Origin of the sequence: Psychrosphaera haliotis (genome assembly GCF_039523615.1) — a bacterium.
GTDB lineage: Bacteria > Pseudomonadota > Gammaproteobacteria > Enterobacterales > Alteromonadaceae > Psychrosphaera > Psychrosphaera haliotis.
Window position 1 is genome coordinate 1 of sequence record NZ_BAAAFQ010000007.1, and the last position, 57,671, is coordinate 57,671.

57 protein-coding genes (1 of these 57 running past the window's edge) are annotated in these 57,671 nt (G+C 40.2%); 27 read left to right on the forward strand and 30 right to left on the reverse strand.

From position 1 onward, the window contains the following. Positions 1 to 876 (forward strand): elongation factor Tu (gene tuf, locus ABD009_RS09485; protein WP_343824857.1); only part of this gene is annotated, 876 nt, incomplete at its 5' end. A gap of 102 nt (positions 877 to 978) precedes the next feature. On the opposite strand, the gene ABD009_RS09490 is transcribed toward tuf, so the two are convergent. Together ABD009_RS09490 and ABD009_RS09495 are read right to left on the reverse strand one after the other, a co-directional pair. Next, on the reverse strand, positions 979 to 1,209 hold the full coding sequence (locus ABD009_RS09490) for a PGPGW domain-containing protein (RefSeq protein WP_343824860.1): 231 nt from the start codon (positions 1,207 to 1,209) through the stop codon (positions 979 to 981). A 15-nt stretch (positions 1,210 to 1,224) separates the two neighbouring features. After that, entirely contained in the window at positions 1,225 to 2,097 is an 873-nt protein-coding gene (locus ABD009_RS09495; RefSeq protein WP_343824861.1) for a DUF4097 family beta strand repeat-containing protein, read from the reverse strand. Between the two features lie 222 nt (positions 2,098 to 2,319). On the opposite strand from ABD009_RS09495, the gene ABD009_RS09500 reads away from it, so the two are divergent. After that, positions 2,320 to 3,114: a M48 family metalloprotease gene (locus ABD009_RS09500; RefSeq protein WP_343824863.1), complete on the forward strand. Its 795-nt coding sequence runs from the start codon at positions 2,320 to 2,322 to the stop codon at positions 3,112 to 3,114. Between the two features lie 81 nt (positions 3,115 to 3,195). On the opposite strand, the gene ahr is transcribed toward ABD009_RS09500, so the two are convergent. The 3 genes from ahr to ABD009_RS09515 all read right to left on the reverse strand — a co-directional run bounded on the left by ahr (position 3,196) and on the right by ABD009_RS09515 (position 5,578). After that, positions 3,196 to 4,197, reverse strand: coding sequence for an NADPH-dependent aldehyde reductase Ahr (ahr, locus tag ABD009_RS09505; RefSeq protein WP_155696572.1), 1,002 nt, complete (start codon positions 4,195 to 4,197; stop codon positions 3,196 to 3,198). 132 nt (positions 4,198 to 4,329) lie between these two features. After that, the gene (locus ABD009_RS09510) at positions 4,330 to 4,872 is read right to left on the reverse strand and encodes a hypothetical protein (RefSeq protein WP_343824867.1); all 543 of its coding nucleotides are present in this window, start codon (positions 4,870 to 4,872) and stop codon (positions 4,330 to 4,332) included. Positions 4,873 to 5,098: 226 nt separating this feature from the next. Continuing rightward, positions 5,099 to 5,578: a Spy/CpxP family protein refolding chaperone gene (locus tag ABD009_RS09515; RefSeq protein WP_343824869.1), complete on the reverse strand. Its 480-nt coding sequence runs from the start codon at positions 5,576 to 5,578 to the stop codon at positions 5,099 to 5,101. A 216-nt stretch (positions 5,579 to 5,794) separates the two neighbouring features. Between ABD009_RS09515 and ABD009_RS09520 the strand changes: the two genes are divergently transcribed. From ABD009_RS09520 to ABD009_RS09535, 4 genes are all read left to right on the forward strand, one after another. Then, the gene (locus tag ABD009_RS09520; protein WP_425543077.1) at positions 5,795 to 6,418 is read left to right on the forward strand and encodes a response regulator; all 624 of its coding nucleotides are present in this window, start codon (positions 5,795 to 5,797) and stop codon (positions 6,416 to 6,418) included. Positions 6,419 to 6,434: 16 nt separating this feature from the next. Continuing rightward, complete coding sequence (locus tag ABD009_RS09525) at positions 6,435 to 7,820, forward strand: ATP-binding protein (protein ID WP_343824873.1); 1,386 nt, start codon at positions 6,435 to 6,437, stop codon at positions 7,818 to 7,820. Positions 7,821 to 8,015: 195 nt separating this feature from the next. Continuing rightward, entirely contained in the window at positions 8,016 to 9,302 is a 1,287-nt protein-coding gene (locus tag ABD009_RS09530) for a multidrug effflux MFS transporter (protein WP_343824875.1), read from the forward strand. A 1-nt stretch (position 9,303) separates the two neighbouring features. Continuing rightward, positions 9,304 to 9,843, forward strand: a complete 540-nt coding sequence (locus ABD009_RS09535) for a prepilin-type N-terminal cleavage/methylation domain-containing protein (RefSeq protein ID WP_343824877.1) — start codon at positions 9,304 to 9,306, stop codon at positions 9,841 to 9,843. On the opposite strand, the gene msrA is transcribed toward ABD009_RS09535, so the two are convergent. Then, complete coding sequence (gene msrA / locus ABD009_RS09540) at positions 9,844 to 11,217, reverse strand: peptide-methionine (S)-S-oxide reductase MsrA (RefSeq protein ID WP_343824879.1); 1,374 nt, start codon at positions 11,215 to 11,217, stop codon at positions 9,844 to 9,846. 262 nt (positions 11,218 to 11,479) lie between these two features. On the opposite strand from msrA, the gene ABD009_RS09545 reads away from it, so the two are divergent. Continuing rightward, a complete protein-coding gene (locus ABD009_RS09545) occupies positions 11,480 to 13,588 on the forward strand; it encodes a TonB-dependent receptor (protein ID WP_343824881.1) in 2,109 nt (702 codons plus the stop codon). 141 nt (positions 13,589 to 13,729) lie between these two features. Here the strand turns inward: ABD009_RS09545 and ABD009_RS09550 are convergent, their stop codons facing one another. Both ABD009_RS09550 and ABD009_RS09555 read right to left on the reverse strand, forming a co-directional pair. Then, positions 13,730 to 14,314: a PepSY-associated TM helix domain-containing protein gene (locus tag ABD009_RS09550; RefSeq protein ID WP_343824883.1), complete on the reverse strand. Its 585-nt coding sequence runs from the start codon at positions 14,312 to 14,314 to the stop codon at positions 13,730 to 13,732. Then, positions 14,314 to 14,793: a DUF4920 domain-containing protein gene (locus ABD009_RS09555; RefSeq protein ID WP_343824885.1), complete on the reverse strand. Its 480-nt coding sequence runs from the start codon at positions 14,791 to 14,793 to the stop codon at positions 14,314 to 14,316. The genes ABD009_RS09550 and ABD009_RS09555 overlap by 1 nt, the downstream gene beginning before the upstream one ends. 132 nt (positions 14,794 to 14,925) lie before the next feature. On the opposite strand from ABD009_RS09555, the gene ABD009_RS09560 reads away from it, so the two are divergent. Beyond that, on the forward strand, positions 14,926 to 15,477 hold the full coding sequence (locus tag ABD009_RS09560) for a SixA phosphatase family protein (protein WP_343824887.1): 552 nt from the start codon (positions 14,926 to 14,928) through the stop codon (positions 15,475 to 15,477). 18 nt (positions 15,478 to 15,495) lie between these two features. Here the strand turns inward: ABD009_RS09560 and ABD009_RS09565 are convergent, their stop codons facing one another. The 7 genes from ABD009_RS09565 to ABD009_RS09595 all read right to left on the reverse strand — a co-directional run bounded on the left by ABD009_RS09565 (position 15,496) and on the right by ABD009_RS09595 (position 22,752). Continuing rightward, positions 15,496 to 16,095, reverse strand: a complete 600-nt coding sequence (locus tag ABD009_RS09565; RefSeq protein ID WP_343824889.1) for a hypothetical protein — start codon at positions 16,093 to 16,095, stop codon at positions 15,496 to 15,498. After that, positions 16,095 to 16,592: an RNA polymerase sigma factor gene (locus ABD009_RS09570; RefSeq protein WP_343824891.1), complete on the reverse strand. Its 498-nt coding sequence runs from the start codon at positions 16,590 to 16,592 to the stop codon at positions 16,095 to 16,097. Before ABD009_RS09570 ends, ABD009_RS09565 begins: the two co-directional genes overlap by 1 nt. A 130-nt stretch (positions 16,593 to 16,722) precedes the next feature. Further along, positions 16,723 to 18,003: an ABC1 kinase family protein gene (locus ABD009_RS09575; protein WP_343824893.1), complete on the reverse strand. Its 1,281-nt coding sequence runs from the start codon at positions 18,001 to 18,003 to the stop codon at positions 16,723 to 16,725. Positions 18,004 to 18,264: 261 nt separating this feature from the next. Further along, positions 18,265 to 20,097, reverse strand: coding sequence for a glutamine--fructose-6-phosphate transaminase (isomerizing) (gene glmS, locus ABD009_RS09580; protein WP_343824895.1), 1,833 nt, complete (start codon positions 20,095 to 20,097; stop codon positions 18,265 to 18,267). 10 nt (positions 20,098 to 20,107) lie between these two features. Beyond that, positions 20,108 to 20,869, reverse strand: coding sequence for a DeoR/GlpR family DNA-binding transcription regulator (locus ABD009_RS09585; protein ID WP_343824897.1), 762 nt, complete (start codon positions 20,867 to 20,869; stop codon positions 20,108 to 20,110). 71 nt (positions 20,870 to 20,940) lie between these two features. Next, complete coding sequence (locus ABD009_RS09590; protein ID WP_343824899.1) at positions 20,941 to 21,756, reverse strand: CPBP family intramembrane glutamic endopeptidase; 816 nt, start codon at positions 21,754 to 21,756, stop codon at positions 20,941 to 20,943. A gap of 123 nt (positions 21,757 to 21,879) precedes the next feature. Continuing rightward, complete coding sequence (locus tag ABD009_RS09595; protein WP_343824901.1) at positions 21,880 to 22,752, reverse strand: LytTR family DNA-binding domain-containing protein; 873 nt, start codon at positions 22,750 to 22,752, stop codon at positions 21,880 to 21,882. Between the two features lie 118 nt (positions 22,753 to 22,870). On the opposite strand from ABD009_RS09595, the gene ABD009_RS09600 reads away from it, so the two are divergent. From ABD009_RS09600 to ABD009_RS09615, 4 genes are all read left to right on the forward strand, one after another. Beyond that, the gene (locus ABD009_RS09600; RefSeq protein ID WP_343824903.1) at positions 22,871 to 23,377 is read left to right on the forward strand and encodes a DUF3087 family protein; all 507 of its coding nucleotides are present in this window, start codon (positions 22,871 to 22,873) and stop codon (positions 23,375 to 23,377) included. A 77-nt stretch (positions 23,378 to 23,454) separates the two neighbouring features. Then, entirely contained in the window at positions 23,455 to 23,625 is a 171-nt protein-coding gene (locus tag ABD009_RS09605; protein WP_343824905.1) for a hypothetical protein, read from the forward strand. 18 nt (positions 23,626 to 23,643) lie between these two features. Continuing rightward, entirely contained in the window at positions 23,644 to 23,853 is a 210-nt protein-coding gene (locus tag ABD009_RS09610) for a hypothetical protein (protein ID WP_155696540.1), read from the forward strand. Positions 23,854 to 23,869: 16 nt separating this feature from the next. Continuing rightward, complete coding sequence (locus ABD009_RS09615; protein WP_343824908.1) at positions 23,870 to 24,568, forward strand: DNA alkylation repair protein; 699 nt, start codon at positions 23,870 to 23,872, stop codon at positions 24,566 to 24,568. 1 nt (position 24,569) lies between these two features. Here ABD009_RS09615 and ABD009_RS09620 read toward each other — a convergent pair whose 3' ends face one another. Further along, positions 24,570 to 24,821, reverse strand: coding sequence for a hypothetical protein (locus ABD009_RS09620; protein ID WP_343824910.1), 252 nt, complete (start codon positions 24,819 to 24,821; stop codon positions 24,570 to 24,572). Between the two features lie 222 nt (positions 24,822 to 25,043). On the opposite strand from ABD009_RS09620, the gene ABD009_RS09625 reads away from it, so the two are divergent. Together ABD009_RS09625 and ABD009_RS09630 are read left to right on the forward strand one after the other, a co-directional pair. Further along, entirely contained in the window at positions 25,044 to 25,511 is a 468-nt protein-coding gene (locus tag ABD009_RS09625) for a hypothetical protein (RefSeq protein ID WP_343824912.1), read from the forward strand. Further along, positions 25,504 to 25,722, forward strand: a complete 219-nt coding sequence (locus tag ABD009_RS09630; RefSeq protein ID WP_155696532.1) for a helix-turn-helix transcriptional regulator — start codon at positions 25,504 to 25,506, stop codon at positions 25,720 to 25,722. Before ABD009_RS09625 ends, ABD009_RS09630 begins: the two co-directional genes overlap by 8 nt. Before the next feature lie 96 nt (positions 25,723 to 25,818). Here the strand turns inward: ABD009_RS09630 and glmU are convergent, their stop codons facing one another. Together glmU and ABD009_RS09640 are read right to left on the reverse strand one after the other, a co-directional pair. Further along, positions 25,819 to 27,180: a bifunctional UDP-N-acetylglucosamine diphosphorylase/glucosamine-1-phosphate N-acetyltransferase GlmU gene (glmU, locus tag ABD009_RS09635; RefSeq protein ID WP_343824915.1), complete on the reverse strand. Its 1,362-nt coding sequence runs from the start codon at positions 27,178 to 27,180 to the stop codon at positions 25,819 to 25,821. Positions 27,181 to 27,316: 136 nt separating this feature from the next. Continuing rightward, positions 27,317 to 28,837, reverse strand: a complete 1,521-nt coding sequence (locus tag ABD009_RS09640) for a protein adenylyltransferase SelO (protein WP_343824916.1) — start codon at positions 28,835 to 28,837, stop codon at positions 27,317 to 27,319. A 154-nt stretch (positions 28,838 to 28,991) separates the two neighbouring features. Here ABD009_RS09640 and ABD009_RS09645 point away from each other — a divergent pair, with 154 nt between their 5' ends. Next, complete coding sequence (locus ABD009_RS09645; RefSeq protein WP_155696526.1) at positions 28,992 to 29,294, forward strand: c-type cytochrome; 303 nt, start codon at positions 28,992 to 28,994, stop codon at positions 29,292 to 29,294. A 180-nt stretch (positions 29,295 to 29,474) separates the two neighbouring features. On the opposite strand, the gene recQ is transcribed toward ABD009_RS09645, so the two are convergent. After that, entirely contained in the window at positions 29,475 to 31,325 is a 1,851-nt protein-coding gene (gene recQ, locus ABD009_RS09650; RefSeq protein WP_343824920.1) for a DNA helicase RecQ, read from the reverse strand. A 29-nt stretch (positions 31,326 to 31,354) separates the two neighbouring features. On the opposite strand from recQ, the gene ABD009_RS09655 reads away from it, so the two are divergent. The 5 genes from ABD009_RS09655 to ABD009_RS09675 all read left to right on the forward strand — a co-directional run bounded on the left by ABD009_RS09655 (position 31,355) and on the right by ABD009_RS09675 (position 35,225). Then, positions 31,355 to 31,810 (forward strand): thioesterase family protein, encoded by a 456-nt coding sequence (locus tag ABD009_RS09655; protein WP_343824922.1) that lies wholly within the window; start codon positions 31,355 to 31,357, stop codon positions 31,808 to 31,810. A gap of 144 nt (positions 31,811 to 31,954) precedes the next feature. Then, on the forward strand, positions 31,955 to 32,848 hold the full coding sequence (rarD, locus tag ABD009_RS09660; RefSeq protein WP_155696522.1) for an EamA family transporter RarD: 894 nt from the start codon (positions 31,955 to 31,957) through the stop codon (positions 32,846 to 32,848). Positions 32,849 to 33,073: 225 nt separating this feature from the next. Further along, positions 33,074 to 34,345, forward strand: a complete 1,272-nt coding sequence (locus ABD009_RS09665) for an OmpP1/FadL family transporter (protein ID WP_343824925.1) — start codon at positions 33,074 to 33,076, stop codon at positions 34,343 to 34,345. 2 nt (positions 34,346 to 34,347) lie between these two features. Further along, positions 34,348 to 34,770 carry a YeeE/YedE family protein gene (locus ABD009_RS09670; protein WP_343824927.1) on the forward strand — a complete coding sequence of 141 codons (423 nt, stop codon included), beginning with the start codon at positions 34,348 to 34,350 and terminating at the stop codon, positions 34,768 to 34,770. A gap of 11 nt (positions 34,771 to 34,781) precedes the next feature. Next, positions 34,782 to 35,225 carry a DUF6691 family protein gene (locus tag ABD009_RS09675; protein ID WP_343824929.1) on the forward strand — a complete coding sequence of 148 codons (444 nt, stop codon included), beginning with the start codon at positions 34,782 to 34,784 and terminating at the stop codon, positions 35,223 to 35,225. Here the strand turns inward: ABD009_RS09675 and ABD009_RS09680 are convergent. The 4 genes from ABD009_RS09680 to prlC form a co-directional block, all read right to left on the reverse strand. Beyond that, positions 35,222 to 35,695: a peroxiredoxin gene (locus ABD009_RS09680; RefSeq protein ID WP_343824931.1), complete on the reverse strand. Its 474-nt coding sequence runs from the start codon at positions 35,693 to 35,695 to the stop codon at positions 35,222 to 35,224. The two genes, ABD009_RS09675 and ABD009_RS09680, sit on opposite strands and share 4 nt — an antisense overlap. A 55-nt stretch (positions 35,696 to 35,750) precedes the next feature. Beyond that, the gene (locus ABD009_RS09685) at positions 35,751 to 36,524 is read right to left on the reverse strand and encodes a class I SAM-dependent methyltransferase (RefSeq protein ID WP_343824933.1); all 774 of its coding nucleotides are present in this window, start codon (positions 36,522 to 36,524) and stop codon (positions 35,751 to 35,753) included. Further along, complete coding sequence (locus ABD009_RS09690; RefSeq protein ID WP_343824934.1) at positions 36,521 to 37,225, reverse strand: DNA-3-methyladenine glycosylase I; 705 nt, start codon at positions 37,223 to 37,225, stop codon at positions 36,521 to 36,523. Before ABD009_RS09690 ends, ABD009_RS09685 begins: the two co-directional genes overlap by 4 nt. An 88-nt stretch (positions 37,226 to 37,313) precedes the next feature. After that, a complete protein-coding gene (gene prlC / locus ABD009_RS09695; protein WP_343824936.1) occupies positions 37,314 to 39,365 on the reverse strand; it encodes an oligopeptidase A in 2,052 nt (683 codons plus the stop codon). A 177-nt stretch (positions 39,366 to 39,542) separates the two neighbouring features. Between prlC and gorA the strand changes: the two genes are divergently transcribed. Together gorA and ABD009_RS09705 are read left to right on the forward strand one after the other, a co-directional pair. Beyond that, positions 39,543 to 40,895, forward strand: coding sequence for a glutathione-disulfide reductase (gene gorA, locus ABD009_RS09700; protein ID WP_343824938.1), 1,353 nt, complete (start codon positions 39,543 to 39,545; stop codon positions 40,893 to 40,895). Positions 40,896 to 41,076: 181 nt separating this feature from the next. Next, positions 41,077 to 42,342 carry a sugar MFS transporter gene (locus tag ABD009_RS09705; RefSeq protein WP_425543078.1) on the forward strand — a complete coding sequence of 422 codons (1,266 nt, stop codon included), beginning with the start codon at positions 41,077 to 41,079 and terminating at the stop codon, positions 42,340 to 42,342. A gap of 144 nt (positions 42,343 to 42,486) precedes the next feature. Here the strand turns inward: ABD009_RS09705 and ABD009_RS09710 are convergent, their stop codons facing one another. The 3 genes from ABD009_RS09710 to ABD009_RS09720 all read right to left on the reverse strand — a co-directional run bounded on the left by ABD009_RS09710 (position 42,487) and on the right by ABD009_RS09720 (position 45,430). After that, positions 42,487 to 42,708, reverse strand: coding sequence for a TIGR02922 family protein (locus tag ABD009_RS09710; protein ID WP_155696513.1), 222 nt, complete (start codon positions 42,706 to 42,708; stop codon positions 42,487 to 42,489). A 180-nt stretch (positions 42,709 to 42,888) separates the two neighbouring features. Further along, positions 42,889 to 45,039: a TonB-dependent receptor gene (locus ABD009_RS09715; protein WP_343824943.1), complete on the reverse strand. Its 2,151-nt coding sequence runs from the start codon at positions 45,037 to 45,039 to the stop codon at positions 42,889 to 42,891. 37 nt (positions 45,040 to 45,076) lie between these two features. Beyond that, on the reverse strand, positions 45,077 to 45,430 hold the full coding sequence (locus ABD009_RS09720) for a hypothetical protein (RefSeq protein ID WP_343824945.1): 354 nt from the start codon (positions 45,428 to 45,430) through the stop codon (positions 45,077 to 45,079). Between the two features lie 342 nt (positions 45,431 to 45,772). On the opposite strand from ABD009_RS09720, the gene rho reads away from it, so the two are divergent. The 5 genes from rho to ABD009_RS09745 all read left to right on the forward strand — a co-directional run bounded on the left by rho (position 45,773) and on the right by ABD009_RS09745 (position 52,941). After that, positions 45,773 to 47,041, forward strand: coding sequence for a transcription termination factor Rho (gene rho / locus ABD009_RS09725; protein WP_155696510.1), 1,269 nt, complete (start codon positions 45,773 to 45,775; stop codon positions 47,039 to 47,041). A gap of 167 nt (positions 47,042 to 47,208) precedes the next feature. Next, a complete protein-coding gene (gene ubiD, locus ABD009_RS09730; protein ID WP_343824947.1) occupies positions 47,209 to 48,684 on the forward strand; it encodes a 4-hydroxy-3-polyprenylbenzoate decarboxylase in 1,476 nt (491 codons plus the stop codon). 54 nt (positions 48,685 to 48,738) lie between these two features. Then, on the forward strand, positions 48,739 to 49,443 hold the full coding sequence (gene fre / locus ABD009_RS09735; RefSeq protein ID WP_343824949.1) for an NAD(P)H-flavin reductase: 705 nt from the start codon (positions 48,739 to 48,741) through the stop codon (positions 49,441 to 49,443). Positions 49,444 to 49,528: 85 nt separating this feature from the next. Further along, positions 49,529 to 50,014: a GNAT family N-acetyltransferase gene (locus ABD009_RS09740; protein ID WP_343824951.1), complete on the forward strand. Its 486-nt coding sequence runs from the start codon at positions 49,529 to 49,531 to the stop codon at positions 50,012 to 50,014. 65 nt (positions 50,015 to 50,079) lie between these two features. Then, on the forward strand, positions 50,080 to 52,941 hold the full coding sequence (locus ABD009_RS09745) for a M16 family metallopeptidase (RefSeq protein WP_343824953.1): 2,862 nt from the start codon (positions 50,080 to 50,082) through the stop codon (positions 52,939 to 52,941). 113 nt (positions 52,942 to 53,054) lie between these two features. On the opposite strand, the gene ABD009_RS09750 is transcribed toward ABD009_RS09745, so the two are convergent. The 4 genes from ABD009_RS09750 to acnD form a co-directional block, all read right to left on the reverse strand. Next, entirely contained in the window at positions 53,055 to 53,333 is a 279-nt protein-coding gene (locus ABD009_RS09750) for a hypothetical protein (protein WP_343824955.1), read from the reverse strand. A gap of 36 nt (positions 53,334 to 53,369) precedes the next feature. Then, positions 53,370 to 54,125 carry a bestrophin-like domain gene (locus ABD009_RS09755; protein WP_343824957.1) on the reverse strand — a complete coding sequence of 252 codons (756 nt, stop codon included), beginning with the start codon at positions 54,123 to 54,125 and terminating at the stop codon, positions 53,370 to 53,372. Positions 54,126 to 54,173: 48 nt separating this feature from the next. Continuing rightward, on the reverse strand, positions 54,174 to 55,367 hold the full coding sequence (gene prpF, locus ABD009_RS09760; RefSeq protein ID WP_343824959.1) for a 2-methylaconitate cis-trans isomerase PrpF: 1,194 nt from the start codon (positions 55,365 to 55,367) through the stop codon (positions 54,174 to 54,176). 97 nt (positions 55,368 to 55,464) lie between these two features. Next, positions 55,465 to 57,671, reverse strand: partial view of a Fe/S-dependent 2-methylisocitrate dehydratase AcnD gene (acnD, locus tag ABD009_RS09765; protein WP_155696502.1) — the 3' portion only. It continues 385 nt past the right edge of the window; 2,207 of the gene's 2,592 nt are visible here — the last part of the coding sequence; the start codon falls outside the window, past its right edge — the gene reads right to left on this strand; the stop codon is at positions 55,465 to 55,467.

The window sequence follows — 57,671 nt, forward strand, 5'->3', positions numbered from 1 at the left end:
TTAGTTGTTGCTGCAACTGACGGCCCTATGCCTCAGACTCGTGAGCACATCCTACTTTCACGTCAGGTTGGTGTACCTTTCATCATCGTATTCATGAACAAATGTGACATGGTTGATGACGAAGAGTTACTAGAATTAGTAGAGATGGAAGTTCGTGAACTTCTTTCAGAATACGAATTCCCAGGTGACGACCTTCCACTAATCGCTGGTTCAGCTCTTAAAGCTCTTGAAGGCGAAGCAGAGTGGGAAGCGAAGATCATCGAACTAGCTGAAGCACTAGATACTTACATTCCAGAGCCAGAGCGTGACATCGATAAGCCATTCATCATGCCTATCGAAGACGTATTCTCAATTTCTGGTCGTGGTACAGTTGTAACAGGTCGTGTTGAGCAAGGTATCGTTAACACTGGTGACTCAGTAGAGATCGTTGGTATTAAAGACACAGTAACAACTACTTGTACTGGTGTTGAAATGTTCCGTAAATTGCTTGACGAAGGTCGTGCAGGTGAGAACATTGGTGCCCTATTACGTGGTACTAAGCGTGAAGACGTAGAACGTGGTCAAGTATTAGCGAAGCCTGGTTCAATCCAGCCTCACACTAAATTTGAATCAGAAGTTTACGTACTTTCTAAAGAAGAAGGCGGACGTCACACTCCATTCTTCAAAGGTTACCGTCCACAGTTCTACTTCCGTACAACTGACGTAACTGGTGCTGTTGAGCTTCCAGAAGGCGTAGAAATGGTAATGCCTGGTGATAACATCAAGATGGTTGTTGAGCTAATCGCACCTATCGCGATGGACGAAGGTCTACGTTTCGCGATCCGTGAAGGCGGTCGTACAGTTGGTGCTGGTGTTGTAGCAACAGTAATCGCTTAATTCTGCTGAGTTAGGAAGTTAGCTTTAGAGTTAGCGGAATAACAAAGTAGATGAAGAAAAGCCCCGGTTCGTAAGAGCTGGGGCTTTTTTATTTGTAGTGATTTATCTGTATTTTCTTGCTCTAATTTTACTATCTATCCAGTTTGCGCTTTTCTTTAACATCAGTTGACATTTTTTGAGCCAAACTCGAGCAATCTCATATTCAAAGCTAAGAATATATAGTCCTGGTATTAACAATAATAAAGAAGGCCCAGGAACGACTACAAATATGATGCCCATTAATACTAATGAACCTCCAACAAGGTGAATGAATAATTGTTTTAAAATATTCATTTATTACCTCCTAAGTTAATCATCAAGCGATACGGGTCCATTTATTTCTTTTATATAAAGTTGACCGCTGCCTGAACCGTTTATCTCTAAACCTTTAGTATTTTTAACGGTAATGTCACCGCTACCATCTTCGATATAAACTTTATTCATAATATTTTTGATAGATAAATTACCAGAGTCATCTAAAACTTTTGTAAAGCCATCAACATTTTTAATAGATAAAGAGCCAGAGCCGTCGTCGACGTCTACACCACCTTTTATGTTTTGAATCGACAGGTCACCTGATCCATCATTCACAACAACGTCACCGCCGATGTCTCTAATATTAATATTTCCTGAACCGTCGGTAATATCTAAGTTGTTTGATACTTTTTCTATGGTTAGGTTACCAGAACCGTCATTTACTTTTACTGAGCCACCTACATCTGATAACTCGATAGAACCAGAACCATCATCTATATCAAGGTCACTACCAATACTTTCTACATTAATACTTCCAGAGCCGTCGCTAATAGATAGCGCAAGATGTTTAGGCATTGTTACATCTATGTCTATTTTAGTATTACTGCTGCCCCAAGAGCCAAACGAGTTACTAGCATATGCTACGAGTCGAGCTTCATCACCGGATTGAGTCAATGACAACTTATGGCTACGATCATCATCAGTCCAAACATGTGCTTTAACACTAATGCTTGTTTGCCCTTCCACGCCAATAATATTAATTGAGCCAGAGCCATTTTCTACCAATAACTGATTAATACTGTCTGCATTTAAGGTTAGCTCTTCCTTAAATTCAACATCAGCTGCATGTGACTTACCTACGTGAATAACACAGCCAGATAACGATAAACTTACAAGTAGGGCTGATGCGATTGCTTTTAGTTTCATAACTTATTCCTTTTAAATACTTTTATAGTTTGTTTTTAATAAGCAAAATATAGGCAAGCTTGCGAAACATTAAAAGTTAATAAAAATCAATGACTAACAAGCTTTTTAACTATTCCTTAAATTGATGGAGTGGCTTAATTAGCTATTTGTTAGGGAATTTGCTCAACAATCCGTGTAATCTTTATTATAGTTAATTTAAATCATTTAAAAGGCCTCTATTTAATGAAGTTCAAGTTAAAACTATTATCTGGTGTTTGTATTGCGTTGTGTCTATCCGCCTGCAGTACTTCTCCAACTGGTCGTAATCAAATTACCATGTTCTCAGGCGATAAAATGTCAGCAATGGGTTCAGAGTCATTTGAACAAATGAAAAAGGACATTCCAATAAGCTCAGATAAAAAGCTTACTGCCTATGTTCAGTGTGTTGCTGATCAAATAACGCCAAATGTAAGTAAAGAAGCTCACGATGGCAGCTGGGAAGTGGTTTTATTTGAATCAGATCAAATTAATGCCTTTGCGTTGCCAGGTGGCAAAATTGGCGTGTATACCGGCATACTCAAAGTGACTGAAAATCAAGATCAACTTGCAGCAATAATGGGACACGAAGTTGGACATGTTATTGCAAATCATTCAAACGAAAGGCTGTCTTCAAATTCTGTGGCACAAGGTGCTTTACAAATTTCAGGGGTTTTATTGTCAGGACAAGATGAACAAACTCAAGGTTTAGTAATGGCTGGATTAGGTGTAGGTGTTCAATACGGTGTGCTCATGCCTTATGGTCGAACACATGAAAAAGAAGCTGACATTATTGGTCAAGAGCTAATGGCAAAGTCAGGTTTTAAACCTAAAGCGGCGGTTGATTTGTGGCACAATATGGCGAAGGCGAGTAGTGGTGCTCCACCAGAGTTTTTGTCTACTCACCCATCAAACGAAACTCGCATTAAAAAACTGACTGAGCACCTAAAAGTTACTCAGCCAATGTATAAAGTAAGTGCTCAAAAGCCAAACTGTGGTTAACCAAAATCAGTTAACGATTAACCATCTTTAGTATTTGTTAGACTCTTTTAGCAAGCTTACTTTTTTAACGTATTAAGCTTGCTATTTTTCTAATACAACTCGATAACGAGCTTTACCACTTTCTACGTGCGCAATCGCGTTATTAATATCATCAAATTTAAACATTTCAACTTGAGGTTTGATGTTATGTTGATGCGCGAATTCTAACATTGCTTTGATTGTAGAGGGGCTTCCAACAGGCGATGATGAAATAGAACGTTGCTTCGCCATTAAACCAAATACTCCAATATCAAGAGGCTCAAGTGTTGCCCCTACAAAGTGAAGTCTGCCTTTTGGCTTTAAGGTAGAAATATACAAGTTCCAATCCAGCTTTACATTTACCGTTGAAAGAATGTAATCAAAAGAGCCAGCTGCCTTTTCTATATCAGCTTCACTCCGAGAGTTAATAGTGTGGTGCGCACCTAAGGACTTGGCTTCTTCAGTTTTACTCTCACTCGATGTAAAAGCAGTAACTTCACAACCCCAAGCATTTAAAAATTGCAACGCAATATGGCCAAGTCCACCAATTCCAATAACGGCAACTTTATCTGTTGGCTTTATATCAAACTGAACCATTGGGTTAAATACAGTAATACCGCCGCAAAATAAGGGACCGGCAGACTTTGTATCCATCCCGTCGGGCAGTGCAACAACAGATGCTTCATTTGCCTTTACTTGCTCTGCAAAACCACCATGTCTGCCAATAATTGTTGGTTGTGCGTGATCACACAAATTCTCATCACCCGTACCGCAACTGCTGCAAGCTTGGCAGTAGTCAGAATGCCAACCTAACCCAACGGTTTGACCTACTTTTAGTGTTTTTACACTGCTTCCGACAGCATTTATCTTGCCGACTACTTCGTGGCCTGCTACTAAAGGGTAACTAGACATCCCCCATTCATTATTTAACATTGATAAATCTGAGTGACAAATTCCACAATATTCAACATCGATGAGTACTTCATTAGTATCCAAACTACCTAAATCGATGTCTATGAGAGACAAACTTCCGCCCGCTTCTTTTGCCGCATAAGCTTTAGCCATTATATATTCCTTGTTAATTTTTAGACGTTACTTGGTACGTTACGTATTTAATAATGAAATAGATTAATAGTAAGGATAGCCTGCTTTTTAGAGAAGGACGGTAAGCTAGACAATAAGTTTACTCCGGTCTTCTTAGAATTGATAACGAGCCGAGAAGTTTAGATGACCCACATTGTCTTCTCGGTTTTTGTTCTCTCCGTAACCAGCTTCAAACCTAAGTTTCCAACCTGATTGATTCAAGCCATTAAAACTATAACCGTAAAATAACGCTGCCCCTTGCGTTGTTTCATCACCGAATACAGCTGACAGCGCACAACCTAATGCGTCTGAAAATGCAACACCAATGATAGTGCCAAAATCATCATTGTTGTTATTGGCAGTGGTATCTATGTTTTCGCATTTATTATCCTTAATGCCAACTGCGCCAATATACCCGCCTACTGAGTGATTCGGATTTTCTAATGCTTTTTCATATCCAATAGAAAAACCATCATCCAAGCCAATTTTATAATTTACAAAAATGTTTGATGAATCGTCTAATTCATAATTTGTTCCAACGGTTGCAAAATATGGATAGCCAGAACCTAAAGTAAAGTTCCAGTCATTTTGCTTGGCTTGTGCCGTGTAGGAAAGGCTTGAAAATAACGCTAGGGTGAGAAGGTTTTTATTAAACATTTATTGGTCGTCCATGTAGTTGTTTTTGCTTTATTTTAGGGCTAACTTACAAGTAGACGCAATATTTTCACTGTAACAAAATGTACTTTTAGATTCTTTTACTATAGTTAAATTGTTATCAATTATCCGAATATGAAAAAGCAGCCACGGGTACTGCCCACTTGGCTGCTTCATTAAGTGATTCAGTTTCCAGCTTTAAGTTATAACGGAAACTGAAGTTAACTTCTTACGCTCGATCTTTACCACCGTGATGGCGAGCTTTACGTTGTTTTTTCTTTTTCCATTTAGCAATCTTTTCTTGCTGCTCTTCATTTAGAACTAACTGAACGGCTTTTTCAGTTTGAAGGCGTTTTACTTGCAATTTAGCCTTAAGAGTCGCTTGTTGGCTCGCTACATCTAATAATGACTGCTCGTCTAGCGCATCTGCTTTAGACAATGTACGCCACTGTTTTTTTAGTGACTTAAGGCTCTCTTTATCAGCTTTTGTTTCCGATTTAGCCTGTTCAAAAATTTGCTTTATTTGGCTCTGTTGAGTTTCAGTCAAATCAAGCTTTTCTGCCACGCGCTTAGATAAAAGCATTGGGCCTCGTTTTTCCATATGAGCTTTACGCTCTTTATGTTTACCTTCAGCGTGAGCTGGTTGGGTTGCAGAAACGGCTACTAACGCCACTACCGCAGACAATGATAAAAGTAATTTAGTATTCATAAGCACCTCGCTTTGTTAAGTTGATATTAATACTAAACCCTGCAATGCAAAGTAATGCCAAGGGAGTGCAAAGTAATGTAAAGATTAACGTTCATTGCTGTTTTTTGCTTAAAATGGCATTTCTACCTTAATAGCTGAGAAACTATCGTGGCAAAAAAATCTATTTTAATCATCGATGATGACACTGAACTTACGCAATTATTGTCTGAATACTTGATGTCTAATGACTTTGATGTAATGGCGCTACATGATGGACAACAGGGCTTAGAGGCGGCGATAAAAGATGATTACGACCTTATATTACTCGACGTTATGTTACCAAGCTTAAATGGGTTTGAAGTTTTACAAAAACTGAGACAGGCCAAAGCAACGCCGGTAATCATGTTGACAGCTAAAGGCGAAGACTACGATCGGATCTATGGTTTAGAAGTGGGAGCGGACGACTATATAGCTAAACCGTTTAATCATAGAGAGTTGCTAGCGCGCGTAAAAGCGATGGTTCGTCGAGTTGATTTGCTCACTCAACCTCAAAATGAACATACAATTACTTTTGAAGATATTGAGTTATGTATTCAATCAAGAAGTGCGAAAGTAAACCAGCAGGCCATTACATTAACCGGTACTGAATTCGAGATTCTTATTTTACTGCTTAAAGATCCACTCAGCATTGTAAGCAAGGAAACCATAAGCCAAGAGGTGTTAGGTAGACGTTTGGCGGCTTATGACAGATCTATTGATATGCACGTAAGTAACTTACGTAAAAAAATTGCCCAGTACTCAAATCATGAACGCATTCATACAATAAGAGGTTCTGGTTACATAATGGTTGGCGGTAAGTAGTGGCTGGAGGTAGTTTATGGCACGTTTAAACAGTTTGTTATTCAAAGTATTTGCATGGTTTTGGTCTTCAATTGCTATCACCATTGTTATTTTATTATTAATTAGTTCAGTGAGCTTTACCGACTTAGTATCTAAACCGTTAGACTCTAGAAAAGTTAGTGGAATAGAGAAGTACGCATTATTTATTGAGAAGCGCTTTAACAGTTTACCCACTAGTAAGCAGTTGCAGAGGTTGTTGCATCGTTCGTCGAGAAAGAGAGTTTTGTTCTTAAAAGGCTCGACCTCAGAGATGTCGGTATTGAGTGGCCCGGTTCCTGAAAGTGTTGACTTGAACTTATTAGCGGAAGTTGATGACTTAACGCCGCAATATATTTTTACAGAAAATTACCACGCCATTGGCCCAATTAAAGTAAAGATAAACAATGAGGTGTTTCATTTATACGAAGTAACGCCCAAACGTAACCCACCGTTACTTATTAAGTTTAGTTTGTTGCCTATTTGGCTGAAGTTTACCGTGCCTATTTTAGTCTCTTTAGGCTTAAGCTTCTTATTTACTCGTGGCATCGCAAGGCCAATTAGAGAGCTAAGAGACGCGGCTGAAAAAGTTGGTAAAGGTGAGCTAAGTAGCCGAGTGCCTGACAAATATGTGGGCAAGGATGAACTTGGAGAACTGTCTGCAGACTTTAATAGCATGGCTGAGCAGTTAGAGGCATCCATGGGTGTGCAACGGCGTTTACTTGCCGATATATCACATGAGCTTCGTTCACCTCTTACAAGGCTGTCACTCGCAGTAGGATTAGCAAAAGAGTCCAATGAAGAAAAGCGAGAAGGTTACCTAGCTAGAATAGAAAAAGAAGCCGAGCAACTTGATCAAATGATTGGTTCTGTTTTGATGCTGTCGCGTTTAGAAACAAAACAACAGCATTTAGATTTACAAGAATATGTATTGTCTGACGTTTTAATACCTGTATTACAAGATGCCGAATTTGAAGCCGAGTCATTAGGTAAAAAAATAAATATTGAAGCGTTACCAAACTTAAATATAAGGGTAGACAGAAAAATAGTATCTAGTGCAATTGAGAATATCCTCAGAAATGGTATTCGATATGCAAAAAGTCAGATCAACTTTGAGGCGAAAGTTGAAGGCAACAAGGTTCAACTCATTATTGAAGATAATGGACTTGGAATACCAGATCATTTGTTGTCAAAAATTTCAGAACCGTTTTATCGTCATAGCGACGCTAGAGAGAGAAATAGTGGCGGGGCAGGTTTAGGTCTTGCTATAGCGAAAAAAGCCATGACGGCTCATTCTGGCTATTTATTACTAAGTAATAAGCCTACTGGTGGCCTTAGAGTTGAACTAGTCTTCAATAGTTTGGGAGAGGCAACCCCAAATACATAGTCACCTAAAAGATAAAGTGACTCGTCTTGAATGTAGTTTGATAATTAAGCGGCTTTTATTAAGTCGCTTTTTTCAGGTCAATAATTCATTAAAAACAAATCACCCATCTTGTGAAAAACGAGAACCTACCTATAATGCGGCTGTTTATAATATTCTAAAATCATTGTATATAGAATGTATTCGTCGGAGGTTTAGTTGTCTGGTTCGTTTTCCCCTATCGTCAAAAATAATAGTAATTTAGGTAAAAAAGGCATTGTTTGGTTAATGATGCTGTTTATGGTCTTAAACCTATTGCCTGTGGATATTTATTTACCAGCGGTACAGTTAATCGCGACCGACCTAAATACCTCTGTTGATAACGTGCAACTAGGCATCTTTTTTTACTTAATAAGTATGGGAGTTGGGCAGTTATTTTTAGGAGCGCTGTCAGACAAGTACGGAAGAAAGCCTATCGCTTTGGTTTCGTTATTTGTTTATATATTGGCATCAACACTGGCAACAATATCAACGAACCTCGAAACACTCATTGCCAGTCGACTTATTCAAGGCATTGGTGCTTGTGGTTGTGCTGTGACCGCGCTAGCGGTTGTACGTGACTTATTTGATGAAGATGAAAGCGCAAAAATATACTCAATTTTGAACGGCGCACAAAGTATTGTCCCTGCACTTGCACCTTTATTAGGTGGTTTGATATCAGTACAGCTAGGTTGGCGTTATTGTTTTGCATTGCTGGTGGTTTTAGGAGCAATGACGTTTATATTTACTAAATTTAAAATGGGCGAAACAAACCAATCGGTAAAGCTTCAAAGCTTGGATTCAGGTAAGTCATCAAGGATTGGAAATACAGGAGGGGAATCCAATACAAATCCTCCTGAATCAAGCCCGAAAGAGTCAAATAAAAGCTTTCGGTATATATTGTCTCACGCTAATTTCACGCCTAATGCAATCGCGTCAATGGCTTCAATGGCTTTTATTGTTCAGTATGTTGTTAAGTCACCTGTATTACTGATTGATAATTTGGGTCTAACGCCAACGGAGTTTTCGTTAGTTTTTGGTAGTAACGCTTTTTTAATTATGTTTGCGGCGTTTTGCGCGACTAAATTAATTGGTTTGTCGTCAGCTCGGGCAACCTGCAATTTGGGTTTATTGCTAATGATGGTTTCCTCGGCTATGTTTTTTGTAGAGCCTAATCCAAACTCTTTAACTCAATATTTAGTCTTTTTGAGTATAGGCAGTTTTGGTTTCTCTTTTAGTTTAGGAAGCTCTATAGGTATGGCGCTGGCGCCATTTCCTGAATGTGCAGGCAAAGCATCATCAGTATTAGGGTTTCTACAATTTACGGTTACTTCAATTGTTGGAATTATTGTTGGTTATTATTTTCCAAGTGGTGCAATGTCGCTGGCCATCACAGTACCAGCCTTTGCTTTAACGAGTGTATTGCTTGGTCAATACTTACATAACACTCGCGTAGTTAAGGGTTAAAATGAAAAGTCGTCAGTCTCAAGGCTTTACGCTAATCGAACTTATAATAGTCATTGTTATTTTAGGCATTTTAGCCGTAACTGCAGGGCCTAAGCTTATAGGTATATCTTCAGATGCGCGTATTTCCATACTGCAAGGTGTTCAGGGTGCCATGAAGTCGTCAATGTCTATGACGTTATCTTACGGCCATGTACAAGGTGTAACAAATGCCCTTAACCAAGACTTAACGTTACCAAGCGGTGAAGTAGTAAGGCTAGACTACGGGTATCCAGAACACAGCTGGGAAACAGCTTGGCGACAAATGCTAGAGGGTGACTTTGAACTCAAAAGCTCAGGCGGAATTTGTGATGGAGACGCTGAGCTTTGTGTAGATAGTGACTTTAATATTGGCGGCGATGTGAGTGTGGCTGGCTCTTCGAGCGCTATGGTTATTTGGCCTAATGGCGTAAGTACAGCGGATAATTGCTACGTTTATTACGCTTACAGCGCAGCAAGTCGAGGAAATGAACCTGTTATAGGCGCAATCCTCGACGGTTGTTAACTAAGTTCTAGGAACAAAATCCAAAACCGTTGCATTGATACAGTATCGTTTACCACCATTAGGGCCGTCATTAAAAACATGACCTAAATGAATACCAGTAATTTTAGCTCTAACTTCAGTTCGTTCCATGCCAAAAGAGTTATCTTCATGGTAAGTCACAGAATCTTCAATCGCACTATGAAAAGATAACCAACCAGTACCAGAATTAAATCGGTCAGAGGTATCAAACAGCGGCGCCCCAGATAAACTGTCGATAAAAACGCCTGGTGGGGTATTTTTAAATTTGTCGTAAGCTTTGCAAAAACGGTTATCGGTGCCTTTACCAAATGCCACCTTAAACGCCTCGGTATCCCCAAGTTTGAATGCACCCAGCGCCTTATAAAAAGAGTCGCTGCTCATATAACCCATATGACCTAAGCGCTCTTTACCATCTTCAATAAACAAAATGGTTGGCGTTCCAAAAGTTGGAGACGAAATCGTTAGTCCGTCCAATTGGCTCGCTAAACGGAAGTGCAACGGTATATCGCCAGCATAATCATTGGTCACGTCCTCTTTAAAACGCTCGCAATAAGGGCAGTTTGGTGCATCGATAACAACAATTTGTTTACCCGTAAGCAGTCCAGTATTGTCCACTGTTGCTGGTGGTTCAGTCATCTTTTTTGCGAGCAGCGGCGAGTCTTCAAACGTTACGCCAGTGCTGTGATCAGGGCAGTAGCCATTTGGGTTTTTAGCAATATAATCTTGATGGTAATCTTCAGCAGGGTAAAACTTATCCAATGGTTTAATTTGGGTTTGAATTAAGCCTTTACCTTTTTCATTTAAACGTTGCTGAAAGGTTTTCGTTAAACGAGTTGCAATGTCAGCTTGTTGTTCAGAATTATAAAGAATAGTTGAGCGATACTGAGTGCCAACATCATTTCCCTGTCTATTTTTTTGAGTAGGGTCATGCATTTCATAAAACAGTTTAATTAAAGTGTCTGTGGCAATGACACTCTGGTCATATTCAACGCGGATAACTTCAGCAAAATTATCATCATTAAACTTCTGCTTTAATTTTGTGATTTCGCGGTAAGTAGGCTTTAATCCTCGCCCGTCAGCATATCCAGATAAAACATTAATAACACCAGGAAGTGCTTCAAAGCGCTTTTCGGCACCCCAAAAACAACCTAAGCCTAAAACTAAGGTTTGATGCTGTATTGTCGCGTCGGAAATGTCAGTGGACTCAAGCAATTCAGTAGTTTGACTTATATCACTAAACTGACTTTGTCCTAGTTTAGCCTGTGTAGGTGAGGCTTGAATAGATTTAAAAGAAAGCCCAATCAATGCTACAAGTAAAGCAACAACAGCAAATTTTAACGTCGCATTATAATTCATAATTTATTCCAGTTCTTTTTACAATAAACCGTGGAAGTCATAAAAAACTTTCAAAAAGATTAAACGAAAAATAGTCGTAGACCGATCAGGTGGTCAATAGTCCCCATTTGATAGAGGTTTTTTATTACACGAATCGACAATTCCACAAACTAACCATATGAGTTAATTTTATCTGCATCCAATTTTATTAGGTATCCGTATAATACGGGCAATAAGAAAAGCCCACTGGCTGTTTTCTAATAAAGATTTGAAAGGATACATAATGAAGCATAATCAATGGCTGTTACCAATCGTTCTTGGCTCAACAGCACTGCCATTTTCTACCTTAGCAGAAACCAGCGACTCGGCTGGTCCAGAAAATGAGACGCTTGAAACTATTACCGTTGAAGGCCGTAAAACCAATCTAATTGGCGATGCAATATCAGCATCTGAAGGCATAGTTGGCCAAGAACAAATTTCAATACGACCACTATTAAGAACCGGTGAAGTACTAGAGTTAGTGCCAGGAATGGTTGTGACTCAACATAGTGGTACAGGCAAAGCGAATCAGTACTTTTTACGAGGCTTTAATCTAGACCATGGTACCGATTTCTCAACTTTTGTTGATGGCATGCCAGTTAACATGCGCTCGCACGGACATGGGCAAGGTTATACAGATTTAAACTTTTTAATACCAGAAAGTGTAGAACGATTGAGCTATAAAAAGGGCTCTTATTATGCCGATGTTGGCGACTTCAGTGGTGCGGGACATGCAGCTTTCTCTACGTTTAAAAAGGTAGAACAAGGACAAGTTGAGCTAACGCTAGGCGAAGATAACTATCATCGTTTTGTTGTACTCAATGATGCCCAAATAGCCGGTGGCGATATATTATATGCGTTTTCTCATACTGGCTATGATGGACCTTGGACTGATATTGACGAAGACTTAGACAAAACTAATTTGTTACTAAAGCAAACTTATGAGTTAGAAGACGGTTTCATTAGTGCTGCATTTATGGCGTATGACAATACGTGGAATAGTGCTGACCAAATACCTGGTCGCGCGGTTGAATCCGGTTTAATTGATGAGCTAGGTTCAATTGATACTAGCGTGGGAGGTGAGTCTTCACGTTATAGTTTAAGTGTTGATTGGCAACAAGGTCAGTGGCAAGCGAATGCGTATGCTATTAATTACGACATGACTTTATGGTCAAACTTCACTTATTTGCTAGATGACAATGTTGATGGCGATCAGTTTGAACAAGTAGATGACCGCACAATTTGGGGTGGTTCGTTAAGTTATAAATTAGACGAAATAAAGTTATCTAATGACATGGCAATGAACAACTTAGTTGGAATTGAGCTTCGTAACGATGACGTTGCAGAAGTGGGTTTATTCCGCACTAAAGAACGCCAACGTCTAGGAACTATTCGCAGAGATAGTGTGGATGAATTTAGCCTAGGTGCGTATTGGCAAAACAGTATTGATTGGAACGAACGCGTTCGCACTGTGATTGGTCTACGCCATGATTATTATGACTTTGATGTTCGTGATCGCGTTGGTAATGGAGCAACGTCTACAAATATTAATAATGTGAACCTTGCAGCCAATAGTGGTGAGTCTGACGATAGCCAAACTTCTTTAAAAGCCAATGTGATTTATTCAATCAATGACGCTTGGGAAGGCTATCTTTCTTATGGCCAGGGTTTTCACTCAAATGACGCTAGAGGCACAACTATACGCATTGACCCATCAAACGGTGAGGCTGTTGATGCAGTAGATCCACTTGTAAAATCAACAGGCTATGAGCTTGGTTTGCGCGGTTACATGAGTGAACTGTTTAATGTCTCTATTGCATTGTGGCAATTAGACTTAGACAGCGAGTTACTATTTGTTGGCGATGCTGGTAATACTGAAGCAAGCGACGCTTCTGAACGCCACGGTTTAGAGCTAACAACTTACTACTACTTTAATGAAACGCTAAGTGTTGATTTAGAATACGCCTATACAGAAGCAAAATTTGCGGGTAACCCAGAAGGCGGAGATCTAATCCCGGGAGCACCAAAGCACGTTGTACAAGCCGGTGTAAATGTCGATATTGACGAAGCTTGGTTTGGTAGTTTTAGAGTAAGGTATTTTGGTAAGAGACCATTAATCGAAGACGGTTCGGTATACTCTGATGCGAGCTTTATCAGTAACTTAAGAGTAGGTTACCGTGATGGTCCACTAACGTATAAAGTTGATGTTCTAAACTTAACGAACAGTAACGACCATGACATTGACTACTTTTATGAGTCTCAACTAGCGTCAGAAATGAACCCAGTTGAAGATGTTCATTATCACGTGTTTGAACCGCGTACTATTAGGTTGTCGGTAAACTACCAATTTTAATATTGAGTAATAGCACAACGACAAAAAGTAGTTGAGCTATGCCTAAAACTAGCTGAGCTACGGTGAAAAATAGCTTAGTCATGCTTAACGTTAACTGAGCTATCGCCAAAGTAAAAAGCCGAACTTGTTTCGGCTTTTTTATTAACTGCTGTACATAACCACAAAACTAATAGGAATAGCGATACCAGCAATAATTAACAATCCTCTTTTGCCTAACGGACCGTACTTACCTTTGACCATAAACAAGGCTGAAAGCGATAAAAATATTAACATGACCGCATAAGCGTCAGAAAAGTAGGTCCATGCCTTTCGTGCTTCGTTTAAATGTAAAAAGTTTGCGGATCGCAGTAATACTCTTGGTTTCACCTGCTCAATCACTACTTCGTTGTTTGCCGGCGAAATAATTAACGTATGATCTTGTTTGCTAAATAGCTTTAAGCGATTAGGTGTCTCCCAAAACTGAGCTTTAATCGTAGTTTGCAAATTAAGCTCAGCTAATAACCATTGCTCAAACTCTTTTTGCTCAAAACCCGGTTGCTTAATGTGATCAGAAAGGTCATTAAGTATTACGGTTTGCTGGGTGACATCGTAGTTTGGATTCCAGTCTTCAACATGATTCACGGCAATGCCAGACACAGCAAAAATCAACGTCATACCAATGCAAAAATAGCCTATGTCGCGATGTAATGACCGGTTTAACTTAAACCAATTAACGGACTTAGACATTAATCAACAATCGTCACGCCATGAGGCGCAAGTTGATAAACGGTTATCGCTTCAGTAACAGAGTCAGGATCAAAGCTTTCTTGCATCTCTTCGGCTTGATAAGCCAAATACTGTTTGGTGCGCTCCAATGTCATAGGGAACCCTTGAATCTTACCAGTTGCGAATGCTGTTTTTCCCATGGCGGTCATAGGAAATACCATGTCACCATCTCTTACTTTAACTCTAAACGTTTGAAATTTTTTGTCTGAGGTCAGTTCCATCCAACATCCACGTTTTTTACAAACCTTAACAATAGTGCCCTTTATCGTAACGTCTTTATCAAGGTAATCATCTGGAGAGGCCAAAATCGTCGATATTTTTGAAACATTATCAGTGTTGGCGCCAGAGCCGAATGTTTGAGGGCTTGACGTTGCCAAGACACTCCATGATGCTGCGGCTAATATTATGACCAAGTTAATTATTATTGAATTAATTTTCATCGTTTCACCTACTTATTGGTAGAAAGGTTAATAGCGACTTCTTGTTGTTTAACGAAAATTATCATCAAATGTAGCCATGCGTCGCTATGTAGCTATTATGTAAATAGTTATGTAATTAGAAAGGACTCAAACATGAAGCAATTTAATGCAAAAGCAATGATCTTATTCTTCACACTTAGTATGGCTTTATTTACGGCTGATATTGAAGCGAAAAACAATGCGTTAGACACCAGTGATACTTTTCATATTTATTTAGTGAGGCACGCCGAAAAAGATACAGAAGGGTATCCGAATAGTAAAAACCCACCTTTGACTAAGTGCGGGAATACACGAGCGGAACGACTTGCCAGCATGTTAGCTAATACAGCAATACAAACAATTTACAGCACTGAATACCTTCGTACACAGCGAACAGCAGCTCCTACCGGCGACAAACAGAATTTACCGATTACTAGTTACAACCCTAGAGAGTTAACCGCATTTGCAAACACGCTCCTCCAGAAACAGGAAACCGTGCTGGTGGTAGGGCATAGCAATACAACAGACAAACTTGCGTCAATATTGTCAGGACAGAAGGTGAGCCAGATTGATGAGTCTGAATATGATCATTTGTTTATCGTGTCACGCTTTGGCAAAAAAGCCTCGCTGCAGCGGTTACAGCAAGGCTTTGTTTGTGATGAATAGTTTGTTTACTTTTGTTATCTAGTTTAGGTGACTAGATAATCTCTCTATGTGACTCTCTAACAGGGCTTTTTGTTTTTTTAGCCAAATAAAAATGCCAACAAAAAGTACGCTGCAACTCAGTGCAACACCGCCCACTAAGTAGTGTTTTATTTCTAGTGTTTTACTAAACGCTACAAATACAATCAACGCCACTAACAACGTACTCATTATCAACGCTATTACACAAATAAATCGGCTAAAAGCTATGGCTTTTAAGTTACCTTTTGACTGATTTATTAACGTCAATATGTGGTGATGCGTAGTGTTTGCAGAAGTTTGGTTTGAGCGCCTTGTTGAAAAAACAGTAAATAAACCAACAGATAAAGAAAGAGCTAAAAAAACCGAATACAAGACTGTATCCGCGACAGATGGCAATCCAGCATACATTTCAAAGATGATATAGCTAGATAGTGCAACACTGGCAATCAATGAAAGGATGGTCGCAACTTTGTCATTACGGTTTTGCTTATTTATTTGTTCTATTAAATCCTGATCAGGTGGCAGGGCTTTACTGATGCCATCATCGTTTGCATTCCAGTTTTGGATTAAGTCGTCCCAGGCGTTTTGTTGTTGATTCATTATTCTCTCTCCAATAGCTTGTTAAGTTTGGTTTTTGCTCTGTTTAATTGCACTCCAACATTAGTCACCGAAAGGCCGGATATTTCAGCCATGTCGTTGTAACAAACACCTTCTAAAGACAAAGTAATTAACTGTCTTTGTATAATGGGTAATTTTCCTATCTTGTTTGTTAAATAACTCAATGACTGCAAGGCACTAACATGAGATTCAATATCACTTCTTTTACATTCGATACTCTCTGTCAGCTCGTCAAAGTTTTGGTTTTTACGCTGTTTAGTCACGTGAGTTAACGCTTGGTTATAAGCAACTTTATAGATAAATGTATGTAGAGAGCTTTGTTCTTTAAACGAAGCTAAAGCCTGCCAAATAGCAACAAACATCTCCTGAAGTAGGTCAAGTCGTAACGTAGGATCAGCTTCAAAAGTCGAAGCCACTTTGAATAGTGAAAGTCGGTACTTAGAAATAATTGATTCGAAGTTTTGTTGATATTCAGACATAACCGGCCTTCGGAAAAGTTAACCTTGGGCCGGAATAACTGAGATTAAGTTGATGGTTCATTTGTTATCTCCCGAATGATTGTTATTTCATTAGTAGAGATTTAAAACCTTTTATTACAAATATTTCTATTTAATTTCTCAGGTGTAAAAACTCTGTGTAAATTTCTTTAATATTAACAGACGCATTTAGTTTTGAGGCAAGTAAGTATAACCCACCTAACTTTCGGTGAATAAACAGCGCATCAACTGGTGGAGTGTGCCATTCAGAACGATGGTTTTTAATGTTTAAGCCCACATCGCGAACTCTACTGGCCAGCTGGCTGGTGGCGAAGTTAAACTCACCATCGTACTTCAAAGGCTCGCAGGCCATATCGAATATTTTCATTACTTCGTCTAAATACTCTGGGCTAATTTGGTCATTAAAAAAACCAATTTGTTTCGCCGCTAACAATGCATCTTCTCGATTGTCGTTCATACCTGCTGTTATCAGTTTTTGGTAACCTTCACTTATATGTTGCGGAATAACTCGGGTGGCCCCAAAGTCTAACAAGCCAATTTTTTTAGAGGCTGGGTCATATAAAAAGTTTGCGAAGTTTGGGTCTGTTTGCATTAATCGAAAATCAAAAAGCTCTTTCAAGAATAACCAAATGAGATTTCGAACAATTTGGTTGCGAACGTTTAAAGGCTGATTGATCGCTTTTTCTATGGTTTCTCCTTCGATGAAATGCATAACTAAAATATCACCTTGAGTCAGGCTTTCATTAATTTGTGGTACTACAAATTCAGCGCTATTTAAATGAGACTGGTATTTTTTGATGTAACTGGCTTCAAGAGCGTAATTCGCCTCATCTTGCAATTGTGATTTAGTGGCTTCTAACAAATCGCTCATATCTACTTGAGCGGGTAAAAGCCCTGACATATTTAAAAGTGTACCCACGTTATCCACATCACTTGCGATTGAATCCCTAACTCCAGGATACTGAATTTTAACCGCTAACTTTTGCCCATTTTCAAGTCGTGCAAGATGAACTTGGCCAATGGATGCAGCCGCAAAAGGACGCAATTCAAACTGACTAAAATTATCCAACCAATCTTCACCCCAATGACTTTTTAGCAAGGTTAATAATTGTTTATGTTGCATAGGTGCGGCGTCAGATCGTAGCTTCCCAAGTACGGCACTTAACTCGGGCGAAACGAGTTCACCTGCGTCCATAGAAATCATTTGACCTAATTTCATCGCGGCTCCACGAAGGTGCGATAACTTATTAGCAACATGACCAATATTGGTTGGGGTAAGAAGTAGGTTTTGACTTGAGGGCTTCTGGCCTCTACTCAATTGTTTAGCGCCGTCTACAAGCATATTGCCAGCCACACGTGCCGCTAAGCCACCAAAGTGACTAAACCTAGACAATCGGGATTTTGGGATTTTACGACCGTTTTCAGAAATAACACACCCGCCTAAAATAAGTTGAAGTAATGGCTTATTAATACGTTATTTAAGTTAAATAGTTTAGTGCGGCTTCGTTAAAAAGCAGACATAAGCAGACAAAAAGTAAACGAAACAATATAGCCGAAACTAATAATGTTCAAACTGAGCACATAAAAAAACCTTCAAACATTATTCAATGCTTGAAGGTTTTGTTGTTTTTAGTGGCCAACCTGTTCGAACAGATTATTCAACCGTCACTGATTTTGCTAAGTTACGTGGTTGGTCAACGTCAGTACCTTTAATAATAGCAACGTAGTAGCTCAGTAATTGCAGAGGAATTGTATATACAATCGGGGCAATCAACTCATCAACGTGTGGTACTTCAAGTACACGCATAGTGTCGTCGCTCTTGAATTTCGCGTCTTTATCAGCGAAGACATATAAGATGCCACCACGAGCGCGAACTTCTTCAACGTTCGACTTAAGCTTTTCAAGTAGTTCATTGTTTGGCGCTACAACAATAATTGGCATATCTGCATCAATTAACGCTAATGGACCGTGCTTAAGTTCACCAGCCGCATAAGCTTCGGCGTGAATGTAAGAAATTTCCTTAAGCTTTAAAGCACCTTCCATCGCGATTGGATATTGCTCGCCGCGACCCAAGAATAAGCTGTGGTGCTTGTCAGCAAACTCTTTTGCTAACTCTTCAATGCCATCAGACATTAACAAGGTTTCTTCTAACTTAGCTGGTAGGCTAGCTAGTGCTGAAACTAATTGCTTTTGTAATTCAGCTGACATGCCTTTTTGCTTGCCTAACGCAGCAGTAAGCATAAGAAGTGCAACTAACTGGGTAGTAAATGCTTTTGTTGAAGCAACACCAATTTCAGCACCGGCGTTAGTCATAACCGCAAGATCAGATTCACGAACTAGTGAAGAACCAGGTACGTTACAAACTGACAAGCTGGCTTTGTAACCAATTTCTTTTGCTAAACGCAATGCAGCTAACGTATCTGCTGTTTCACCTGATTGTGAAATCGTTACGATTAGTGAGTTTTTAGGCACGTATGACTTTCTGTAACGGAACTCAGATGCAATCTCAACATTACAGCTAACGTTTGCTAATGACTCTAACCAATAACGAGCAACCATACCTGAGTGGTAAGACGTACCACAGGCAATAATTTGAACGTGATCAATACCCTCTAAAATTGCTGCAGCATTTTCACCTAAGTATTCTTCGATAACCGTTTCGTCGTTAATACGATTTGCTAACGTATTACGAACTGAAATTGGTTGCTCATGAATTTCTTTTAACATGTAGTGACGGTATTCACCTTTGTCACCGGCATCGTGAGTAATGTCAGACTCAGTGATTTCACGCTCAACTGGGTTGCCATCAGTGTCGAAAATGCTAATGCGATCACGAGTGATTTCAGCTACGTCACCTTCCTCTAAGAAGATAAAACGACGTGTTACTGGAAGAAGTGCCAACTGATCAGAGGCAACAAAGTTTTCACCAATACCAACACCGATTACTAATGGTGAGCCAGAACGTGCAACAACGATAGTATCTGGGTTTGACGGCTCCATGATAACGGTACCGTAAGCGCCTTCTAGCTGTTTAACTGAGGTTTGAACGGCTGCTAATAATGACGCAGACGATTGACGGTTTTCGTTCACTAAGTGAGCAATTACTTCGGTGTCAGTATCAGAGCTGAAAGGGTAACCTTTCGCTTGAAGTGACTCACGTAACGTTTCGTGGTTTTCAATAATACCGTTATGCACCAAGGCAATTTTTTCGTTCGACATGTGTGGGTGTGCATTTTTTTGAGTAACGCCACCGTGTGTTGCCCAACGAGTGTGTGCAATACCAGTTACACCGTTAACACCAGACTTTGCTACAGCATCAGCCAAGGCTTGTACTTTACCTACTTCACGTTCACGCATTAACGTGCCATCAGTTTCTAGTAGTGCAACACCAGCAGAGTCATAACCACGGTACTCAAGACGCTTTAGGCCTTCTAATAAAATATTTACAATATGACGCTCAGCTACGCCACCAACAATTCCGCACATAATTTAATCCTTAAACTTTAATTACTTGGACATTGTGAGCGGTAATTTTTCGCTCACTGTCGATATTAATGTCAGCATCGGTCACTAGAATATCTATGTGTTCCCATGCTAATTCTAAATTGGGTATCTTTCGGTCTAACTTTTCAGACTCGGCCATAACAATAACTTGCTGCGATACATTGGCCATGGTTCGACTTAAATTTGTCAGCTCATTAAATGTGGTGGTACCACGCTCAACGTCTAAACCTGATGCGCCTAAAAACGCTTGGTCAAAATTATAGGCACGTAACATGTTTTCAGCGAATTGACCTTGCAATGAATGAGATTGCGCATCCCACGTACCGCCGGTCATTAATAAAGTAGGTTCGTTTTCTAATTCTAGAATACGATTCGCAACTGAAATTGAATTTGTCATCACCACTAAACCGCGAACGGATTGAGCATGTTCTAATAAAGCGGACGTTGTACTGCCGCTATCAATAACAATTCGGTTGTGATCTTTAATAAGAGCCGCCGCCGCTTTACCTATCGCTTGTTTCGTTTTTGAAACTTCAGTGTTTGTTAGCTCTGAAGATTCAGTTGGCAGTGCCACTGCACCGCCATATTTACGTAACAATAAACCATTGGCTTCAAGCGCTGATAAGTCTTTACGAATAGTGACCTCAGACGTATTGAACTCATCTTTTAACTGTTCAACGGACACTTCTTGAAAGGCAATTACCTTATCAACAATTGCACGACGACGGGATTGAGTGTTACGTTTCTGTACCATTTTCTTCCGACTTAAGTTTCGAACCGAAAGTATTATAGTCAAAACGTAACAAAAATAAACAATAACTTTACCTAAGCGGTCACTCTATTTGATTGAAAAGTAACCTCGGTCTCTCTGTTTTTAAACAAGCGCTGTTTTGTTACTTCTCTTTTCTTACCATTTTTAATTAACCAAGTGACATAAACGATGCTCAATACAATGGCAGAGGCTTTAAATATATTGGCATCCGCTTCTCCCATTGCACCACCTGACATACCAAATATGCCGTAGGCTGCGTTCATAATGAAGTGCATCCACATTGGGTACCAAATTCGATAGCCACATTCACAATACAACCAAGCAAACCAAGAACCTGCGATCGCCATAAACCCGAACATCATGAGTCCAGACATAACATCGTTAGTTTGGTATAGATGACCAAATCCAAAAATCAGTGAGCTGACCAATGCTGCCGGCACAAATCCCCACTTACAAATTCTAAACAGAAGCCCAAATAGAACACCTCTGAAAATGATTTCTTCGAAAAAGGCAGGGTACACTGAGCCAGTTAAGATATTAGCGAGTGATAGATCTAAGCTTGTTGATAAGTGAGCATAGCCAATACACATTGGTATACAGGTTATGACAGCAGCTTTAAAATACCATTTGCCATTGTCAGAGCGTAAGCCAAGTGTGGTTAACCAGTCTTCGTTTCTAAACAGGATTAACGTTAATACGACAAAAGGCCCAAAAATAAAGAGCCAACTGACCAAAGACAAAACAACGCCCGAGCCAGAATCTAATTCACGTAGAGTGCTTACCCACTCTGAAGGAAAAAGACTGCGCATGAATAAGTGGCAACACACGAATACGATAAGAAGTAATATAGCTTTTATATTTTTGTTCATTTTCACTTTCCTCAATGAAATTTAATTAACGAGGTGAAGTGTGAGATAGGCTTTCATTCTCAGCAATGGGACAGGGGTGAAAGCCCTTATTTTGGGCTGTTTGCGCTTATTAGGGGCGAATGACTAGGTGTCTGTGGTGGCCAACAAAGACTGTTTTGTGGCATCCACAAATGTACGAGATACCGGTATGTTCTCTTCAGTCACGTTTAAGGCGAGTTGTAATCCATTGGCATTGCCTGAGCTACTTTTTACAAATGATAAATTGACGGCATAAGAGCGATGGCACTTAATGATCCCTTTATTTGAAGGAATCTGTTCTATTGCACGGGATAAAGGAATTCTCAGTACCGTGGTGTGTAGCATCTCATTTTTATAAGTGTAAATATCACAATAGTTGTCAGCCGCTTTGAGGTAAACCAGCTCTTCAATCGTTAGAGTAAGTTGCTCTGTTTTGTTGTCGCCATACAAGGTAAACCCAGTGGTATGTACGTTGGCTCGTTCATTTGTAGGGTCTAGTGTTTTTGCTTGATCTTCAATACTGCTCGTTTTTGTGCGTTGAGTAGCTTCTTGCTTAATGCCTTGGCGACTTTGCTCTTGTATATACATGATAGACAATGGGAAAGTAGCAATGGCAGAGACATAAATAACAAACATTAGTTGGTTGGCCCAATGCCACTGCTCTAAGATGGCGACGACAAAGTAACTGTGATTAAAAACGGCCGCGATGATTAAGTTCATAACTAATATCCCAACGGGATAAAGCCTATATTGAGACTTAAAGCGAGTTAACTGCAACTCAATGAGCCCAGACACAATAATGGCAAAGAACGTAGCAAGCCCATAACCGGTGAGTTTTAAATACTTAAAAGAATCTTGCGACTCGTAAGTCCCAAACGGTTGAAAAATGAATAGCACAGCAACGGTGAAAAAGGAGATGAAAAAAGCTCGCTTTTGTAAATAGAGGCGAGCCTGCATTGTATTATTTAAAAGTAACATGTTGTCTGTGCAGTAATATATCCATTTAAAAACGCTAACATAATTCCCTAATAATAAATACTTTAAGTTAAACTGTGGTAAGTCAATTTTATCCATTATATTTAGTAGAATATCTCAAATGAAACTTGAATCTATAGACAAACAAACCTACCGAAAACACTTAAATATTATTATATTTATCAGCATTGTAAGCTTTGCTGGTTTGTCGTTGGGTATTTCCCAGGCCGCTATTTACTTTTTTACTGATAGAGAAGGTACCCACTTTTGGCTCAACGTGATGGGTGTTGTATTCGGTATGATTATTGTGGGGTCATTACTTAATAAGTATAAAGAACACCCATTTTTAGCTGAGGCTTATTATGTTTGGCGCCTTAAACAGCAAATTAACTTTATTTATCGTAAGCAAAAAAAGATTGAAGCCGCGATTGAAGATGACAATGTAGATGCCATGCTCATAATGACTTTTTATTATAAAGCCTGTGAACAACTTTATAATTTAGACGACAATACCATCACGATTAGCGCGCTTAATAAAAAATCAAATGAACTTAAAGAAAAGCTCGAAGAGCTAAGACTAGAAGTTAATGTAGAAGACTATAAACAAGAGTTGTTACAAAGATTTTGAACTTGCTAGCCATTTTTCTGTCAGTATTTGAAGTCGATAAACAGTAAACTAGTTTAAAACGAATTAAGGATGTTTGAATGGAAAAGCAGACAAAAGATGATTTAAAAACAACGGCTATGTTGTTTACTGGCACATTAACAGAGTTTGCTTTATTGAAGTCTATGACTCAATCAAAAACACTAACCGCTATGGTTATCATAGGCTTAGCCTTGTTTGCTGGCTTTGGTTTTTTCTTACTTTCGCAGTAAGAGCTAAAAGGATTTACGATGAAAAAATTGATTACATTGTGTGTTGCCTTATTAATGAGTGGTTGTGCCGTTGTTGCTGAAACAACATTAGAAAATATTTACGACAGCAAAGTTGAAAAAAACAGCCACTGCCAAACTATTGCGGTGAGCTGCGCAGACCTAGATGGTAGACATTATATTGAGTGGCAAACATCGAGCGGTGAAGTTCGTTGTCAATGTCAAAAGTAATACCTAAAGGTCGACGATGAATAAAGCACAAGTGTTTGAGTTACTCGAGCAAAACAAAAACTCGCGTGGCATTGAAAACTGGCAAAAGCTAACTGAGACAGGCGGTTTATCTAGTTTTGGTATTGGATTAACAGTACAGCGTAAACTTGCTAAACAAATAGGTAAAAATCGTCCGTTGGCGCATGAATTGTGGGCGACGGATAATTACGACGCTAAAGTACTTGGTCTGTTAATAGACGATCCAAAACAAATAACCACAGAGCAAGCAGAACAACAAGTTGAAGAACTTAATAGTGGCATGTTGCGTCATGTTTTTTCTTCATGCGACGCGACGCTCGCTAAATCTCCAGTCGCGTTTGAAGTAGCAAAGTCGTGGCTCAATAGTGATGATGAAGTTCGACGCAATTGTGCCTACGGATTGATTTACGAATTGTCCAAGAAAAAAGCTAAGGCTTATACCGATGAGTTTTTCTTGTCTGTGATCAGTAATATAAGTAAGAATGTAGACAAAGAGTCAAAACGTGTTCAGTTGGCGATGGGCGGCGCGTTAATGGGCATCGGCAAGCGCAACGTAGAGCTTAATCGTGCAGCGTTAGACGTTGCTGAACGCATAGGTCCAATAGTCTTTAATGAAGATGGTCAGAAGTGTGATCCATTTGATGTCGTAAAACACCTCACTAGTGATTATCTGAAGAAAAAGCTGGGCATTGCTTAGGTTATTTAAACCAGACCTTTCCACCAATAAATTTAAAAGCAGGCGTGCCCCTCACTAAGGTGTCACGAGCAAACACACTGTTGCACTGAGGGCAGGTACAATTCTCCGTTGTATAATCCTTTGTAATTCTCTCTTTAAAACACTTTATCAACGCACCTTTGCCACCTTTTTTGTATTTAAAAAGGATTTGCTGACACTTTTTGCAGTAAATAGTCACCGACTTATCTGGCGCTTTTGCATTCGGTTTGGCCAAAGTAACCTCTAATAATCAAACGTGAATCAAGCAAGTAATATAACACTCTGATAGTCCATATAGAATTTCATTTAGCCATGTCCTTTTGTGACTCGTATGTTTGGAGTTGCTCAAAATAAAATCATTTTATTTAAACTGGGCTCTTGATCTTAATGTAACCCTAGGGTATCTTTTGATACCTAAGGGTTACAAGTTTAGATAAATAAAATTAAGGATTTAGATATGACTGCACAATCAACACCAATTAACGAAGAGATTCTTTTAAAGCAAACAGGCCTATTGGGTTTTTTCACTGGTAGTATTATTTTACTGCCAGTTATTAGTGATATTTTAAAGTCCACATCTTTAGGAGGTGAGTCTTTGATTACAGCTAAGGTATTAATATTTTTAGCTTTGTTTGTTGGACTAATTGTAAGTCTGGTTAAACAAATAAAGGCTGGAAAAAAAGTTGATAGCAAAAACTATTGGTTCTCAAATTTCGAGGATGAGTTTTTTAACCATATCAATGAAAAGGCTTATAAGTACTCTTGGACGATGTCGTTAACCACGCTTATTGTATTTTCTCTTTATGGAAGTTCAATTACTAATGAAGCGGCTTCAGTAAATCAAGTTTGCCAAGCGATAATAGGTGTTATGCTTTTTTCTTTTGGGTTGACCATTCTTATAAAGCTAAGAGGTAACAATGACTGATTTTTTACGAAACGATATTGCACGATTCAGGAGTGATAAAAAGGTATCACAACAGGAGTTAGCAGATGCGATAAGCGTTTCACGAAAAACAATTAGTACTGTTGAAACAGGTCGTTTTACGCCCTCAGTTGTCATTGCGTTAAAGCTCGCAAACTATTTTGGTGTAGCTGTTGAAGATCTTTTTGAGTTGGCAGTTAAGGGTGACAAGTAGCTAGTTTCGTAATGACGTTGAGATTTTTGAGTAGTAAATATACGCCAGTGAATTTGGTATTCCCTGGCGTATGGATTTTAACGAAGAAACAAGCCGCTAGTCCTTTGTAGGACGCTTCCAACCGTCAATATTGCGCTGTTTGCCACGCGCAATTGCAAGACCATCTTTGTCGATGTTTTTAGTCACCGTTGAGCCGGCTGCAACAAATCCGTTTTCTTCAATGGTAATTGGCGCCACTAACGTTGAGTTTGTACCAATAAATGCGTTGTCTTTAATATCCGTTTTAAACTTATTCACACCGTCGTAATTGGCTGTGATTACGCCTGCACCAATGTTTACGCCAGCGCCAATAGTCGCATCGCCTAAATAAGAGAAGTGGTTTGCTTTTGAACCTTCACCAAGTACTGACTTTTTCATTTCAACAAAGTTACCAACTTTGGCTTTATTGCCAACAACTGCACCAGGACGTAAACGAGCAAATGGACCAATTTGAGCATTCGCCCCAACTTTTGCATCGTCCACTAGCGAGTTAGCTTCAATATTAGCACCGCTCTCAATGATACAATCTTTTAGTACACAGTTTGGACCAACGGTTACGTTGTCGCCTAGAACAACAGTGCCTTCAAAAACCACGTTGACGTCTAACGACACATCATGACCTACCGTCACGTCACCGCGAACGTCTACTCGAGCTGGGTCACGCATTGAAGCACCAGATAACATTAACTGCTCTGCCGCACGACGTTGATATTCACGCTCTAACGTAGCAAGTTGAACACGATTGTTCGCGCCTTCTACTTCAATGCCACTTTCTGGATGAGCCGTGTTGATGGCATAACCTGCTTCATTCGCCATTGCAATGACGTCAGTTAGATAGTACTCACCTTGCGCGTTGTCGCTAGACAAGTTAGCTAACCAGCCTTTTAACAAGTCACCGTTTACCGCCATAATGCCAGTGTTCACTTCATTAATTAGAAGTTGTTCTGGATTCGCGTCTTTTTGCTCAATGATGCCAACAACTTTGTCATTTTCATCACGAACAATACGGCCATAACCTGTTGGGTTATCTAGTTTAACCGTTAAAAGTGCAATGCCTTTTTCAGGCTTAACAGCTAACAAACGTTCTAATGTTTCAGTTTGAATAAGTGGTACGTCGCCGTAAAGAATTAGAATAGTTTGGTCGTCAGGCATAAATTCGTCAGCGACTTTAACTGCGTGACCTGTGCCTTTTTGTTCAGCTTGAAGCGCCCAATGCACTTTGTTTGAAGAAAGGGCTTCTTTTAACTGTTCACCACCGTGGCCATAAACCATAGTAATGTTGTCTGAATTAAGTGCCTTCGATGCATCGATAACGTGTTGCACCATAGGTTTGTGGGCAACAGGATGTAAAACCTTTGGAAGGCTAGATTTCATGCGCGTGCCTTTACCGGCCGCTAAAATAACTACTGATAAGTTCATTTAATAAGTTCCTTTATTGATGCCGTCATTATACGTTTACAGCGGCTAAAACCTCAATGCTTAAGTGCACACAATAGCGCTTTTATGTTGCTGTTTTATTGAACGTAAGTGCACGCTTACTTTCTTTCAAGATTTTCTAACTGCTACACGAAATGCTCAGCTCTTCACTCCATGCGGGTGGATGTTGTGCGTAACGTGAGTACTCTGGTTGAGAATCGTATGGACGTTTTAGTACTGAATAAAGTTCTTCAAGAGGTTTGTTGTCACCCTGTTCTGCAGCTTCAATAACTTGCTGTGCTAAATAATTGCGTAATATATATTTAGGGTTAATGGCTTGCATTGTTTGGGTTCGTTTCTCATCGCTGCGTGTTTCTATTGCTAGGCGATTACTGTATTTCTGCAGCCATTTAAGCGCTCCATCTCTGTCGATAAACAGGTCGGTAAACTTGTTGCTTTCAACAATGACATTGTTCATCTCGCTCAGTGTGCGCCAAACAATTGAATAGTCGGCTTTGTTTTCCTGCATTAACGATAAAAGCTCGCCAAGCAGAATACGATCGTCGGTTTTATGTTTTGCAAAACCCATTTTTTGACGCATTAAATTTGAATATTCAGCTAATAAATGAGGCTGATATTGCTCAAGTTCAGCTCGTAAAATTGGTCCATCAAGTAAGCCTGACAAAGAGTGACCTAGTACATTTAAGTTCCACAAGGCAACGCCGGGCTGCTCATCGAAAGCATATCGACCTGTGTGATCAGAGTGATTACAAATATGTTGTGGATTATATTGGTCTAAAAAGCCAAACGGACCATAGTCAAAAGTAAGGCCTAAAATAGACATGTTATCGGTGTTCATTACGCCATGGCAAAAACCATGAGCTTGCCATTTAGCCACCATTTCAGCGGTACGTTTTATGGTAAAGCGAAACAATAGACGCGTTTTTTCTTCAATGTTAACGTCGGAAGCATCAGCCTTATACAGCTCGGCTAAATCAGAGTGTTCTTTCGGTAACACGTGATTTATACAGTATTCAACCAGTCGGGTTTGTAAGTCGGTGTCACCATGATGAAAGGCATTTTCAAAATGGCCAAAGCGGATATGACTCGGACATACTCGTATTAGTGCAGCACCTTGTTCAATTGTTTCTCTTTGAACTTGTTCGCCAGTGGTAAATACACCTAATGCTCGAGAGGTAGGAATACCTAAATGATGTAGGGCCTCAGAGGCCAAAAACTCACGAATACTGCTGCGAACCACAGCTCTGCCATCACCAAATCTAGAGTAGGGCGTTTGTCCGGCCCCTTTTACGTGGATATCAAAACGACCATGGCTAGATTCTACTTCACCGAGTAGTACTCCACGACCATCACCTAGTTGTGGGTTGTAGTGACCAAATTGGTGACCAGTGTATTTTTGTGCAAAAGGTTGAGCTCCGCTTATTGATGATTTGCCAGCAAACCAATCCAAAGAGCTTTCACTTAGCCATTGAAGAGATGGAAACGAAGGCGAACTTAATAGCTCTGCAGTATCAATACTGGTAATAAGCCAATTTGGCTTGTTAAATTTTGCGGGATTAATCACTGCGCCTAGTTCAGGCAAGTATTTGATATAGGTGTTATTAAATAGAATGTCTGGATTATTCTTTTGTGTAGACATGATTATCCTGAGGCCTTTTGATCTGGCTTAATAAAATCTTAGTAAAACAGTATACGCTATTCGCTGTTTTTAGATTTTGGTGTTATTTTTATTACAGTACTTTTATGACTGTAATTTTATTAAAGTTTATTTTGTTTCGAGAATCGGAGTATATATGAAAAAAGCATTTTTATTAGCTATTGCGGCTGTGGCTGCGTTTTCTACACAAGTTCAAGCGGCAGATATTGAAGCGGGTAAAGCAAAAGCTGCGACTTGCGCTGCCTGTCATGGAGCTAATGGTATTAGTGCAATCCCAACGTACCCAAATTTAGCGGGACAAAAACCAGCGTATATTGTGCAACAATTAAAGGCGTTTAAGTCTGGTGAGCGTAACAACGCAATCATGAAGCCAATGGCGACGATGCTAACGGACGCAGACATGATTAATGTTGCTGCGTATTACGCGTCATTGAAGTAGGGGCTTTAGTTAGGCCACGATAGATTACGAAGTTTAAGAAAAGGCAGCTCTATGGGTCACTCCATAACAGCTGCTTTGTTATTGGCCAACAATGAGAGAACTAAACTGAAAGAATTAAACTGAAAGAATTAAACTTAAACTTAAACTTAAACTTAAAGTTATAAGCTAGTGTTTAGCTTTTTAAACGCCGCTTTCAAGGTGGCGATTTATAACCTGAATAAAGGCTTCTCCATAACGTTTGAGTTTGGTTTCACCTACACCAGACACTGCTAACATCTGACGTTGATTGGTTGGTAACTTATTCGCCATATCCACCAGTGTTGCATCATTAAAGACCACAAATGGTGGTACGTCATGCTCATCAGCAATAGAACGTCGAAGGCTTTTAAGTCTGGCGTACAAACGTTTATCGTAGTTAACCAGAAGAGGTTTTTCATCGTAAACTTTACGACCAATTCTTGGTTTAGCTAGGTTTAATACCACTTCGCCTTTTAAAATTGGGCGGGCCTTATCGGTCAGCATCAACTGGCTGTTGCGGCTAATGTCTTGCTCTACAAAACCTCGGTGAATTAATTGACGAATGATACTCATCCAGAATTCATGGCTTTGAGTCTTACCAATGCCAAACGTAGAGAGTTGGTCGTGATTTTGTTCACGGACTCGGCTATTTAAACTACCACGTAAAACATCAATCACATGACCAATGCCTACTCGTTGTTCACAACGATAAATACAAGACAAGGCTTGTTGCGCAGGAATAGTGGCATCAAAAGACTTTGGTGGGTCTAAACAAATGTCACAGTTGCCGCAAGCATCATTGCTAAATTCGTTAAAGTAGTTGAGTAAGACTTGGCGACGACAAGTTTGAGCGTCGGCCAATGCCACCATCGCATTAAAACGTTGCGTCTCAACTTTCACTCGTTCTTCGTTGGGATTATCGGCTATCATTTTTTTAATACGAGGTGCATCACCCGAATCAAAAAATAACAAACACTCTGCCGGTAAACCATCACGTCCCGCTCGGCCTGTTTCCTGATAATAGCTTTCGATAGTGCGCGGTAAGTCGTAATGCACAACAAATCGAATATTAGGCTTGTTAATACCCATACCAAAAGCAACCGTCGCCACAACAATTTGAACATGGTCGCGTTGAAATTGTTCTTGAACACGGTTTCTGGTCTCTGTGTCATAACCAGCATGGTAAGCTGCCGCTCGATAACCTTTCGCAATAAGCTTTTCGGCTATATCGTCAACTCTTGCTCTGCTTGAGCAATAAATAATACCGGACTGATCAGACTGAGATTTCATAAATGTCATTAACTGACTCAGCGGCTTAAACTTTTCTTCAATAGTGAATCGCAGGTTAGGGCGATCAAAACTACCGGTATGAACTAACGGATCTTGTAGCTGCAGTTGCGCCGCAATATCGTAGCGAGTGGCTCTATCAGCCGTTGCCGTTAGCGCCATAATGGGAACATTTGGAAAGTGCTGTTTAATCATGTTTAGGCGTAAATAATCTTGCCTAAAGTCGTGGCCCCAATGCGACAAACAGTGAGCTTCATCGATGGCAAACAAACCAACACCACAAAACTTAATGTGTTCTAAAAACTGGTATTGCAGTAAGCGCTCAGGAGACACATAAAGAATTTTAATTTCGCCATGCTGTAACTGATTTAGGATGTGAGACTGTTGTTCACGAGTCTGTTGGCTGTTAACAAATGCTGCTGCAACGCCTGATTCCAATAGCTGGTCTACCTGGTCTTTCATTAACGAAAGCAAAGGCGTCACAACGATAGTGACTTTATCTAAAATTAACGCAGGAATTTGATAACACAAACTTTTACCGCCGCCCGTTGGCATCAGTACCATTACATCTTGGCCGCTTAGGCTCGCGTCAACAACAGCTTGCTGCCCTTCTCTAAATTCAGAGTAGCCAAAGACTTGTTTTAAAACGCTAATTGGAGAGTTTGTTAATTCAGACAAAAGATTCTTAACTTTAGATGTGACACAACTTGGTGAGCATTGTACCATCTCAACCTTCAACATGGGCAGGGAAAAGTATGTTATCTAAACAAGAAACTCAACTTTGGTTAACGAGTGTTTTTAATAGCTTGAACTTTAATAAAAATTTGGGCTTGAACATCACTATTTGTGAGTCAGACAAAGCGGAGATTAGATTTGCTTGGGACGACAAGCTAATGGGTAATCCAATGCAAAAAATCTTGCATGGTGGTGTAACAGCAACGGCACTAGATACCGTAGGTGGCATACTCGCCATTTATAGCCGACTGGACAATATGGACATTGTTAACCAAGAGCAACTAGTTGAATTTACAAAACGTGTGGGCACCATCGATTTACGAACTGATTATTTAAGGCCAGGACGAGGAGATGAATTTATTGCGTCGGCTAAACTAATTCGTTCAGGGAGTCGGGTTTGTGTTTGCCGTATGGAACTGCACAACAATAAAGGCGATCAAATTGCCTTTGGAACCGGAACTTACCTAGTTGGTTAATCCACCTATACTTAATCCAATTGTACTTAACCCAACTTAACTTGCTTTAATTAACAGCTTGCTCCTATGGTATTACTACCTAAGTCAATGTTAAATAAATCGTGATTAGCTTAACTCCCTATTACCTAAATTAGAGAAAACTAAATGAAATTAGAAACCAAACACGGCATGATTTACGCAGTTTTTGCATTTGTCATGTGGGGCCTAGCGCCACTGTTTTTTAAACAACTACAGTTTATGCCGTCGTTGGAAATTCTTGCACACCGCGTGATTTGGTCTGCATTACTGCTCGTTGTGATCATTGGTCTTCGTAAAAATTTACACAAAGTTAAGGCAATACTAACTGATCCTAAAACTCTGCTGGTCCTTGTCATTAGTGCCACATTGCTGGGCTTTAACTGGTGGTTATTTATTTGGTCTATTAACAACGATCATATTCTGGATGCAAGTTTAGGTTATTACATTAATCCACTTCTTAATATCGCCTTAGGCACCTTATTCTTAAAAGAGCGACTGTCCAAATTACAATATGCGGCCGTCGCACTTGCTGTTGTTGGCGTAATGATCCAAGTGGTTACCTTTGGTTCATTCCCTATAATTGCGTTTAGCTTGGCAATTAGTTTTGCAATATACGGGCTAATAAGAAAGTTAGCAGCGGTAGATGCAATGCCAGGGTTATTAATAGAGTCGCTAGTTTTGATATTGCCAGCGATTGTGTATTGGTATGGTTTTGCCGACAGTCCAGCGGCTAACTTGTTAGAAAATAGCTGGTACTTAAATGCGTTAATTATTGGAGCAGGGCTCGTAACCACAGCACCGTTGTTGTGTTTTGTAGAAGCGGCTCGCAGACTTGAATACTCAACCTTAGGCTTTTTCCAATACATTGGCCCTAGCATTATGTTTATGTTTGCCGTTTTCTATTACCACGAACAGTTTGACCAAGAACGTTGGGTCACCTTTGGATTTATTTGGGCTGCGTTAGTGGTGTACAGCTATTCGAGTTATCGCAATATGAAGAAATTAAAAGTGACGCTTTAAGTCAGTAAGAAATCCGTTTGACAGTTATTTGAGTTTTTAATTAATTCATCGATTATAAATAACGGCTAACATGTGTCCAAGATTAAGTGTTTGAAGTAAAGAGGTTTGCTGTTGATAAGCTAACTTCTTTATTCACTTTCGATATATATAATCTTTTTAAATTCTTTTTTGAAATAACAAACCTTGACTAGTATTCGCCCATAATATTTATTCAAGGTTTTATAAATGAAAAAGCAATTTGTATTAAGTGTAGTAGCAGCCAGTGTTGCTGTATCACCTGTTGCCAGTGCAACCAATGGTTACTTTACTCATGGTTACGGAACTAGCCATAAAGGTATGGCTGGTGCAGGCGTTGCCATCTCGGAAGACTTAATGTCTGCCGCTACAAACCCTGCCGCATTAAACCTAGATTACTTAAACGGTAAAACGGGCATTATTGTAGGCGCTGAGCTTTTTTCTCCTGATCGTGAATATCGTATTTCCCAACCTGACTTTTATGCACCGGAAGGCTTTTATCTTCAGTCACCAGGCAAAGAAAGCGGCAATTCTCTTTTTGTGATCCCTGAGTTTGCGATTGGTAAAAAGCTTAACGACAAGTGGAATGCAGGGCTTGTAGTTTATGCGAATGGCGGTATGAATACAGAGTACGCTGCGCCGGCTGCCGAACAAGGTACTTTTTACGCAGGTAAAACCGGTGTTGATCTTAAGCAGTTATTCATCAGCCCAACCTTCAGTTATAAAGTGTCTGAATCAACACAAGTTGGTTTTGCACCTTTGCTAGTGGTTCAGCAATTTAAGGCAACGGGTTTAGCGAGTTTTGGCGGCTTTTCATCATCGCCTGAGAATCTGTCAAACCAAGGTACAGACACTACTACAGGTTTAGGCCTTCAAGTAGGTATTCAACATCAAATATCAGAGCCGTTACGTGTTGGTTTTAGCTACCGCTCGTCGGTATCTATGGATGAATTTGATAAATATGCTGGCTTGTTTGCAGAACAAGGTGGTTTTGACTTACCAAGTTCACTGCAAGTCGGTGTTGCTTGGCAAGCGTCTTCGGAACATCAATTTTTGTTAGATTGGCAGAAAATTAACTACGCTGAAGTAAATAGTATTGCGAACCCACTAAGCAACTTAATGGTTGCGCCTTTAGGTGCAGATAACGGCGCTGGTTTTGGCTGGGAAGACATGTCAGTGGTTAAGCTGGGTTGGCAATGGCAGCGTACAGCAGAGCAAAAGCTACGATTAGGGGTTTCCTATGGCGAACAACCTATACCCTCAACTCAAACATTATTTAATATTTTGGCGCCTGGCGTTCAAGAGTGGCATTACACGGCCGGGTTAACTCAGTCGGTAGGTGATAATACTAAATTGAGCTTAATGGCCTTTTACTCACCATCAAAATCAGTGACCGGAAGTAATATGCTAGCGCCTAATCAAGATATAACGCTTGAAATGAGCCAAAGTGGTTTTGCTGCTTCATTTGAGTGGGCGTTTTAATCGTGCTTACGGAATTTACTCCTATTAGTGCGTCCATTGGTGGCGCGCTTATTGGCATCGCGAGCGCTATTTTATTAGTTGTATTTGGGAAAGTTGCTGGCATATCTGGAGCAGTACAGTCTTTGTTAAACCCGCTTCAAAAAGGAGCAGGTTGGAAATTAGTATTTGTTGCTGGGTTATTAATCGCTGGTGTTATTGTGCAGCTTGTTCAGCCGGAACTTCTAGTTGGCGAGATGGATTTACCGCTGTGGTTAATTGTAGTTGCGGGCTTACTCGTTGGCGTAGGTACGTCACTGGCAAACGGCTGTACTAGTGGTCATGGCGTTTGTGGCATGTCACGCTTTTCTGCTCGTTCATGGGTCGCCACTATTACTTTTATGGTTATTGCGTTTATAACAGCCAATGCCATGTACTGGTTAGGTTAAGGAGTGATTAGATGAAAAACAAAGTCGTTACTTTTTCTTTAACTTTAGTGGTGGGTATAATTTTTGGACTTGGTCTTATCATTAGCCAAATGACAAACCCCGCTAAGGTGATTAACTTTTTAACCGTAGGCGAAAAGTGGGATGCAAGCCTAATTTTTGTTATGGCAGTGGCCATGGGAATTATGATGATTGCGTGGCGTTGGACTTCTAAACGTTCTGCGCCGTTAATGGCAAATAGCTTTACACTAAGTGACTTTAAGCTGGTGGATTTACGCTTAATCTTAGGATCAGTATTGTTTGGTTTAGGTTGGGGTTTAAGTGGTATTTGTCCTGGCCCTGGGCTAGTTCAGTTAGTTACATTAAAACCAGACTTTATTGTATTTTTTGCGGCGGTATTAGCAGGCATGTGGTTAACAAACCTGCTTAATGGTCGAAGTAAAAACCAGCCTAATTAAAGCTGCGACAACATAGTTTCAGCGTCACTGACTTTAAACTCTTGTGGCGCTTCTACATTTAATTGAGTCACCACACCATTCTCAACTAACATTGAATAGCGAAGGGCACGAGTGCCACCAAATAAACCGGTATCTTTACTTAAGCCCGTTTGGTTATGAAAATCTGCGCCGCCATCAGCAAGCATAATCAGCTCGTCAGCATTTTGAGACTTACCCCAAGCGTCCATCACAAAGGCATCGTTGACGGAAATACAAATAATAGTATCAACACCTTTTGCTTTAATTTTATCCGCTAAAGCAACATAACCTGGCACATGTGCTTCTGAACATGTAGGCGTAAACGCGCCTGGTACAGCAAAAAGCACGACCTTTTTATTTGCGAATAACTCTGCTGTATTGGTTGTTACTGTTGAGCCGTCTTTACGAAATTGAAAATCTACGTTTGGTAATGCTTCATTTACTTTAATCATAATTTAATCCTGTTCTTTCAATACTTTTGTTAAGTGCGGTTTGTTATCGGCGCATCTATTTCATGGCCGCTTTGACATAAACATCAAAACGATTTTTCTTAGTCTTAATTTGAGTACTTGGCGTTTGCCCATTTAAAAACGGAGCATAGTCAGGTCGTTTCACAACGACTCTTTTTGTTGCCACTTGCATGGCTAATGGCAGTAATTCATCGGCATCGTTGTCTGTGCCTACAAACTGTTGAAAAATGGCCATGTCTTTTTTGACCGCGGCTGACTTTTCTCGGTGCGGAAACATAGGATCAAGATAAACCACATCGTATTTATCTTTATTGTCTATGGCTGTTTGTAACGCGTTTTGAGAGGAGTTGTTAATGATAGTCATGCGTTCACTAAACCAAGGTAACTCTTCACTTTGCAATGCACGTCTAAAGCCGTCTTCAAGCATTAAATAAACAGGCACTTGGCGTTCAACTAAGGTCATCTTGCAACCTAGTGAGGCCAATACAAATGCATCTTTACCCATACCGGCCGTTGCATCTAGTACCGTTGGCGTTGCGCCTTTGTTTAATCCAACCGCCTTAGCAACGGCTTGACCTTTTCCGCCTCCAAACTTTTGCCTGTGGGCATTAGCGCCGCCGGCAAAGTCTACAGAAATTTTAGTTTTGCCATCAATGGTAAGCTTAAGTTGGTCGTCTTCAAAAAGCGCATAAAGTTCATCGGTTGGTTGGTGGTTAACTTGCTGCCAATCAAATTTTTCAGTCAATTCGATAATGTTTAACGGCGCTTGTTGCCACTGGAAAAACTTCAATGTGGAGCTTTGTTCATTCATCGCATACCTACTACGTTGTCGCCAACTGAGAATGACAAAATACGACTTAACGCCGAATAGCCAAACCCAGTTTCGTTATGCCATTGTTTAAAACAGTCTTGGATCATAGTTTGGCTCTTTTTAGTATTCAGGCCGCCATCAATGAGTTTATAAGCTCTAAAGTAAGCTTCGTTGTCACGACTTAGTAGAAAAGTATCTACGCCTAAAAATCGAAGGGCATATGGGCCGGTATTACCGCCGAGTCGAGCGCCATGCTTTTTTAAATAAGCCCAAAGTCCAATCACGTCGTCTTTAGGCCAATTAGCGATGAACTGACCAAAAGAACCATGCTCTTCAGATACTTCGTAAATCATTTGAGCGTTGTCTTTTATGCACATCACTTTTTTGCCATTACGAATAATGCGTTCGTCTTTGCATTTTGCTTCCCACATTTCGTCAGGCATCATCAGCATTTTTTCAATATCAAAACTAAAAAACACTTCCTCAAAACCAGGCCATTTTTGTTCCACAACGCGCCAAACAAAACCACTTTGAAAAATTTGTTTACTAAACTGAGCTAACCATCTGTCATCAGAGATTTGTGCTAAATCAGGCTTAGGCTCATTGACACCGGCCATTGCAAAAACAATGCTTTTACTGCCTTTGCGTTCAATCGCTCGGTTTAATATATCTCGAAACGGCTCGAGGTTTTTAATGCTCATATTTTATTCTCGATGACTTATTACTAAAAAGCCGCGCTTGGCTTACGAAAAAACCAATACGCGGCGAAGCCTTTAAATGTTTAAAACTTTAGGCTGCAATACCAGAGTGACGAAGCAGAGCATCAATTTCTGGCTCACGACCTCTGAAGGCTTTGAATAGCTCCATTGGCTCTTGGCTTCCACCACGCTCTAAAATATTAGTTAAGAACGAGTGACCTGTTGTTGAATTAAAGATACCGTCTTCTTCAAATTTAGAAAAGGCATCGGCTGATAATACTTCAGCCCATTTGTAACTGTAATAACCAGCGGCGTAGCCACCTGCAAAGATGTGTCCAAAGCTATGTTGGAAGCGGTTAAATGACGGAGGCGTAATAACAGACACCGTCGTTCTAACATCATCTAAAATTTCCTGAATACGAGCGCCAGTCTCAGGTTTGTATTCTGCGTGAATTCTGAAGTCAAACAGGCTGAATTCTAATTGGCGAACCATCATCATCGCTGATTGGAAGTTTTTAGCCGCTAGCATTTTGTCTAACAAGTCTTTAGGTAAAGGTTCGTTAGTCTCAAAGTGGCCAGAAATAAACGATAACGCCTCTTCTTCAAAACACCAGTTTTCTAAAAACTGACTTGGTAATTCAACAGCATCCCAAGCCACACCATTTATTCCAGAAACCGCAGCTTCGTCAACTTGCGTAAGCATATGGTGAATACCATGTCCAAACTCGTGGAATAAAGTAACTACTTCATCGTGAGTGAATAGGGCAGGTTGGTCACCAATAGGCTGATTAAAGTTACACGTTAAATAAGCAATTGGGGTTTGTAGTTCACCTGTGGAAAACTTAATTCGGCCTTGGCAATCGTCCATCCAAGCACCACCACGTTTTTTCTCACGTGCATATAAGTCTAAGAAAAAGCTACCACGGTATTCACTTTCTTGATCATAAATATCAAAAAACTGAACATCTTTATGCCAAGTATCAACGGTTTCTGGGTGCTTTTTAACGGTAATGCCAAACAAACGTTCTACGGTTTTAAACAGGCCATTTACAACGGTTTCAGCTGGGAAATAAGGACGTAACTGTTCGTCTGAAATAGAGTATTTAGCTTGTTTTAACTTCTCACCGTAGTAAGTGTAGTCCCAAGGATTTAGGTCTGAAACACCATGTTCATCTTTAGCGAACGCTTTAAGCTCGGCCACTTCTTGCTTGGCTTGAGGTACCGATTTTTCTGCAAGTTGCGTTAAAAACTCAGTGACTTGCTCAGGCGATGACGCCATTTTTGTTGCAACAGACTTGTCAGCATAACTGTCAAAGCCAAGTAAATTAGATACCTCATGACGAAGCGCCATGATCTCTTCCATGAGCTCGGTGTTGTTAAATTCACCGGCGTTAGGGCCTTCTTCAGACGCTCGAGTGGTAAATGCTGTGTACATTTCTTGGCGTAAAGACGCGTTGTCAGAGTATGTCATTACTGGTAAGTAGCTTGGGAAATCTAGCGTAAACAGGTAACCGTCAAGCTCTTTCATTTCAGCCATTTGCTTGGCGGCGGCAATGGCTGACTCCGGTAGGCCGGCTAGTTCAGATTCATCTGTGATGACTTTCTGCCATGCATGCGTAGCATCTAAAACATTATTACTAAACTGTGAGCTTAAATCTGAAAGGCGGCTTTGAATTTCGCCATATCGTTTTTGCTGCTCTGGTGGTAAATCGATACCTGATAATTTGAAATCACGAAGTGCATTTGTGATGACTTTTTGCTGAGCGGCATTAAGAGAATCAAACTGGCTTGATTTACTTAAGTTCTCGTACGCTTTAAATAGTTCAGCATGCTGGCCAACCCAAGTACCGTATTCACTTAAAATAGGAAGACAAGACTCGTACGCATCACGCATTTCGTCAGTACTAACCACTGAATTCATGTGAGAAACAGGTGACCAAGCTTTTGATAATTTATTATCTGCCTTTTCAACGTCTTCTACTAAGGTTTTCCAAGTTGGTTCTGCTTCAGAAACGGCTTTTTCAATGGCTTCTTTGCACTCTTTAATCAACGCCTCAACAGCCGGTTTAACATGCTCCGGCTTAATTTTTGAGAATGGCGGCAATTGAAAATCAGATAATAATGGGTTGTTAGATTCAGACATAAACGACCTTGTCAGCGGTGATTAAAATAATTAGTTAATAAATAGGTGCGACAACCCTGTTTTACAAGGTTTTGTATTAGAATAAAAATATCGATGGTGATTATCTAATATTTCTATTTGGTTTTATTCATCGTAGCCCATATCCTTACGGGATAGTAATTTTACAGGATCAGATTTATGACAACTCATTTTGACTATATTGCCATTGGTGGCGGAAGCGGTGGTATTGCATCGGCGAACAGAGCAGCAATGCGCGGCGCGAAAGTAGCACTAGTAGAAGCGAAAGCAATGGGCGGTACTTGCGTAAACGTAGGTTGTGTACCTAAAAAAGCCATGTGGTTTGGCGCTCAAGTTGCCGAGGCTATTCATAAATATAGCCCAGACTATGGTTTTGATGTGACGGTTAATAAATTTGATTGGAGCAAGCTTGTTGCTAGCCGCGAAGCTTATATCAAAAGAATTCATGGTTCTTACGATCGCGTATTAGGAAATAACGACGTTACGGTTATTAACGGCTTTGCTAAGTTTGTTGATGCGAAAACAATAGAAGTAGATGGCACGCAATATACCGCTGATCATATTACGATTGCCACAGGCGGTCGTCCTACTTGGCCTGAGATTGAAGGTGCTGATTTAGGTATTGATTCTGATGGCTTTTTTGATCTTAACGAACAACCAAAAAGAACGGTTGTTGTAGGTGCAGGTTATATTGCTGTTGAATTGGCGGGCGTATTAAATAGCCTAGGTACTGAAACTAAATTAGCGGTTCGTAAACACGCGCCTTTACGTAATTTCGATACTATGATTTCTGAAACACTAGTAGAAATGATGGCTGAAGATGGTATTGAATTATTAACACATAGCGTGCCTAAACGAGTTGTAAAACAGGCAGATGGTAGCTTAGTACTTGAATTTGAAAACGGCACTCAAGTAGAAACTGATTGTGTAATTTGGGCGATTGGTCGTACGCCAAGTACTGACAATATCAATATTGAAGCGTCAGGTGTTAAACGTGATGAATGGGGTTACATTCCAGTTGATGAGCATCATGAAACTAACGTTCCAGGCGTTTACGCATTAGGCGATATCATAGGTAAAGTTGAATTAACACCGGTTGCAGTTAAGTCTGGTCGTATTTTGGCAGAGCGTTTATTCAATAATATTACCGACGTTGTGATGGATTACACTAATATCCCAACCGTTGTATTCAGTCACCCAGCAATTGGAACAATGGGCCTAACGGAAGAGCAGGCTATTGTTCAATACGGCAAAGACAATGTAAAAGTATACAACTCTAGTTTTGCAGCTATGTATACGGCATTAACAGAACACCGTCAGATGACTAAAATGAAACTAATTTGTGCTGGCGACAATGAGCTTGTTGTTGGTATTCATGGTATTGGTCTTGGCATGGACGAAATTCTGCAAGGCTTTGGCGTGGCTATCAAAATGGGCGCAACAAAAGCAGATTTTGACGCTTGTGTTGCTATTCACCCAACATCAGCGGAAGAGTACGTTACTTTACGTTAATTGCGTTTAGCGTAACGTGGTATTTAAAAGGTCCTTTTAAGGGCCTTTTTTTGTATCAAAAAAGACTGTTTATGAGTTGGCTCTAACATTATGAAAGCTAAAAGTTATTTCTCCATTAAATAAAAACAAGTAAAGTAGATAACACTATTATAAGAAGGCGTATAAAACGCTATTAAGGTTAATCAAAATGTCTATTGAAAATGCGGGTAAAAATAGTCCTGTGCAAAGTGAAACAGGTGAGTCGAATACTCGTTTTGCATTGATATCACTTACTTCTTTGTTTTTTATGTGGGGCTTTATTACTTGTCTTAACGACATATTGATCCCGTACTTAAAAAATCTGTTTTCACTAAACTACACCCAAGCAATGTTGATTCAATTCTGCTTTTTTAGCGCTTATTTTCTGGTATCACTACCAGCAGGAAAATTGGTTTCGAAGCTTGGGTACCAAAAAGGTATTGTTGTTGGTTTATTGATAGCGGCAATTGGGTGTGTTCTATTTTACCCAGCAGCTGCATATAAAGTTTATGGGCTATTTTTAGGAGCATTATTTGTACTGGCTTCAGGAATTACTATTCTGCAAGTTTCTGCAAATCCTTATGTTAGTGCATTAGGCGACCCAAAAACATCTTCATCTAGACTGACCCTAACTCAAGCGTTTAATGCGTTAGGGACTACAGTAGCACCTTCTTTTGGAGGCTTATTGATTTTAGGCGCTGCCGTTAATGAAGGCGCGGAACTTGGATCTTCGGTCAAAGTGCCATATTTATTATTGGCACTAATGTTATTAATACTTGCGTTAATTTTCGCATTTCTGAAACTGCCTGCTATTCAGCAACCGGCGGAAAACAAAAACTCCTCTACAATTGCAGACTTTAAAGAAGCATTAAAACATAAGCATTTGGCCTTAGGTGCCGTTGGTATATTTGTCTACGTTGGAGCTGAAGTTAGTATAGGTAGCTTACTTATAAACTATTTAGGGCTAGACCGAGTTAGCGCAATGGAAGAGGTTCAAGCTGCAGCGTATATTACTTATTATTGGGGTGGCGCTATGGTTGGACGATTTATTGGCGCAGCAGTAATGCAGAAAGTTGATGCGGGTAAAACGTTAGCATTTAACGCCTTCATGGCATGTCTGTTAATAGCTATCTCATTGACTACCAGTGGTTTTGTTTCAATGTGGGCAATACTTCTTGTTGGTCTATGTAACTCTATAATGTTCCCAACTATTTTTTCATTAGCCTTAAAGAATCTGAAAGAATATACCAGTCATGGTTCTGGTGTTCTGTGTTTAGCTATTGTTGGCGGAGCATTATTACCAGTTTTACAAGGCGTTATGGCGGATACCCTTGGTCTAACAGCGTCATTTGTTTTACCTGTTCTCTGCTTCGTTTACATTGCGTATTACGGTTTAAAAGGCAGTGTAGTTAACGATACTGAACGTTAGAAACTAATTTATATTGAGACACAAAAAAGCCACTTATCTAAAGTGGCTTTTTTACTTTTTATATATTGAGTGGAGACTATACTTGCAACGTCATATCGAGATTACCTTCGACAAATCTCTAAGCAACAACTCTACACAACAGCTCTATGCAACACCTTCAAACGGGACAATCCTATCCCCAATACTATTTAAAATATCTACCTGACCATCGCATACTGCGATAATAGAGCGTCCTTGTTTCAATTCCTCAGGTATAACAATACGGCCGTTTTGATTTTTGTTGAAGTTATGTGTTTCGTGACGCAGATCAAGAGCGCCATCTTCAAAAAAAATCAGTGTAGCTTGCGTAACCGGGTCATGTAACATCAGATAACCTTTTATATTTTGATAACGAATTTATATCGGCAACTTAAAACTACTCAATTTATATTCATAAATCAAACATAAATATTAGAAAAAGGGAATAAATAGTGAGGTCAGATGAGATAAGTGCTTTAAAGCGTTAGTTAACCACTTTAAAGCACACTTTGTTACAAGATTAATAACTTAGAAAGCAATGGACCCCGAGATATAAATATTTCGTCCAATCGCCGGGATTTTATCACCCGTTTGTAAGCTACTCATATTGTTATCCATTTCCATGCTGCTGCCCATATCCATAGAGCTTCCCATATCCATGCTTGAGTCCATGCTGCTGTTCATTGTCATTGGTCTGTAACGACCAGCTAAATGACTGGTATATGACTTATCAAACAAGTTTGAAATTCCAATGGTGACAGACCAATCTTTCTGCGCATAAAATGCAGAGATATCAGTTGTGCCGTAACCCGATGTTTTTGACTCGTTGTTAATAGCAGAGACTCTATCTTGGCTTGCCGTTAATTGTTCGGTGACTTTAAACAACCAATCATTCAACTGGTAGCTAGCTGAAAGTCTCAATGTATCTGCGCTAATTCGATATAAGTCATCATCAATATCGTCACGCTCACCACGAACCATGCTAATTGAGCCATCCAAGTATAGGTCGTCATTAACTGCCCATTGTGCAATAACGTCAGCCCCATAAAGTGATGCTTCAACATTAGCGAACTGCATAGGCGCGCTTCCCGTCATCATAGTTGCAACCATATTCGCTTGCATATTGGTAGATGGTGTCGCTTGAATATAATCGTCTATATTTTGGTAAAACAACTGTGGTGAAATAAGTACATCAGCCAGTTTATATTCTAAGCCTAGGTTAAATTGATAAGCAGTTTCGTGTTCTAGCTCAGGGTTGCCTACATAAGTATGGCCATCAGCTAAACCACCAGTGGCTTGCATTGGGACCCAAAGATACCTTTCTTGATAAGACGGTGCGCGTTGTTTTATCGCGCCTGAAAAAAGTAGTGACAACTCTTCAGACATTAAGTGCGTATAGGCAGCTGATAGGTCATAAAGCGTTTCTGTTTGGTCAGTATTTGCAGAGTTAAAGTTATCACGAAGCATCATAATTGCAGGATTCATCATAGCCATATGGTGACTAACGTCTCCCGCATCACTTTCATGTTGTTTTGCTCTTAAACCTAAGGTGAGCTGGCCGTCGGTTAAATCGGTTTTTACTTCCGCGAACACACTAACCACTTCGTCCGTAACATCATTAAAGTTCACCACGTTAAACATCATGTTGTCTGGAGAAGTAATTACGGCTTTGTGTTCTGAGAATAGCCAGTCAGTACCTAAAACTACCATTGAATTTTCAATCAAAGAAAACGGCATTTCTACCGATACATGGCCACCAAAAGACGTTGATTCAGCGGTATTATATCTTGTCATCATTGGGTTCATGTTAGTGCGAAGGCTATAGTTGTCCATGCCATGCGTAGCGTCTGTGTAGTTTACATTCCACTTTATATTTTGTTCATTATTTTGAATTTCGCCTGACAGATTAAATTGATCGGTTTTTATGTAATCAATATCCATTGGTAATGCCGCTGTGCCGCTTGGCTTAGTATTCGTATTTTTGAAATTTAAGTGGGTTTCTGTTTGTTCTGTTAAATAGCCTAAGTCAAAACCAGACTGAGTTCTTTCATAACTTGAAGGTACAATATCAAAACCACTCGCGGTTTCTTGGTCATCAGCTGATTGTTTGTTACCAAACACTAAAAAGGCCAAGTTTTCGTTAGCGATGTTTAAAGTAGGCGCTACAAAATAGGCATCACCCTGATGTTTATAACCTGCCGTTAAGTCTCCGCTAAATAAAGCGTCCGCTGAGTCAGAGAACTTTGCTTGTCGGTGGTTAATTTTAATTGCGCCACCAAAGGTATTTAAACCAGCGGAAACCGGTGCAATACCACGGTATATGGTGACGGATTCAACGTTGGTAGGATTCGCATAACTCATCGGCGCATCCATAGCGTTGGGCCCCGCTCCAACAATAGTTTGGCCATCTATAGACACGCCAACTCTATCGCCAAATAAACCACGATATTGCGCGATACCAGTAATAGCACCATTTTTATTGGCGGCGGCACCTGCAGCTGATGTTAGCCAGTCTGCAGCATCAGGAGAGGTGACACTTTGTTCTAATGGTTGAGATGATGTTTTAGATGTGATCTTCTTTGTAGTTATTTCAATCACTTCCATTGATGTTTCTGCAACAGCAGGTGCAGATATGCTTAACAGGCCGCATAACGGAGCCAATACAGTTTTGTACTTCATTTTAAATCCTTGTTTAATAAATTTTAATTATTTTTGTTTAAACAAGGTGCGTTGGAGGGGCTCGACCTTCGGGCTGAAGATATTGCGTTGAATAGGATTGAGCAAAAAGAGTAGCTGAAATTTTAACGTGATGTACTACAACGGCTTGAACGGTTAGATAGTTAGAATGAACAATTGCAGGTGCATCAAGTTCAAAAATACACAGTGGGCAGTGACCAGAAGAAAAGGAGTGGTGTGGCGGGGCCTTAGGATCAAGATCGCTAAAAGCGTCAGCTTCAATCCCTATTTCTATGGCAAGCTGGTAGTAAAACTCGTTGGCTGTTGTTTTTGAAACCCATTCAAAACCGTTTTTTGTACAAATGAGTTGCTTATCATTCTCGGAGTTCGCCAAAACTGAGACACTTGGCCCAATTAGGTTCCCTGCTAAACATAGAATAAAAAGTAACTGAACAAAATAACGCATTAAATGAATTGATCGCTTGTGCTCGTTTTTAAGTAAGTAAAAGAATATCGAAAATAAAAAATAGAACAATGAAATTTTTAAAATCAGTAGAAAAAGCGTTAATTTCTTACCAACGTAAAAAAAAGTGGCAGAAAATGCAGGTTTGTGGGACTTCAAGCTTTACGGTGGTCAAAATTACTGCTAACTTATCTACTGTCTGCGCAAACCCGCGCCAAAATTATTAAATCAAAAACTTCAAAACCTTCTTATCAATTACAAAGACATCTCAATATGCATTTACGTGAATTAAAAAATAAGCCAATTAGCGAACTCGTTCAATTAGCCGAGTCTATGGGCTTAGAGAATATGGCGCGTCTGCGCAAGCAAGACATCATTTTTTCAATCTTGAAAAAACACGCCAAAAGCGGTGAATCCATCTATGGTGATGGAGTATTAGAAATCTTACAGGATGGCTTCGGCTTTTTGCGTTCTGCAGACTCTTCTTACCTTGCTGGTCCAGATGACATTTATGTGTCGCCAAGCCAGATCCGCAGGTTTAACCTTAGAACAGGTGATTCAATTTCAGGATTGATTCGACCGCCTAAGGATTCAGAGCGCTATTTTGCGTTGCTGAAAATAGAACAAGTTAACCATGACAAACCTGAAATCTCTCGCAACAAAATCTTATTCGAAAACTTAACTCCTTTGCACCCTACATCACGCTTCTCTATGGAACGCGGTAACGGTTCAACTGAAGATATTACAGCTCGAGTTTTAGATTTAGCAGCGCCGATTGGTCGTGGCCAACGTGGTTTGATAGTTGCGCCGCCAAAAGCGGGTAAAACGATGTTAATGCAGAATATTGCAACATCAATTGCAGCGAACCACCCAGAAGCAACATTAATGGTACTTCTAATTGACGAACGTCCGGAAGAAGTAACAGAGATGCAACGTCTTGTAAAAGGCGAAGTTGTAGCCTCAACGTTTGATGAACCAGCGAGCCGCCACGTTCAAGTTGCTGAAATGGTAATCGAAAAAGCAAAACGTTTAGTAGAGCACAAGAAAGACGTAGTTATCTTACTTGACTCAATTACTCGTTTAGCGCGTGCCTATAACACGGTAATACCTTCGTCAGGTAAAGTACTAACTGGTGGTGTTGATGCCAATGCACTTCATAAACCAAAGCGTTTCTTTGGTGCAGCTCGTAACGTTGAAGAAGGTGGTAGTTTAACAATTATCGCTACAGCGCTAGTAGATACAGGTTCTAAGATGGACGAAGTAATCTACGAAGAGTTTAAAGGTACAGGTAACATGGAATTACACTTAAACCGCAAAATTGCGGAGCGTCGTGTATTCCCAGCTATCGACTACAACCGTTCTGGTACTCGTCGTGAAGAGCTAATGACTTCTCAAGATGAACTACAGAAAATGTGGATATTAAGAAAGATTGTTAATCCAATGCAAGAAGTTGAAGCAATGGAATTCTTAATTGACCGTCTGGCGATGACAAAAACGAATGAAGAGTTCTTTAAAGCAATGAAACGTCAAAAGGGCGCGTAGTTAACTTTTTAGCGCGTTGTTTATTCGCTTAAATCGTGCAAAAGCCCAATGTTTATTGGGCTTTTTTGTTATTTAAAAGTAAGTTACATGGTAATTAGTAAACTTTCACAATTACTAGTTCGTATATAAAAATTACATTCAAATTAATGGTAAACGTTTAGCTCATTATGAAATATAAAGATCTTAGAGATTTTATCGACAAGCTAGAAGAGCAGGGTGAGTTAGTTCGCATTACTGCTGAGGTCGACCCTGACCTAGAAATGACGGAAATTGCTGATAGAACATTGCGAGGCGAAGGGCCGGCGCTATTATTTGAAAACCCTAAAGGGCATTCAATTCCGGTACTTGCAAATCTGTTTGGCACACCTAAACGTGTTGCTATGGGAATGGGACAAGATAATGTTGAAGCATTACGTGAAGTTGGTAAAACGTTAGCCTTTTTAAAAGAGCCAGAACCACCTGCAGGTTTAAAAGATGCTTTTTCTAAGTTACCTATATTTAAACAAGTTCTTAACTTAGCACCTAAAGAAGTTAAAAAAGCACCTTGTCAGAAAGTGGTTATTGAAGGCGATGATGTTGATTTAACAAAGTTACCTATTATGCGCTGCTGGCCAGGTGACGTAGCTCCATTGGTAACTTGGGGTTTAACAGTAACTAAAGGCCCAAATAAACCTAGGCAAAACTTAGGTATTTATCGACAGCAGTTATTGGGTCCAAATAAACTGATCATGCGCTGGTTATCACATCGTGGTGGTGCTTTAGATTTCCAAGAGTTTAAAAAATCAAATCCAGGTGAGAAATACCCTGTAGCCGTTGCACTTGGGGCCGACCCTGCCACAATTTTGGGCGCGGTAACACCTGTGCCTGACACTTTAAGTGAATACGGTTTTGCCGGCTTATTGCGTGGTGAAAAAACCGAAGTGGTTAAATGTATTTCTAACGACTTGCAAGTGCCTGCATCTGCTGAGTTTGTTCTTGAAGGTTATTTAGACCCTGAGGAAATGGCACCGGAAGGCCCTTATGGCGACCATACAGGTTACTATAATGAAGTTGAGTCGTTCCCTGTTTTTACTGTTACGCATATTACGCATCGCAAAGATCCAATTTACCACAGCACTTATACCGGACGTCCACCTGATGAGCCGGCAATTTTAGGTGTGGCTCTAAACGAAGTATTTGTGCCTATAATTCAGAAGCAATTCCCTGAGATTGTCGATTTTTACTTGCCGCCGGAAGGCTGTTCTTACCGAATGGCTGTAGTGACAATGAAAAAACAATATCCAGGTCATGCAAAGCGCGTGATGATGGGAGTGTGGTCATTCTTAAGACAATTCATGTATACCAAGTTTGTTATTGTATGTGACGATGACGTGAATGCCCGTGACTGGAATGACGTAATGTGGGCGATAACTACTCGTATGGATCCTGCAAGAGACACGGTATTAATTGAAAATACGCCAATAGATTATTTAGACTTTGCTTCTCCTGTATCTGGTTTGGGCTCAAAAATGGGCTTAGATGCCACTAATAAATGGGCTGGTGAAACCGACAGAGAGTGGGGCGAGCCAATTGAAATGTCAACAGAGATTAAATCAAAAGTTGATGATCGTTGGGATGAATTTGGTATTTCACTTAAAAAGTAAACACAAAGCGTACTATAGTCATATAGTCGCTTCTATATTAGGAAATGAGATTTAATGTCTGCACATCAGATAACTGCCGAAGTCGTGTCAATTGAAGCTGTCACGGATTATGTAAAAATCGTTAAGATGAAACCGCTTGAGCCAGCTCAGTTTTTAGCGGGTCAATATCTACAAGTTGTTTTGTCAGATGACGACAAACGTATATTTTCTATCGCCTCTAGCCCTACTTCTGAATTTATAGAACTCCATATTGGTGCAGGTCCAGGTGATGCGTATCCGCAAGGAGCGCTTGATCACTTAGCCGAAAACAAAACGGTAACGTTAGAAATTGGTTTAGGTCATGCACATCTTAATTCTGCATCTGAGCGTCCAATTGTATTAATGGCGGGTGGCACAGGTTTTTCTTATGTTAAATCCATTGCTGACTACCTAGCCGAAACAAAACCTTTCCATACCGTATTACTTTATTGGGGCGCTAAAGATGAAGAGTCTTTATATGCATCAGAGTATTTAGCTGAGTGGGCCAACAAATTCCCTCACTTTCAATTCATTCCGGTTGTGGAAGAAGCTGAAGATAATTGGTCAGGTAAAGTGGGTTATGTTCATCAGGCAGTGATGGAAGATATTGTTAGTTTAGAACCTTATGATATTTATCTAGCGGGTCCATTTAAAATGGCTGGAATCGCAAGGGAAGACTTCATAAGCCAAAAAGGCGCGATAAAAGAACATATGTTTGCCGACGCCTTTGCGTTTATTTAGCAATAAGCATGTTATATCGGAACCCACTCACTAAACTAGTCAGTGGGTTTTTTAATTTAATACTAAATGAAAGGAATGGGCGTTAATGAACATAGAAATCAGACAAGCCGATTACAACGTAGAAAAAGACGGTACAGACTTAGTTAATTTACTAAATGGATACGCACAAGACCCAATGGGCGGCGCTGAGCCATTAAGTCAATTCAGTCAAGATAACTTAGTGGCGGCATTGGCAAAAACACCTCATGCATTTTCTGTACTTGCATACGTTGATGGTAAGCCAGCCGGTTTAATAAACTGTTTTGAGGGCTTTTCTACCTTTGCCTGTAAACCCGTAGTTAATATTCACGATGTTACCGTTGCTGGTGATTTTAGAGGGTTAGGTCTAAGTCAGAAAATGTTAGATGAAGTAGAGAGAATCGCCAGCAGTAAAGGTGCTTGCAAGCTGACACTCGAAGTTTTAGAAGGCAATACTGTGGCTAGAAATTCTTATCTTAAGTATGGTTTTAAAGGTTACGAACTTGATCCTGAAATGGGTAAAGCCGAGTTTTGGGAAAAGAAACTTAAGTGACATTAAACTCATAATCGTTTAGTTTAATTACTTATCTTTTATATAATGAAAAAGGAGCTACTTTCATGAAAGCATGGAAGATTTCACTAGTTGCGGCCGCTTTACTGTCTGGTTGTGACGTACCATCAAAGAGCCAAAATACTGAGCAGCAAGTAGCCGCTCAAGAGATTGCTGGCTTTAAGATATTAGACCAAGTTAACGCCGAACCAGGCAAAACTGCCATCCCTTATAAAAAGTTCAAACTAGACAATGGTCTAACGGTTATTCTTCATCAAGATGATTCAGATCCGTTAGTTCACGTTGACGTAACTTATCACGTAGGTTCAGGCCGTGAAGACATTGGTAAGTCAGGTTTCGCCCATTTCTTTGAACATATGATGTTCCAAGGCTCTGAAAATGTAGCTGATGAAGAACACTTTAAAATTATCACTGAAGCCGGTGGTACTTTAAATGGCACAACAAATACCGACCGCACAAACTACTTTGAAACGGTTCCTGCGAATCAGCTAGAAAAAATGCTGTGGTTAGAATCAGACAGAATGGGTTACCTTTTAGACGCAGTTACTCAAGAGAAGTTTGAAGTCCAACGTGAAACAGTAAAAAATGAACGCGGTCAAAGAGTTGATAACCGTCCATACGGAAGATTAAACGAGCGTGTTTCTGCAGCTTTATATCCAGAAGGTCATCCTTATTCATGGCCGGTTATTGGTTATATGGAAGACTTAAACCGAGTTAATGTGAACGATCTGAAAGCGTTTTTCTTACGCTGGTACGGTCCAAACAATGCAACTATCACAATTGGTGGTGACATTGATGAAGCTAAAACTCTTGAGTTAGTGAATAAGTATTTTGGAAGCATTCCAAAAGGCCCAGAAGTTAAAATGCCTGAGAAGGCGCCAGTAACGTTAGATGCTGATAGATATATCTCCATGGAAGATAACGTTCACTTACCACTACTTTATATGTCTTACCCTACGGTTCATATTCGCCATGAAGATGAAGCGCCAATGGATATTTTGGCTGAGATTTTAGGCGGCGGAAAAACATCACTGCTTTACAAGAACTTAGTTAAGAATCAATTTGCAGTTCAAGCGTCGGTAAGTCACCCATGTTCAGAGCTAGCTTGCACGCTAAACATGTTTGCTTTACCTAACCCTGCAGCGGGCAAGTCACTGGCTGATTTAGAAAAAATCATTAGAGATTCGATGACTGAATTTGAAACTCGCGGTGTGTTAGATGATGACTTACTTAAAGTAAAAGCCAATATGGAAGCGTCTTTCATCTTTGGTTTACAAAGTGTTTCAGGAAAAGTAAGCCAGCTAGCAAGCAATGAAATTTTTACGGGTAACCCAAACTATATTGAAAAAGACATTGCTCGTTACGCAAATGTAACCAAAGCCGATGTAATGCGAGTTTATAAAGAATATATCAAAGGTAAACATGCAGTGATCATGAGTGTCGTGCCTAAAGGCAAACTTGATACTATTGCTCATGAAGACACTTATGTAACGCCAGAGCGCACTATTCCTGAGCTTAAAAACGCTACAGCCGATGACTTAAACGTACGCGTCGCTAAATCTAATTTTGATAGAAGCACAATGCCAACAGCCGGAGCAAATAAGCCAGTAGACGTGCCAGAGATGTGGCAAGTTACTACAACTAATGGTTTATCTGTTTTAGGTGCTCAAAGTATCGAAACACCAACAACGTCAATGTTAATTAAAATTCCAGCTGGTCACTTTTATGAGTCAAAAGAGCAAGCCGGATTATCTAACTTATTAGCGTCAATGTTTGCTGAATCAACAACTCAGCGTTCTGCAGAAGACATGAGCAAAGAGCTGCGTAAACTGGGTAGCAACGTTTATATTAGTGAAGATAATAATTACATTAACGTTAACGTAAATGCACTGAGTAAAAACTTAGATAAAACATTAGCGTTGGTGAATGAAAAACTAATGAATCCGGCTTTTGATGAAGCAGAGTTTGCTCGTGTTAAAAATAATGTATTGCAACAGTTCAATAATGCTAAAAAAGATGCGGGTTATTTAGCATCAACAGCTTATGCTCAAATCCTATTTGGTGATTCTATTGCTGGAGTTCCTTCTGATGGTAATGAAGCTACTGTTGCCAACATTACTTTAGCGGACGTAAAAGCGTTTTATGCAAAACACATAAAACCAAAAGGCTCACAGCTTATTGTGGTTTCTGATCTGCCACAAGCGTCTATTAATAAGTCGTTGTCTGCGTTTGCAAAATGGAAAGGCGAAGCGCCAAAGCTTGAGTTAAATTTACCTGCCGTTGAGTTAGATAAAGGTACGGTTTATTTAGTAAATAAAGACAACGCCGCTCAATCGGCTATTAGGATTGGCAAGCGCGGTCTTACGCAAGATATTACAGGTGAGTTTTATAAAGCGAGCCTAATGAACTTTGCGTTAGGTGGTGCATTTAATAGCCGTATTAACCTTAACTTGAGAGAAGATAAAGGTTATACCTATGGTGCTCGCTCTCGTTTTTGGGGCGACAAAAATACCGGTGGTTATACAGCTAGTGCGGAAGTTCGAGCTGATGCGACGGACAAATCGATAGAGGAGTTTGTTAAAGAAATTTCCACATATCAAGCGTCGGGTATTACGCCGGAAGAACTAAACTTTATGCGCTTAGCAATTAACCAAGGTGATGCATTAAAATATGAAACACCTCGCGCAAAGTTAGGCTTTTTAGCACAAATACTAGAACATGATTTAGCACCTACTTTTGTAGATACTAGAAATGAAATTGTGGCTGGCATTAGTCAAAAAGAAATTAATGAATTAGCGAAAAAGCATTTAATCATTAACGACATGATAATGGTTGTTGTAGGTGGTGCAAAAACGTTAAAGCCAAAACTAGAAGCAATGGACCTTAAAGTGGTTGATTACTCAATCTAATCACTTTTAATTATCCAGAACGAAAAAACCAAGGAATACTCCTTGGTTTTTTTATGTCTACTGATTACTGATTACTGATTACTGATTACTTGTTGAATGTGAACAAGTCGTCATCACTGTTTGCTTTTCGCCTTTTTAATTGACTCAGCACAAGCCTTTTCCGCCATGCGAAGGGCTCTGTCGATAGCTGCTTGATCGTTCGCAGCTTTGGCTTCGGATACGTCAATTTGTGCATTCTGGCAACTGTCAGTGCGTTTTTTCTTAAGTTCTTTTTCTTCTATTACGCGGGTTTCTGAATCATAGCTCGCCTGCATATTACTGCAGCCAATAACAATAATAGTGATGCCAGCACTTAAGCTTACTTTTATTATTTTTGTTAGCGTTTTATTCATTGTCCAACTCCTTATGAATATTAAAGTTCAGCCTAACTAATAAGGCTGTTGCTGCAAATAGAGCAGAGGTGATTGGTCTATTTTAATCAAACCTCTTTTGGGCCTGTCTAAATCAATAATGATAAATACAATCAAAGTGATAAGTAAGGATACCATAGATATTTGCATCATCATTCTTGAGCCACTAAGGCCAACTGAATAGCCTAAAATGGTGACGGCCGATAAGAACACTACAAACAGTAATATTAGTACAACGTCAGGCACGTGCATTTTGATTAAGGCGTTTCGAGTATTTTGCTGTTCAATCACTTTAATTATCTTAGATCTAAAATCACTACTTTCAGATACCTCAAGTAACTGTTTTTGCACTCGGACTGACTCAAGGTGAAGTTGCGTGCGATGGCTTTCATCAACAATACTTGTTTTACTCAATTCAGATTTTATCTCGACATATTCTGTAAGTAATTTGTTTGCCCTATAAGCCTCTGTAACCGGTAAAAATTTAGATTCGATGATGGTCGATTGAATAACATTAGCTTCTTCAATAACGGCAATGCTTCGTGTTTTATATCTGTCCATAGACATACTAAATGTAAAGCCCAGTAACAGCGCAAGTAAGCCAAGTATTGATGCTTGAATGGAGCCCGTTAGCGACTTCACTTCTTCAGGGGTTTGTTTTTGTACAAACCGGCCAATACGGAACCCAAATTCATTGAATAAAATAATGTTAATGAATAAACAAACGGCAATGGTGACGCTGCTGAATTGATATAGCCAACTTAGCTCTGGCATAGATATAGTTTCCTTAAAAAAGCCACCCAAAAGGTGGCTTCGTTTATATTAACGTTGAGGCACTCTTACCCAGCCTTCCATTAAGACCCGCGCACTGCGACTCATAATAGCTTTCTTAACTTGCCAATTACCATCTAGCATTTCGGCTTCAGCACCAACTTTTAAGGTACCACTTGGGTGACCAAAAGTAACAGCCTGTCTGTTCTTTCCACCTGCTGCTAAATTAACAAGCGTATTTGGAATAGCGGCTGCAGTGCCAATTGCAACAGCGGCTGTGCCCATCATAGCATGATGAAGTTTACCCATAGACAATGCACGAACAGACACATCTATATCAGCTTTGGCGATGTGTTTACCACTTGAGGTAACATAATCTGCTGGTGGAGCAACAAAGGCAACTTTTGGCGTATGCTGGCGTGCAACGGCCTCGCTAATGTTTTGAATTAGGCCCATTTTAACCGCGCCGTGTGCTCTAATATGTTCAAAACGCGCTAATGCGGCGTCGTCATTATTAATAGCTTCTTGTAATTCTGTGCCGGTATAACCTATATCGGCTGCATTAAGGAAAATAGTTGGTATGCCAGCATTGATCATAGTGGCTTTATAGGTCGCAGCAGGAAAATCACCGATTGCAGGCACTTCTAACTCATCCACTACGTTACCTGTAGGGAACATAGCGCCTTCACCGTCAGCTGGATTTAAAAATTGCACTTCCACTTCTGCTGCTGGAAAGGTAACGCCATCAAGCTCAAAATCACCGGTTTCCTGAACTTCGCCATCGGTCATAGGGACTTGGGCAATAATGGTTTTACCAATATTAGCCTGCCAAATTCGAACCGTCGCAATGCCGTCTTTTGGAATTCGTTCGGCGTCAACTAAACCATTTGAAATGGCAAACGTACCAACTGCGGCGGTTAAGTTTCCACAGTTACCGCTCCAATCAATAAAAGGTTTATCTATAGCAACCTGTCCAAATAAGTAATCAACATCGTGATCCGCTTTATTGCTTTGCGATAATATTACCGTTTTACTTGTGCTTGATGTTGCTCCGCCCATACCGTCTGTGTGCTTTCCGTATGGATCTGGGCTACCAATCACTCTAAGTAAAATCGCGTCACGCGCTTCGCCTGGTTCTTGAGCTTCTAGTGGTAAGTCGTCTAAACTAAAAAAGACACCTTTACTGGTGCCGCCGCGCATATAAGTGGCTGGAATTTTTATCTGAGGCAAATGTGTTGAAGACATTACGTTCCTCCTTATGTTTGTATGAGATGAAAAGCGGCAAGTTAAACTCACCGCTTTATATTAGAATCTTAACCGTATATACCAGTTAGCTCATAATTTAGCTGTGTTGGGATTCTAGGAAGTCTTGTGCAAAACGTTGTAATACACCGCCAGCAGCATAAATAGAAACTTCTTCTGCAGTGTCTAAGCGACACTTAACCGGAACCTCAACAGAACTGCCATCTTTGCGATTAACAACAACTGCTAACGTTGCGCCAGGCGTTGGTTCGCCTTTAACATCATAAGTTTCAGTGCCGTCCAAACCTAATGTCTTGCGTGTTGTGCCAGGCATAAACTCAAGCGGTAAAACGCCCATACCAATCAAGTTAGTACGGTGAATACGCTCAAATCCTTCGGCTACAATTACTTCTACACCCGCTAAACGAACACCTTTAGCAGCCCAATCTCGAGAAGAGCCTTGACCGTAATCGGCACCCGCAACAATAATGAGCGGCTGCTTGCGTTCCATGTAGGTTTCAATCGCTTCCCACATACGCGTTACTTTGCCTTCAGGCTCAATTCGAGCAAAAGAACCTTGCTTAACCTGTCCATTCTCTTGAACCATTTCATTCAATAGTTTTGGGTTGGCAAAAGTGGCGCGTTGCGCCGTTAAGTGATCGCCTCGGTGCGTTGCGTAACTGTTAAAGTCTTCTTCCGGTAAACCCATTTTATGCAGGTATTCGCCGGCTGCGCTGTCCATCATAATGGCATTTGAAGGCGATAAGTGATCCGTGGTGATGTTATCACCAAGCACAGCTAATGGACGCAAGCCCTTCATTGTGCGTTCACCCGCTAACGCACCTTCCCAATAAGGAGGACGACGAATGTACGTGCTTTGCGGACGCCAGTCATATAATGGGTCGTTATCTTCACCATAATCTACCGTTAGGTCGAACATTGGCTCGTAAACCTTACGGAACTGCTCAGGTTTAACGCTCGCTTTAATTACAGCATCAATTTCTTCATCATTTGGCCACAAGTCTTTAAGAGTAATTGGGTTACCGTCTTTATCGTGTCCTAAAATGTCTTTTTCGATGTCAAAGCGAATCGTACCGGCAATAGCATAAGCAACAACAAGTGGTGGTGATGCCAAGAAGGCTTGATCTGCATGAGGGTGAATACGGCCATCGAAGTTTCTGTTACCAGATAGAACCGCGGTGCTGTATAAATCACGATCTTTAATTTCTTGCGCAATTTTAGGGTCTAGTGCGCCACTCATACCATTACAAGAAGTACAGGCATAAGCAACAACACCAAAGCCTAGTTGCTCTAATTCAGGCAATAAGTTTGCCTCTTCTAAATACATAGTTACGGCTTTAGAGCCTGGCGCTAATGAAGACTTAACCCAAGGCTTGCGTAACAGGCCATGTTTGTTTGCGTTTCGAGCTATCAGGCCAGCTGCAACCATGTTGCGTGGATTACTGGTATTAGTACAACTTGTAATAGCCGCGATAATAACTGCGCCATCGGGCATTTTGCCTTCTTCATTCTCAACAATGCCGGCAATACCTTTTGACTTTAAGTCAGTGGTTGCAACACGAGCATGAGGATTTGAAGGGCCAGCCATATTACGAACAACACTAGAAAGGTCAAACGTCAGAACACGTTCGTATTCGGCTTCAACCATTTCATCAGCCCACAGGCCAGTTTGTTTTGCGTAGTTTTCAACTAATTTCACTTGGTCGTCTTCACGGCCAGTTAGCGTTAAATAGTCAATAGTTTGCTGATCTATGTAGAACATTGCAGCTGTGGCACCAAATTCTGGTGTCATGTTGGAAATGGTCGCTCTATCGCCTAGCGTTAGTGCATTTGCGCCTTCACCAAAGAATTCCAAGTATGAAGAGACAACACGTTCATTACGTAGAAACTCTGTTAACGCTAAAACAATATCTGTGCTGGTAATGCCTGGCTGAGGTTTGCCAGTAAGTTCAACACCAATAATATCTGGTAAACGCATGTAAGACGCACGGCCTAACATTACGCTTTCTGCTTCAAGACCACCAACTCCAACCGCAATAACGCCTAACGCGTCAACCATAGGTGTGTGGCTATCGGTTCCAACTAGCGTGTCAGGAAAGGCAACACCATCACGGTTTTGAATAACCGGTGACATACGCTCTAAGTTAATTTGGTGCATGATGCCGTTACCTGGAGGGATAACGTCAACGTTTTTAAATGCAGTTTTAGTCCAGTTGATAAAGTGAAAACGGTCTTCGTTACGGCGGTCTTCAATTGCGCGGTTTTTCTCAAACGCGTCTTTTTCAA

Excerpts from the sequence above, each read along its gene's own strand:
- ABD009_RS09535 (WP_343824877.1), top strand. The coding sequence starts at position 9,304 with ATGAAAAGTCGTCAGTCTCAAGGCTTTACGCTAATCGAACTTATAATA.
- ahr (WP_155696572.1), bottom strand. The coding sequence starts at position 4,197 with ATGGCTAAAGCTTATGCGGCAAAAGAAGCGGGCGGAAGTTTGTCTCTC.
- ABD009_RS09750 (WP_343824955.1), bottom strand. The coding sequence starts at position 53,333 with ATGAATAAAACGCTAACAAAAATAATAAAAGTAAGCTTAAGTGCTGGC.
- ABD009_RS09600 (WP_343824903.1), top strand. The coding sequence starts at position 22,871 with ATGAAACTTGAATCTATAGACAAACAAACCTACCGAAAACACTTAAAT.
- ABD009_RS09495 (WP_343824861.1), bottom strand. The coding sequence starts at position 2,097 with ATGAAACTAAAAGCAATCGCATCAGCCCTACTTGTAAGTTTATCGTTA.
- ABD009_RS09550 (WP_343824883.1), bottom strand. The coding sequence starts at position 14,314 with ATGTCTAAGTCCGTTAATTGGTTTAAGTTAAACCGGTCATTACATCGC.
- ABD009_RS09510 (WP_343824867.1), bottom strand. The coding sequence starts at position 4,872 with ATGTTTAATAAAAACCTTCTCACCCTAGCGTTATTTTCAAGCCTTTCC.
- ABD009_RS09740 (WP_343824951.1), top strand. The coding sequence starts at position 49,529 with ATGAACATAGAAATCAGACAAGCCGATTACAACGTAGAAAAAGACGGT.
- ABD009_RS09605 (WP_343824905.1), top strand. The coding sequence starts at position 23,455 with ATGGAAAAGCAGACAAAAGATGATTTAAAAACAACGGCTATGTTGTTT.
- ABD009_RS09630 (WP_155696532.1), top strand. The coding sequence starts at position 25,504 with ATGACTGATTTTTTACGAAACGATATTGCACGATTCAGGAGTGATAAA.
- ABD009_RS09610 (WP_155696540.1), top strand. The coding sequence starts at position 23,644 with ATGAAAAAATTGATTACATTGTGTGTTGCCTTATTAATGAGTGGTTGT.
- msrA (WP_343824879.1), bottom strand. The coding sequence starts at position 11,217 with ATGAATTATAATGCGACGTTAAAATTTGCTGTTGTTGCTTTACTTGTA.
- ABD009_RS09560 (WP_343824887.1), top strand. The coding sequence starts at position 14,926 with ATGAAGCAATTTAATGCAAAAGCAATGATCTTATTCTTCACACTTAGT.
- ABD009_RS09745 (WP_343824953.1), top strand. The coding sequence starts at position 50,080 with ATGAAAGCATGGAAGATTTCACTAGTTGCGGCCGCTTTACTGTCTGGT.
- ABD009_RS09500 (WP_343824863.1), top strand. The coding sequence starts at position 2,320 with ATGAAGTTCAAGTTAAAACTATTATCTGGTGTTTGTATTGCGTTGTGT.
- gorA (WP_343824938.1), top strand. The coding sequence starts at position 39,543 with ATGACAACTCATTTTGACTATATTGCCATTGGTGGCGGAAGCGGTGGT.
- ABD009_RS09585 (WP_343824897.1), bottom strand. The coding sequence starts at position 20,869 with ATGGTACAGAAACGTAACACTCAATCCCGTCGTCGTGCAATTGTTGAT.
- ABD009_RS09565 (WP_343824889.1), bottom strand. The coding sequence starts at position 16,095 with ATGAATCAACAACAAAACGCCTGGGACGACTTAATCCAAAACTGGAAT.
- ubiD (WP_343824947.1), top strand. The coding sequence starts at position 47,209 with ATGAAATATAAAGATCTTAGAGATTTTATCGACAAGCTAGAAGAGCAG.
- ABD009_RS09715 (WP_343824943.1), bottom strand. The coding sequence starts at position 45,039 with ATGAAGTACAAAACTGTATTGGCTCCGTTATGCGGCCTGTTAAGCATA.
- ABD009_RS09645 (WP_155696526.1), top strand. The coding sequence starts at position 28,992 with ATGAAAAAAGCATTTTTATTAGCTATTGCGGCTGTGGCTGCGTTTTCT.
- prpF (WP_343824959.1), bottom strand. The coding sequence starts at position 55,367 with ATGTCTTCAACACATTTGCCTCAGATAAAAATTCCAGCCACTTATATG.
- ABD009_RS09520 (WP_425543077.1), top strand. The coding sequence starts at position 5,795 with ATGTCTAATGACTTTGATGTAATGGCGCTACATGATGGACAACAGGGC.
- ABD009_RS09655 (WP_343824922.1), top strand. The coding sequence starts at position 31,355 with ATGTTATCTAAACAAGAAACTCAACTTTGGTTAACGAGTGTTTTTAAT.
- rho (WP_155696510.1), top strand. The coding sequence starts at position 45,773 with ATGCATTTACGTGAATTAAAAAATAAGCCAATTAGCGAACTCGTTCAA.
- ABD009_RS09640 (WP_343824916.1), bottom strand. The coding sequence starts at position 28,837 with ATGTCTACACAAAAGAATAATCCAGACATTCTATTTAATAACACCTAT.
- ABD009_RS09665 (WP_343824925.1), top strand. The coding sequence starts at position 33,074 with ATGAAAAAGCAATTTGTATTAAGTGTAGTAGCAGCCAGTGTTGCTGTA.
- ABD009_RS09595 (WP_343824901.1), bottom strand. The coding sequence starts at position 22,752 with ATGTTACTTTTAAATAATACAATGCAGGCTCGCCTCTATTTACAAAAG.
- ABD009_RS09685 (WP_343824933.1), bottom strand. The coding sequence starts at position 36,524 with ATGAATGAACAAAGCTCCACATTGAAGTTTTTCCAGTGGCAACAAGCG.
- ABD009_RS09490 (WP_343824860.1), bottom strand. The coding sequence starts at position 1,209 with ATGAATATTTTAAAACAATTATTCATTCACCTTGTTGGAGGTTCATTA.
- glmU (WP_343824915.1), bottom strand. The coding sequence starts at position 27,180 with ATGAACTTATCAGTAGTTATTTTAGCGGCCGGTAAAGGCACGCGCATG.
- ABD009_RS09555 (WP_343824885.1), bottom strand. The coding sequence starts at position 14,793 with ATGAAAATTAATTCAATAATAATTAACTTGGTCATAATATTAGCCGCA.
- glmS (WP_343824895.1), bottom strand. The coding sequence starts at position 20,097 with ATGTGCGGAATTGTTGGTGGCGTAGCTGAGCGTCATATTGTAAATATT.
- ABD009_RS09625 (WP_343824912.1), top strand. The coding sequence starts at position 25,044 with ATGACTGCACAATCAACACCAATTAACGAAGAGATTCTTTTAAAGCAA.
- ABD009_RS09590 (WP_343824899.1), bottom strand. The coding sequence starts at position 21,756 with ATGAACAAAAATATAAAAGCTATATTACTTCTTATCGTATTCGTGTGT.
- ABD009_RS09570 (WP_343824891.1), bottom strand. The coding sequence starts at position 16,592 with ATGTCTGAATATCAACAAAACTTCGAATCAATTATTTCTAAGTACCGA.
- ABD009_RS09680 (WP_343824931.1), bottom strand. The coding sequence starts at position 35,695 with ATGATTAAAGTAAATGAAGCATTACCAAACGTAGATTTTCAATTTCGT.
- ABD009_RS09615 (WP_343824908.1), top strand. The coding sequence starts at position 23,870 with ATGAATAAAGCACAAGTGTTTGAGTTACTCGAGCAAAACAAAAACTCG.
- prlC (WP_343824936.1), bottom strand. The coding sequence starts at position 39,365 with ATGTCTGAATCTAACAACCCATTATTATCTGATTTTCAATTGCCGCCA.
- ABD009_RS09545 (WP_343824881.1), top strand. The coding sequence starts at position 11,480 with ATGAAGCATAATCAATGGCTGTTACCAATCGTTCTTGGCTCAACAGCA.
- ABD009_RS09755 (WP_343824957.1), bottom strand. The coding sequence starts at position 54,125 with ATGCCAGAGCTAAGTTGGCTATATCAATTCAGCAGCGTCACCATTGCC.
- ABD009_RS09515 (WP_343824869.1), bottom strand. The coding sequence starts at position 5,578 with ATGAATACTAAATTACTTTTATCATTGTCTGCGGTAGTGGCGTTAGTA.
- ABD009_RS09710 (WP_155696513.1), bottom strand. The coding sequence starts at position 42,708 with ATGTTACATGACCCGGTTACGCAAGCTACACTGATTTTTTTTGAAGAT.
- ABD009_RS09675 (WP_343824929.1), top strand. The coding sequence starts at position 34,782 with ATGAAAAACAAAGTCGTTACTTTTTCTTTAACTTTAGTGGTGGGTATA.
- ABD009_RS09690 (WP_343824934.1), bottom strand. The coding sequence starts at position 37,225 with ATGAGCATTAAAAACCTCGAGCCGTTTCGAGATATATTAAACCGAGCG.
- fre (WP_343824949.1), top strand. The coding sequence starts at position 48,739 with ATGTCTGCACATCAGATAACTGCCGAAGTCGTGTCAATTGAAGCTGTC.
- ABD009_RS09525 (WP_343824873.1), top strand. The coding sequence starts at position 6,435 with ATGGCACGTTTAAACAGTTTGTTATTCAAAGTATTTGCATGGTTTTGG.
- recQ (WP_343824920.1), bottom strand. The coding sequence starts at position 31,325 with ATGGTACAATGCTCACCAAGTTGTGTCACATCTAAAGTTAAGAATCTT.
- rarD (WP_155696522.1), top strand. The coding sequence starts at position 31,955 with ATGAAATTAGAAACCAAACACGGCATGATTTACGCAGTTTTTGCATTT.